The 52287-nt window shown below is 31.7% G+C and carries 70 protein-coding genes and 1 other RNA gene; 61 read left to right on the plus strand and 10 right to left on the minus strand.

All coding sequences use genetic code 11. The features are described from left to right. The coding region (locus T473_RS18555; RefSeq protein ID WP_024622112.1) for a hypothetical protein at positions 1–230 on the plus strand (230 nt) is incomplete at its 5' end. Between the two features lie 741 nt (positions 231–971). Here T473_RS18555 and T473_RS0111970 read toward each other — a convergent pair. The 3 genes from T473_RS0111970 to T473_RS17830 form a co-directional block, all read right to left on the minus strand. Continuing rightward, positions 972–2033 carry a tyrosine-type recombinase/integrase gene (locus T473_RS0111970; protein WP_024622113.1) on the minus strand — a complete coding sequence of 354 codons (1062 nt, stop codon included), beginning with the start codon at positions 2031–2033 and terminating at the stop codon, positions 972–974. A 72-nt stretch (positions 2034–2105) separates the two neighbouring features. Beyond that, the gene (locus tag T473_RS0111975) at positions 2106–2549 is read right to left on the minus strand and encodes an ImmA/IrrE family metallo-endopeptidase (RefSeq protein ID WP_024622114.1); all 444 of its coding nucleotides are present in this window, start codon (positions 2547–2549) and stop codon (positions 2106–2108) included. A gap of 20 nt (positions 2550–2569) precedes the next feature. Next, positions 2570–2932, minus strand: coding sequence for a helix-turn-helix domain-containing protein (locus T473_RS17830; RefSeq protein ID WP_024622115.1), 363 nt, complete (start codon positions 2930–2932; stop codon positions 2570–2572). Between the two features lie 179 nt (positions 2933–3111). Here T473_RS17830 and T473_RS0111985 point away from each other — a divergent pair, with 179 nt between their 5' ends. The 20 genes from T473_RS0111985 (at position 3112) to T473_RS18890 (ending at position 13155) form a co-directional block, all read left to right on the plus strand. Then, positions 3112–3327 carry a hypothetical protein gene (locus T473_RS0111985; RefSeq protein WP_024622116.1) on the plus strand — a complete coding sequence of 72 codons (216 nt, stop codon included), beginning with the start codon at positions 3112–3114 and terminating at the stop codon, positions 3325–3327. A 71-nt stretch (positions 3328–3398) separates the two neighbouring features. Next, positions 3399–4145, plus strand: coding sequence for an ORF6C domain-containing protein (locus tag T473_RS18560; RefSeq protein WP_024622117.1), 747 nt, complete (start codon positions 3399–3401; stop codon positions 4143–4145). Between the two features lie 84 nt (positions 4146–4229). Then, positions 4230–4403 (plus strand): hypothetical protein, encoded by a 174-nt coding sequence (locus T473_RS18775; RefSeq protein ID WP_038300590.1) that lies wholly within the window; start codon positions 4230–4232, stop codon positions 4401–4403. A 107-nt stretch (positions 4404–4510) separates the two neighbouring features. Next, positions 4511–4645 (plus strand): hypothetical protein, encoded by a 135-nt coding sequence (locus T473_RS19440; RefSeq protein ID WP_278246364.1) that lies wholly within the window; start codon positions 4511–4513, stop codon positions 4643–4645. A 13-nt stretch (positions 4646–4658) separates the two neighbouring features. Continuing rightward, positions 4659–4997: a hypothetical protein gene (locus T473_RS0112005; RefSeq protein ID WP_024622118.1), complete on the plus strand. Its 339-nt coding sequence runs from the start codon at positions 4659–4661 to the stop codon at positions 4995–4997. Then, on the plus strand, positions 4984–6636 hold the full coding sequence (locus T473_RS16795) for an ATP-binding protein (RefSeq protein ID WP_051365919.1): 1653 nt from the start codon (positions 4984–4986) through the stop codon (positions 6634–6636). Before T473_RS0112005 ends, T473_RS16795 begins: the two co-directional genes overlap by 14 nt. Further along, positions 6621–6929: a hypothetical protein gene (locus T473_RS17345; RefSeq protein ID WP_051365920.1), complete on the plus strand. Its 309-nt coding sequence runs from the start codon at positions 6621–6623 to the stop codon at positions 6927–6929. Before T473_RS16795 ends, T473_RS17345 begins: the two co-directional genes overlap by 16 nt. A gap of 1 nt (position 6930) precedes the next feature. Continuing rightward, positions 6931–7827 (plus strand): recombinase RecT, encoded by an 897-nt coding sequence (locus tag T473_RS0112015; RefSeq protein WP_024622119.1) that lies wholly within the window; start codon positions 6931–6933, stop codon positions 7825–7827. Next, the gene (locus T473_RS19850) at positions 7827–8075 is read left to right on the plus strand and encodes an MBL fold metallo-hydrolase (protein ID WP_024622120.1); all 249 of its coding nucleotides are present in this window, start codon (positions 7827–7829) and stop codon (positions 8073–8075) included. The genes T473_RS0112015 and T473_RS19850 overlap by 1 nt, the downstream gene beginning before the upstream one ends. Positions 8076–8336: 261 nt before the next feature. After that, on the plus strand, positions 8337–8549 hold the full coding sequence (locus T473_RS19855) for a hypothetical protein (protein ID WP_024622121.1): 213 nt from the start codon (positions 8337–8339) through the stop codon (positions 8547–8549). A gap of 15 nt (positions 8550–8564) precedes the next feature. Next, on the plus strand, positions 8565–9500 hold the full coding sequence (locus T473_RS17350) for a helix-turn-helix domain-containing protein (RefSeq protein ID WP_024622122.1): 936 nt from the start codon (positions 8565–8567) through the stop codon (positions 9498–9500). Positions 9501–9533: 33 nt separating this feature from the next. After that, positions 9534–9788 carry a hypothetical protein gene (locus T473_RS0112030; protein ID WP_024622123.1) on the plus strand — a complete coding sequence of 85 codons (255 nt, stop codon included), beginning with the start codon at positions 9534–9536 and terminating at the stop codon, positions 9786–9788. 49 nt (positions 9789–9837) lie between these two features. Continuing rightward, the gene (locus tag T473_RS19445) at positions 9838–9963 is read left to right on the plus strand and encodes a hypothetical protein (RefSeq protein ID WP_278246365.1); all 126 of its coding nucleotides are present in this window, start codon (positions 9838–9840) and stop codon (positions 9961–9963) included. After that, positions 9960–10187 (plus strand): hypothetical protein, encoded by a 228-nt coding sequence (locus T473_RS0112040; protein ID WP_024622124.1) that lies wholly within the window; start codon positions 9960–9962, stop codon positions 10185–10187. The genes T473_RS19445 and T473_RS0112040 overlap by 4 nt, the downstream gene beginning before the upstream one ends. Beyond that, a complete protein-coding gene (locus T473_RS0112045; RefSeq protein WP_024622125.1) occupies positions 10180–10467 on the plus strand; it encodes a hypothetical protein in 288 nt (95 codons plus the stop codon). The genes T473_RS0112040 and T473_RS0112045 overlap by 8 nt, the downstream gene beginning before the upstream one ends. Before the next feature lie 65 nt (positions 10468–10532). Next, positions 10533–10724 (plus strand): hypothetical protein, encoded by a 192-nt coding sequence (locus tag T473_RS0112050; protein WP_024622126.1) that lies wholly within the window; start codon positions 10533–10535, stop codon positions 10722–10724. Positions 10725–10797: 73 nt separating this feature from the next. After that, positions 10798–11157, plus strand: coding sequence for a RusA family crossover junction endodeoxyribonuclease (locus tag T473_RS0112055; RefSeq protein WP_024622127.1), 360 nt, complete (start codon positions 10798–10800; stop codon positions 11155–11157). An 18-nt stretch (positions 11158–11175) separates the two neighbouring features. Then, positions 11176–11670: an RNA polymerase sigma factor gene (locus tag T473_RS0112060; protein ID WP_024622128.1), complete on the plus strand. Its 495-nt coding sequence runs from the start codon at positions 11176–11178 to the stop codon at positions 11668–11670. Between the two features lie 159 nt (positions 11671–11829). After that, positions 11830–12600 (plus strand): endonuclease/exonuclease/phosphatase family protein, encoded by a 771-nt coding sequence (locus T473_RS0112065; RefSeq protein WP_024622129.1) that lies wholly within the window; start codon positions 11830–11832, stop codon positions 12598–12600. Positions 12601–13008: 408 nt separating this feature from the next. Next, positions 13009–13155: a hypothetical protein gene (locus tag T473_RS18890; protein ID WP_200865895.1), complete on the plus strand. Its 147-nt coding sequence runs from the start codon at positions 13009–13011 to the stop codon at positions 13153–13155. 35 nt (positions 13156–13190) lie between these two features. Here T473_RS18890 and T473_RS0112075 read toward each other — a convergent pair whose 3' ends face one another. Beyond that, positions 13191–13391: a KTSC domain-containing protein gene (locus T473_RS0112075; protein WP_024622130.1), complete on the minus strand. Its 201-nt coding sequence runs from the start codon at positions 13389–13391 to the stop codon at positions 13191–13193. Positions 13392–13556: 165 nt separating this feature from the next. On the opposite strand from T473_RS0112075, the gene T473_RS0112080 reads away from it, so the two are divergent. The 33 genes from T473_RS0112080 (at position 13557) to T473_RS0112240 (ending at position 37954) form a co-directional block, all read left to right on the plus strand. Continuing rightward, positions 13557–14519 (plus strand): Kiwa anti-phage protein KwaB-like domain-containing protein, encoded by a 963-nt coding sequence (locus T473_RS0112080; RefSeq protein WP_024622131.1) that lies wholly within the window; start codon positions 13557–13559, stop codon positions 14517–14519. 25 nt (positions 14520–14544) lie between these two features. Beyond that, positions 14545–15114, plus strand: a complete 570-nt coding sequence (locus T473_RS0112085) for a hypothetical protein (RefSeq protein ID WP_024622132.1) — start codon at positions 14545–14547, stop codon at positions 15112–15114. 43 nt (positions 15115–15157) lie between these two features. Next, positions 15158–15295 (plus strand): hypothetical protein, encoded by a 138-nt coding sequence (locus tag T473_RS18565; RefSeq protein ID WP_161627562.1) that lies wholly within the window; start codon positions 15158–15160, stop codon positions 15293–15295. A 12-nt stretch (positions 15296–15307) separates the two neighbouring features. Further along, positions 15308–15742 carry a terminase small subunit gene (locus tag T473_RS0112095; RefSeq protein ID WP_024622133.1) on the plus strand — a complete coding sequence of 145 codons (435 nt, stop codon included), beginning with the start codon at positions 15308–15310 and terminating at the stop codon, positions 15740–15742. Beyond that, a complete protein-coding gene (locus tag T473_RS0112100; RefSeq protein WP_029791754.1) occupies positions 15726–16979 on the plus strand; it encodes a PBSX family phage terminase large subunit in 1254 nt (417 codons plus the stop codon). The genes T473_RS0112095 and T473_RS0112100 overlap by 17 nt, the downstream gene beginning before the upstream one ends. 14 nt (positions 16980–16993) lie before the next feature. Then, positions 16994–18478, plus strand: coding sequence for a phage portal protein (locus tag T473_RS0112105; protein ID WP_024622135.1), 1485 nt, complete (start codon positions 16994–16996; stop codon positions 18476–18478). Further along, positions 18468–19523, plus strand: coding sequence for a minor capsid protein (locus T473_RS0112110; RefSeq protein ID WP_029791756.1), 1056 nt, complete (start codon positions 18468–18470; stop codon positions 19521–19523). Before T473_RS0112105 ends, T473_RS0112110 begins: the two co-directional genes overlap by 11 nt. 127 nt (positions 19524–19650) lie before the next feature. After that, the gene (locus T473_RS0112115; RefSeq protein WP_024622136.1) at positions 19651–20244 is read left to right on the plus strand and encodes a phage scaffolding protein; all 594 of its coding nucleotides are present in this window, start codon (positions 19651–19653) and stop codon (positions 20242–20244) included. A gap of 15 nt (positions 20245–20259) precedes the next feature. Further along, positions 20260–21213, plus strand: coding sequence for a major capsid protein (locus T473_RS0112120; protein ID WP_024622137.1), 954 nt, complete (start codon positions 20260–20262; stop codon positions 21211–21213). An 11-nt stretch (positions 21214–21224) separates the two neighbouring features. After that, on the plus strand, positions 21225–21485 hold the full coding sequence (locus tag T473_RS0112125) for a hypothetical protein (protein ID WP_024622138.1): 261 nt from the start codon (positions 21225–21227) through the stop codon (positions 21483–21485). 10 nt (positions 21486–21495) lie between these two features. Further along, positions 21496–21876, plus strand: coding sequence for a hypothetical protein (locus tag T473_RS17355; RefSeq protein ID WP_024622139.1), 381 nt, complete (start codon positions 21496–21498; stop codon positions 21874–21876). A gap of 1 nt (position 21877) precedes the next feature. Continuing rightward, a complete protein-coding gene (locus T473_RS0112135; protein ID WP_029791758.1) occupies positions 21878–22246 on the plus strand; it encodes a hypothetical protein in 369 nt (122 codons plus the stop codon). A 2-nt stretch (positions 22247–22248) separates the two neighbouring features. Then, entirely contained in the window at positions 22249–22716 is a 468-nt protein-coding gene (locus T473_RS0112140) for an HK97 gp10 family phage protein (RefSeq protein WP_024622141.1), read from the plus strand. Continuing rightward, positions 22713–23138: a phage tail terminator family protein gene (locus T473_RS0112145; protein ID WP_024622142.1), complete on the plus strand. Its 426-nt coding sequence runs from the start codon at positions 22713–22715 to the stop codon at positions 23136–23138. Before T473_RS0112140 ends, T473_RS0112145 begins: the two co-directional genes overlap by 4 nt. A gap of 4 nt (positions 23139–23142) precedes the next feature. Further along, positions 23143–23337, plus strand: coding sequence for a hypothetical protein (locus T473_RS18780; protein ID WP_024622143.1), 195 nt, complete (start codon positions 23143–23145; stop codon positions 23335–23337). Next, entirely contained in the window at positions 23337–24641 is a 1305-nt protein-coding gene (locus T473_RS0112155) for a phage tail sheath family protein (protein ID WP_024622144.1), read from the plus strand. Before T473_RS18780 ends, T473_RS0112155 begins: the two co-directional genes overlap by 1 nt. 15 nt (positions 24642–24656) lie before the next feature. After that, positions 24657–25124 carry a phage tail tube protein gene (locus T473_RS0112160; RefSeq protein WP_024622145.1) on the plus strand — a complete coding sequence of 156 codons (468 nt, stop codon included), beginning with the start codon at positions 24657–24659 and terminating at the stop codon, positions 25122–25124. A 91-nt stretch (positions 25125–25215) separates the two neighbouring features. After that, positions 25216–25644 (plus strand): phage tail assembly chaperone, encoded by a 429-nt coding sequence (locus T473_RS0112165; RefSeq protein WP_024622146.1) that lies wholly within the window; start codon positions 25216–25218, stop codon positions 25642–25644. Positions 25645–25903: 259 nt separating this feature from the next. Next, entirely contained in the window at positions 25904–26851 is a 948-nt protein-coding gene (locus tag T473_RS0112170; protein ID WP_024622147.1) for an SHOCT domain-containing protein, read from the plus strand. A 74-nt stretch (positions 26852–26925) separates the two neighbouring features. Beyond that, complete coding sequence (locus T473_RS0112175; RefSeq protein ID WP_024622148.1) at positions 26926–29214, plus strand: tape measure protein; 2289 nt, start codon at positions 26926–26928, stop codon at positions 29212–29214. 13 nt (positions 29215–29227) lie between these two features. Next, positions 29228–29926, plus strand: coding sequence for a LysM peptidoglycan-binding domain-containing protein (locus T473_RS0112180; protein WP_024622149.1), 699 nt, complete (start codon positions 29228–29230; stop codon positions 29924–29926). Further along, positions 29919–31811 (plus strand): XkdQ/YqbQ family protein, encoded by a 1893-nt coding sequence (locus T473_RS17840; RefSeq protein ID WP_024622150.1) that lies wholly within the window; start codon positions 29919–29921, stop codon positions 31809–31811. The genes T473_RS0112180 and T473_RS17840 overlap by 8 nt, the downstream gene beginning before the upstream one ends. An 11-nt stretch (positions 31812–31822) precedes the next feature. Continuing rightward, a complete protein-coding gene (locus T473_RS0112190; protein ID WP_024622151.1) occupies positions 31823–32083 on the plus strand; it encodes a DUF2577 domain-containing protein in 261 nt (86 codons plus the stop codon). A 4-nt stretch (positions 32084–32087) separates the two neighbouring features. After that, positions 32088–32501 carry a DUF2634 domain-containing protein gene (locus tag T473_RS0112195; protein ID WP_242825934.1) on the plus strand — a complete coding sequence of 138 codons (414 nt, stop codon included), beginning with the start codon at positions 32088–32090 and terminating at the stop codon, positions 32499–32501. Further along, positions 32502–33563, plus strand: coding sequence for a baseplate J/gp47 family protein (locus tag T473_RS0112200; RefSeq protein WP_024622153.1), 1062 nt, complete (start codon positions 32502–32504; stop codon positions 33561–33563). Further along, positions 33556–34104 carry a putative phage tail protein gene (locus T473_RS0112205; protein ID WP_024622154.1) on the plus strand — a complete coding sequence of 183 codons (549 nt, stop codon included), beginning with the start codon at positions 33556–33558 and terminating at the stop codon, positions 34102–34104. Before T473_RS0112200 ends, T473_RS0112205 begins: the two co-directional genes overlap by 8 nt. After that, positions 34104–34514 (plus strand): hypothetical protein, encoded by a 411-nt coding sequence (locus T473_RS18785; RefSeq protein WP_024622155.1) that lies wholly within the window; start codon positions 34104–34106, stop codon positions 34512–34514. Before T473_RS0112205 ends, T473_RS18785 begins: the two co-directional genes overlap by 1 nt. Before the next feature lie 11 nt (positions 34515–34525). After that, a complete protein-coding gene (locus T473_RS0112215) occupies positions 34526–35740 on the plus strand; it encodes a hypothetical protein (RefSeq protein WP_024622156.1) in 1215 nt (404 codons plus the stop codon). A 12-nt stretch (positions 35741–35752) separates the two neighbouring features. Beyond that, complete coding sequence (locus tag T473_RS0112220) at positions 35753–36064, plus strand: hypothetical protein (protein ID WP_024622157.1); 312 nt, start codon at positions 35753–35755, stop codon at positions 36062–36064. Further along, entirely contained in the window at positions 36064–36201 is a 138-nt protein-coding gene (locus T473_RS16815; RefSeq protein WP_038300595.1) for an XkdX family protein, read from the plus strand. Before T473_RS0112220 ends, T473_RS16815 begins: the two co-directional genes overlap by 1 nt. Before the next feature lie 358 nt (positions 36202–36559). Continuing rightward, entirely contained in the window at positions 36560–36805 is a 246-nt protein-coding gene (locus T473_RS0112230; RefSeq protein WP_024622158.1) for a hypothetical protein, read from the plus strand. Positions 36806–36818: 13 nt separating this feature from the next. After that, on the plus strand, positions 36819–37064 hold the full coding sequence (locus T473_RS0112235) for a phage holin family protein (protein ID WP_024622159.1): 246 nt from the start codon (positions 36819–36821) through the stop codon (positions 37062–37064). 17 nt (positions 37065–37081) lie between these two features. After that, positions 37082–37954 (plus strand): N-acetylmuramoyl-L-alanine amidase, encoded by an 873-nt coding sequence (locus T473_RS0112240; RefSeq protein ID WP_024622160.1) that lies wholly within the window; start codon positions 37082–37084, stop codon positions 37952–37954. Positions 37955–38031: 77 nt separating this feature from the next. On the opposite strand, the gene T473_RS0112245 is transcribed toward T473_RS0112240, so the two are convergent. Next, positions 38032–38379: a hypothetical protein gene (locus tag T473_RS0112245; protein WP_024622161.1), complete on the minus strand. Its 348-nt coding sequence runs from the start codon at positions 38377–38379 to the stop codon at positions 38032–38034. Positions 38380–38527: 148 nt separating this feature from the next. Here T473_RS0112245 and T473_RS0112250 point away from each other — a divergent pair, with 148 nt between their 5' ends. Next, positions 38528–39469 carry an ATP-dependent DNA ligase gene (locus T473_RS0112250; RefSeq protein WP_024622162.1) on the plus strand — a complete coding sequence of 314 codons (942 nt, stop codon included), beginning with the start codon at positions 38528–38530 and terminating at the stop codon, positions 39467–39469. A gap of 107 nt (positions 39470–39576) precedes the next feature. Continuing rightward, positions 39577–40815 (plus strand): DNA polymerase IV, encoded by a 1239-nt coding sequence (gene dinB, locus T473_RS0112255; RefSeq protein WP_024622163.1) that lies wholly within the window; start codon positions 39577–39579, stop codon positions 40813–40815. A 226-nt stretch (positions 40816–41041) separates the two neighbouring features. Here the strand turns inward: dinB and T473_RS0112265 are convergent, their stop codons facing one another. Together T473_RS0112265 and T473_RS18350 are read right to left on the minus strand one after the other, a co-directional pair. After that, on the minus strand, positions 41042–41503 hold the full coding sequence (locus tag T473_RS0112265) for a hypothetical protein (RefSeq protein ID WP_024622164.1): 462 nt from the start codon (positions 41501–41503) through the stop codon (positions 41042–41044). A 335-nt stretch (positions 41504–41838) separates the two neighbouring features. After that, a complete protein-coding gene (locus T473_RS18350; protein WP_024622165.1) occupies positions 41839–42762 on the minus strand; it encodes a hypothetical protein in 924 nt (307 codons plus the stop codon). Between the two features lie 816 nt (positions 42763–43578). Here T473_RS18350 and ssrS point away from each other — a divergent pair. Continuing rightward, positions 43579–43766: non-coding RNA, 6S RNA (ssrS, locus tag T473_RS17855), on the plus strand. A gap of 178 nt (positions 43767–43944) precedes the next feature. Next, entirely contained in the window at positions 43945–45114 is a 1170-nt protein-coding gene (locus T473_RS0112275) for an exosporium morphogenetic protein CdeC (RefSeq protein WP_024622166.1), read from the plus strand. Between the two features lie 92 nt (positions 45115–45206). On the opposite strand, the gene T473_RS0112280 is transcribed toward T473_RS0112275, so the two are convergent. Together T473_RS0112280 and T473_RS0112285 are read right to left on the minus strand one after the other, a co-directional pair. Continuing rightward, positions 45207–46535, minus strand: a complete 1329-nt coding sequence (locus T473_RS0112280; RefSeq protein WP_024622167.1) for a polysaccharide biosynthesis protein — start codon at positions 46533–46535, stop codon at positions 45207–45209. Between the two features lie 51 nt (positions 46536–46586). After that, the gene (locus T473_RS0112285; protein WP_024622168.1) at positions 46587–47381 is read right to left on the minus strand and encodes a histidinol-phosphatase HisJ family protein; all 795 of its coding nucleotides are present in this window, start codon (positions 47379–47381) and stop codon (positions 46587–46589) included. Between the two features lie 365 nt (positions 47382–47746). Here T473_RS0112285 and pdxR point away from each other — a divergent pair, with 365 nt between their 5' ends. Genes pdxR through T473_RS0112300 form a run of 3 tightly spaced genes read left to right on the plus strand, consistent with a single transcriptional unit; the run spans position 47747 to position 50820 of the window. Next, the gene (gene pdxR / locus T473_RS0112290) at positions 47747–49141 is read left to right on the plus strand and encodes a MocR-like pyridoxine biosynthesis transcription factor PdxR (RefSeq protein WP_024622169.1); all 1395 of its coding nucleotides are present in this window, start codon (positions 47747–47749) and stop codon (positions 49139–49141) included. Positions 49142–49158: 17 nt separating this feature from the next. Continuing rightward, positions 49159–49368 carry a DUF896 domain-containing protein gene (locus T473_RS0112295; protein WP_024622170.1) on the plus strand — a complete coding sequence of 70 codons (210 nt, stop codon included), beginning with the start codon at positions 49159–49161 and terminating at the stop codon, positions 49366–49368. Positions 49369–49422: 54 nt separating this feature from the next. Continuing rightward, positions 49423–50820, plus strand: coding sequence for an aminopeptidase (locus T473_RS0112300; protein ID WP_024622171.1), 1398 nt, complete (start codon positions 49423–49425; stop codon positions 50818–50820). Between the two features lie 318 nt (positions 50821–51138). Here the strand turns inward: T473_RS0112300 and T473_RS0112305 are convergent, their stop codons facing one another. Next, positions 51139–52044 carry a selenium metabolism-associated LysR family transcriptional regulator gene (locus T473_RS0112305; RefSeq protein WP_024622172.1) on the minus strand — a complete coding sequence of 302 codons (906 nt, stop codon included), beginning with the start codon at positions 52042–52044 and terminating at the stop codon, positions 51139–51141. Between the last annotated feature and the right edge of the window lie 243 nt (positions 52045–52287).

Genomic DNA, 52287 nt, shown 5'->3' on the forward strand with positions numbered 1-52287 from the left:
AAGGTTTACAGGATATAAAACATTTTTATTTAAGAGGTGCATTCAATTATAAAAATCTAAATATGATAGACAAAGTTATGATGAATATATTGAAAATCAAATTAAAGGGAATAAAAGAAGGAGATAGAGATGAGGATATTAAAGGGATGTTAGATGCTTATATAAATCCAATGGACTTTACCAATAAAGATAATGTAAGGTCGCTAGTATCATACGTTAGAAATTTATAATTCTCTTATATAGGGGATGATATTTATGAAAAAAATATATAAAAAATTACAAATACAATTATGTATATATTAGCAATAGTACTTTTGATTTTAATTTGGACTGTTGGAATAAAAAACGTTTCATTACAACCGGTTTTAATGATTTTCGGCAAAGGATATATTTTTCTTGCAATTACAATTGTATTATTAATCTACTAAAGTACTTTTATAAAAAATAGCTAAATTTATTTCTACTAGTTGTTAAATTTCAGTTTATTGCTAAACTACCTGCTTAAATGTGGGTATTTTTTTATGTAAAAGATATTGAATTTTAATTAAATTTACGTAAAAAAATAGAGAAATCAAAATAAACAGATTTCCCTCAAGGCCACTTTAATCGATTACACTTAACGTTTATCACATCTTATAACAATTTTAAGAACGCTACGCTTGATATTCACTTGCGTAATGAAGTGTATGATTAAAAATTCTTAAATGTGCATGTCTCTATTGAATAATTATAAAAAATATAAAATGAGCCCTAATTTGTAGAACTCTTTTTTACTATAGCCGGGTTTCTGTGGTTCTGATTTGGTTCTAAAAAAAATGATAACCGTTAATTTTATGCGTAAAATACAGAAAATATAAAAGAAAATACATTGAAATATCAATATAATGTAAATGAGCCCATTTTCAAAACGCTCCCACGCATTCCCGCCAGTAAAACCGTTAAGCGTTGTAACAACTTCGTTTGACGGTTTTTTATTTTGTCTGTGATTCTATAAATTCTAATCTCTTTACAACCTCAAGTTGTTTACTGGGGTATAGATGTGAATATGTATTCCAAGTTGTATCTACTTTTTCATGACCCAAACGTTCACTTATAGTAAGTACATTTACGTCCATATTTATCAATAAGCTTGCATGAGAATGCCTCAAGTCATGTACCCTTATTTTTTTCACATCAGCTATAGCAGCATATTTTTTTAATTGTTTGCCTAAATATGTTTTAGCAAATCTAAATATACGTTCGTGACTTTCTATTTCATATAAACTRTCTATATAATTATTTATATCTTTACATAAAAAAACTGGTATATATACAATGCGCTTACTTTTAGGAGTTTTAGGTTCTGTAACTATTTYTTCGTTGTTTATCTTCGTGTATGTTTTGTTAATATCTATTAAGGCTTTTTTTGTGTCGATATCTGCCGGAGTAAGAGCCATTAACTCACCTATTCTAATTCCACTCCAAAATAGTATATTAAAAGCTAATTTAACATCAGGTTTATCTATTGTGTTTATAAACTGTTTAAATTCATCTAAAGTCCAAAAATCCATATCCTGCGCTTTTTTCTTACCCATAGAACCAGCTAAAATCGTTGGGTTAGACTTTAATCCATAATATTTTACAGCGTAGTTCAGAACAGATGTCAATTGGTCGTGGATACCTTTTAAATATGTCTGTGAGTAGTTTTGTTTAAGAAGTTCATTTTGCCAATTTCGTATACGAATAGGAGTTATATCATTTATTTTAAATTTACCAAATGTGGGTAGAACTTTGTTTTTTAGTATGTTATTCTTTTTTTCTATAGTTGTTTTTTTTAATCTGGTAGACATATCATCTAGATATTTTTCTGTTAGGTTTTCAAAGGTAATTTCTGGAGATATTTCTAATGAATTTAAAAAATCACGTTCCCAATCAAGAGCCTCTTTTCTAGTTTTAAATCCTCTTTTTTTCTTCTTTTTTTGTTCTTCTGATAAATCGCTGTAATAAAATTGTACGTACCAAGTCTTTCTTTGCTCATCTTTGTATGCTGGCATAATTCCCTCCTTTACAAAATGTATGTTTGTAGTAACAAGTTCTTTGATTTCTTATCTTGTCACAATGACCTGCTACAGTTTATGTTTAAATTTATACTCAATAAGTTCATTCGGAACTTCAAAATAACATGCCATCTGCTCCACCATAGAAAATTGTTTTTCCATGGCTTCTTGTATATTCTCATCACTTACCAGTAATTCAGCTGCAAATTCATTTGCCTCATTTTCTAATTTTTTTGTATTGGAATAAGTATAATTTGTTAAGAAACAAATATTTGAACCGCTGTGTAAAACCACATGACCAAGTTCATGAGCAACTACGCATCTTTCTTCATATTCAGAAAGATTAGAGTCTATAACTATCGAAACGCTTTTATTGTCCCTTAAAAAATAACCTTTGAAATATTTTAAATCGTCTTTAAGTATATTTATGTTTAAACAAGAGCATAATTCGTAAACATTTCTTGTATTGTATGTTTTTACTAAAGCTTTAATAGTCTTTTTTATATTACTCACTAAACCACCCTCAATACTAATTATTTTTTCCCTCTCATAATTTCCAAAGTTGTTCTAATTGAATTTCGCAACAATATTAAGGCTTCCTCATCAACAGCTTCTCCGCACAACATAAGTCCATCTTGCTCTAAAAGCTCATCTATTACTTTTTCTATGTCTTTTTCTTCGACTACATCTTTATTGTTTTTTCCTTTATCTTCATATCCTAATAAATAATCTACAGATACATTGAAATATTTAGCACAATCTTCTAAGAAACCTCTCTTTGGTTCTCTTAGCTCATTTTCAATCCTTGAAAGAGTTGATTTATTAACATGCAAATCCTCGCTTAATTTTTCAAGTGATAAGCCTTTTTTCTCTCTTAATTCTTTTAATCTAAACATGAATTTCACCTCTCAAATATATTTACGTTTTAGCAACTTATATTTACATTATAGCAACAAAATATGCGTTTACAATTAAAATTGCCAAATTAGCAATAAAAGTATTGACTTATTTAAAATAAGTTGCTATTATGTAAATAAGAAAGTTGCTAAAATAGCAAAAAGGTGGTGAAAATAATATGTATGTTAAGCGTTTAATAGGATTAATGGCAGAGCATAGACATACTCAAAAATTTGTAGCTGATTACTTAAATTTAAGTGATTACGGCTTTAGATTGAAATTGCATGGTATTAATGAATTTAAAGCGAATGAAATAAAAAAACTCTCTATTTTATATAATATTTCTACAGATTATTTTTTTTCTGATGAAGTTGCCAAAACAGCAAAAATCTAGTAGAGTATTAACATTTTAAAAGTCTTGAATATACAGACTTTAAAAAATACATAAAAGAAAGGAATTATAAAATGAATAATTTAGTAAAGGTAAATAACAAAGAATTAGAAATCAAAGAACATGCAGGACAAAGAGTAGTTACATTTAAAGAGATTGACTCTATACACGAAAGAGTAGATGGGACTGCAAGAAGAAATTTTAATACGAACAAAGAACGTTTCATCGAAGGTGTTGACTACTTCGTACGAAATTCGTTCGAAGCTAAAGATGAAATTGGAGTCATTGCTCCTAACGGTTTAAAAGTAATTACCGAGAGTGGTTATTTAATGTTAGTGAAATCATTTGATGACGATCTGGCATGGGATGTACAAAGGGACTTAGTCAATAAATATTTTAGAACTACAGAAAATCCATTCTTAAATATGTCAAAAGAACTACAGGCAATATTTACGGTAGACAAGAAACAACAGGAGCTAGAAAAGGGTCAAGAAGTTCTAACAGAAAAAGTTACTAACTTAGAAAATAAAATGACTATCAATTATGAATTAGCCGAGAATATCAGATCAGAGGTTAGTGCTAAAGCGGTACATAGTTTAGGTGGTTATAACTCACCAGCATATAAGAAACTAAGCAAGAAAGCATACAGCGCACTTCATAGAGATTTAAGAGGTTATTTTAAAGTTAATAGTTATAAAAATCTATCTGTAAAAAGATACGAAGAGGCAATTAATTACATACAAGAATGGACACCAGGAACAAATTTAAGACTTGAAATAAAAGAAATGAATAATCAAATAGGATTTGAAATGGTTAATTAGGAGGTTGTTATGGAAGAATTTTCAATGAGTAAGTTTAGGTTTTGTGAATTGTTTGTAATTAAATAATTATTGGAGGTGTTAGTTTTGAATGATAAAAGATTTTACACAGTGACTGATGTTATGGAGTTGCTTAGTGTTAAGCAATCTAAAGCATATGAAATTATAAAAAAATTGAATAATGAGCTTATGGCTAAAAATTATTATGTAGTCAAAGCGAGAGTTCCTCGTAAATACTTTGACAATCGATTTGGTCTTTAAATCTTTAAAAGAGAGTTAGGCGGTTGTCTATGTTTCAAGCAAAACATTAGAGGCAAATCCACCCATGCGTGCACACAAGTTGTAGGTTAATTCAAGGAGGTATTTGTATGAATTATAAAGACTTTGATATATTCAGGGAACTTTGTGAAGAAGAAGTGTTTAAATGGAAATACAAAGATTTTTATTGGTTCAAAAGAGCATTTAAAAGATTAAAACAAATAGAAATAAAATTTACATACTAAGGAGGTAAATTAGATGGACAAGTTATTAAAAGAAGCTGAAATATTTGTTAATTCAACTATTAATACAGCAGAGGAAATACTAAAAAATAACGAAATAAGTTTATCTGAAATAAAACGTACTGCAGTTAAATATTGTTCACGAAATGGGGGCAAAATAGAAAATCAGCAGGAAGTTGTAAATGATTTAAAATCGCAACTAAAAATGGCAAAGACAATCAAAAAAGGGATAATTCTAATATTGGAAAGAGAAGAACAAAAAGAAAAGAGCCAGGGGAATGGCTCAATTCAAATAAAATTACTAAATTTTACACTTAGCAGTATACCACAGGAGGCAAAATATGAAAACTGTTAAATTAAGCCAATTATTAATACAGGACTTTAAAGGGATTAAGGAACTTAAAACAGATTTTAGTAAAACAACAAATATATACGGAGAAAATGCACTTGGCAAAACAAGCATATTTGATGCTTTCACATGGTTGCTATTTGATAAAGATAGCAAGAACAGAAGCACATTCGATATAAAGCCATTAGATAGCAACAATCAAGTTATTAGAGGCTTAAATCCAACAGTAACAGGAGTTTTAAACATAGATGGGACAGAACTTACACTAAAAAAGATATACCAAGAAAAGTGGGTTAAAAAGACCGGAGAAGCTGATAAAACATTTAACGGAAATTCTACTACATATGAAATAAACGAGGTACCAGTTAAGAAAAGTGAGTATAACAAGAAGATTGCCGAATTAGCAGAAGAAAACCAATTTAAGCTACTTACAAATCCTTATTACTTTAGCGATATGCTTAACTGGAAGGAAGCAAGAGAACTTATTTTAGAAGCAGCTGGAGACGTAACAACAGATCAAGTTATAAATAGTAATAAAGACTTAGAGCCTTTAAAAACTTCGCTAGAAAAAGATACTATAGACAATATCTTAAAGTCTAAAAAAGCAAGAATTAAGAAGTTAGAAGGTAGAAAAAAAGAAATACCAACTCGTATCAATGAACTTGAAAAGAGTTTCGATAATACAGACTTTGATATAACGGAGCAAGAAATTGAGAATAAGAAAAAAGAGCTTGATCTGATCGAGGACAAGCTGTTAAACGGAAGTAAATCAAATGAAGAGAAGTTAAAGAAACAAGAGCTGATTTTTAATTCTAAGAGCAAGATACAGAAAATAGAACAACAGGGAACAACAAGAGCTAGTCAAGGCAAACAAGAACTGTTGACTAAGCTTCACGAAGCAGAATTCGAGATTAAAAATGTAGAAATTAGCATCAGAAGTTTGGAAGGAGACAGACGTCATTTAGAACTTAAAAACAAGGCATTAGAATCAGAAAGAAAAACTCTTTTAGATCAATTCTATAAAGAGAGAGATCGAGAAATAGACCTAAGTTGTATTAACGAAGAATGCCCAACGTGCAAACGACCTTTTGATACAGAAGAATTTGAGTCAGAAAGACTTAAAATGACTCATAACTTCAACGAGAATAGAGCTAAGATAATCGAAAATATACAAACAAATGGTATTCAATTAAAACATAAATTAGAAGAATTAGAAGCAGAAATGCAAGCTATAGATAATAAAATAAATGATCATTTATTAGTAGTACAAGAGAAAAATACTTTAATGGCAGAGTTAAATATGAAGTTAGAAAAGTACGTTATTTTGGTTCATCGTACACGTGAAGAAGCACAAGAATTAAGCGATCTTACGGAAGCAGTAGAACTATTAGAAAAAGAACTTGAATCAAATAACAATAACAACTTAGAAGAGTTTAAAACAAGTAAGAAAGAGCTTTCAGAAGAGATTGAAAGGCTAAATAAAATACTAGCTAAAAGAGACTTTAACAAAGAGCTGCAAGCAAGACTAAACGAATTATTAGAAGAAGAAAAGAAAACCGGAATAGAGATAGCTAACCAAGAAAAAATAATAACTCTATGCGAAGATTTTATAAAACTAGAGTTAGTTTATTGGAAAGTAATATAAATAATAAATTTAAAAACGTTACTTTTAAGATGTTTAAAGAACATGTAAACGGTGGAATAGAAGAGACATGCGAAGCCCTAATAAACGGTGTACCATTCAGTAATGCAAACACAGCAAGTCAAATAAATGCAGGGCTAGATATCATAAATACTTTAGGGGATCACTTCAATGTTAAAATGCCGATATTCATAGATAACAGGGAGAGCGTAAACAACCTAATAGACACAGATAACCAGGTTATAAATTTATTAGTAAGTAAAGATAAAGAGTTAAATATAGAGGGGGTAAATTAATATGGCAAATCAAGTTCAGGCAAGGAATCAAAATAAGGTAGGAAGCGTTACTATAAATAGCTTGTTAAAACAAGATGTTTATAAAAAAAGATTTAACGAGTTGTTAGGGAAAAAGGCACCCGGATTCATTTCATCAATTATAAACGTTTCAAACTTACCATCTTTAAAAGATGCAGATTCAAACACAATAATAGCATCGGCAGTAGTAGCAGCATCACTAGATTTACCAATAGATCAAAATTTAGGTTTTGCATATATAGTTCCATACAACAAGAAAAACGAAGGAAAAAAAGCACAATTCCAAATGGGTTACAAGGGATACATACAATTAGCAATGCGAACATCACAGTACAAAACTATAAATGCTATAGAGGTTTATGAGGGTGAAATTAAGAGAGTTAATAGACTCACAGGAGAAGTGGAGTTCAACGAGGACGAATCCCTAATTGATAGAGATAAAGTAGTTGGTTACATTGCATACTTCAAATTAGTAAATGGGTTCGAAAAGACTTTGTATATGTCTAAAGAAGAAATGGAAAAGCATGCTAAGACATATTCTCAAAGTTATAGAAGTTCAAAAGATTGGGTTGTTAGAGATAGCTTATGGACTACTAGTTTTGATGATATGGCTATAAAGACAATACTAAAAAGATTGTTAAGCAAATATGGGATTCTTTCAATAGATATGCAAACAGCTATAACAAGTGATCAAGCTGCAATAAATGTTGATGGATCACCTGAATATGTAGACAATGAAGTCGCTCAAGAGATAGAAGAAAAAGCAAACTCAAAAGAATTAGATTTTGAATCAGACAATGTTGTAGATGCGGAGTACAAAGAAGTAAAAGAGAATAAAGAAGAGCCTCAGCAAGCAACATTTGAGGAACCACAATTCTAATGAAAATAAAAGTATTAGGGAGCAGTAGCAAAGGTAATTGTTACTTGCTCCAACTTAAAACAGAAACATTAATTCTTGAGTGCGGCATTAACTATAAACAAATATTAAAAGGGTTAAATTACGATTTAGAGAGTGTTGTCGGTTGTTTAGTAACGCATGAACATAAAGACCACTCAAAGGCGATTACAGAGCTAACAGAAAATGGAATCGACATATATACAAGCAAGGGTACATTAGAAAAATTATGAATAAAGAACCACAGGACTAAAATTATAGAAAGCGAAAGAAGTTTTAAGGTTGGTGGATTTAAAATATTACCATTCAAGGCGGAACATGATGCAGCGGAACCTTTAGGATTTTTAATTCAACATAAGGAGATTGGAAAGCTTCTATTTTTAACAGATAGTTATTACTGCGAATATAAATTTAAGGCGATAAACCACATCCTAATCGAGTGTAACTATAGTAAAGAAATTTTAGATAAGAACATAGAAAATGGAGTCATTAAGGTGTTCCTTAGAAACAGGATAGTTAAGAGTCATTTTGAGTTAAACAATGTAATTGATTTTCTAAAGAGTTGCGATCTTAAGGATTTAAAAACGCTAACACTATTACATCTAAGTTCAGACAATAGCGATAGAGATCTATTTAAAAATGAAGTTGAAAAGAACATTGGATTGCCTGTAAAGATAGCGGAAACAGGAATAGGGATTCATTTATAAAGAGGGTGATAAGCCTTGAATTTACTAAAGGACAATAGAGAAAAGAACTGGTTTATGGTAGAAAATGAACTAATAGATAATCTAAATCTAACAATATACGAGAAAATGGTCTACATAGTTTTAGTAAGACATGCAAATGAAGAAAGCAGTTGCTTTCCGAGTATTACTACTATAGCTAAAAAAACGGGTTGTAGTAGACCAACAGCAATAAAAGCATTAAATGGTTTAGAAAAATTAGAATTGATAAAAAAAGAAATTAGAACAGTAAAAGGCAGGAAAGAGAATGATAGCAATTTGTATTATGTTATGAGCGTTGGAGGTAGTAAAGGAAATTTACCACCTAGTAAACCAGCTTTACCACCTAAAGAAGAAAAAGTAGTCAAGGTAGTAAATGAGGTTAACCACGTAGTAAAGGAGATTTACCACCCTAGTAAAGGAGATTTACCACAGGTAGTAAACCAGGTTGACTGTAACAATACTAATATTAACAATACTAATTTAAGTAATGTAAGTATGTATGTAGGAAATATACCTGTGGATAGTATTTTAAAAGAATATATTAACTTATATGAAAAGTACATAGGCAAAGTAACAGTAAAAATAGTCGAAGAATTACAAGATATTTCTAAAAGTATTAATACTCGTATATTTGAAGAAGCACTAACTATTTGCACAGATAATAATAAATTAGAGCTGCGTTACCTAAGAGGAATTATTAGAAACTGGATAGCAGACAACATAACTACATATGAACAATTAAAATCATTAGAGTTAGAGAAGGAAAGAGTAAAAGTGAAACAAAGGGAGGCTAAGGATAAAAAGTACAAGCCTAATAATATGCTGAAGCCAAAGAAAACAAAGTTTCATAACTTCAATGAGACTTTTCAAAAATATTCATCAGATGAACTGGACGAAATCATCAGAAAGAGCCAAAGAGAAAAGTTTAAATAGGAGTGGGACAACCCCTCTAGAAAGGGTGAAAATATGCATTTTTTAAAATTACAAAAGGACACGAATTTAGAAAATCAAGAAGAAAAATTTCTTGAGGAAGTAAATGAATTTCTAGAGGCAACAAAGAAAAATGAAATAGGTGACAAATTTTTTGATGTTGTACAGGCTGGACTGTCTTTAATGCAGATAAAAGGAATTAGCAAGAAAGATATCAGAAATGCAAAGATAAGACATCAAGATAAGTTGCTTAAACGTAAATGGGGATTAGGAGAATATATTAATTTATAGGAGGATGAAATAAAAGAAGTTTTAAGACTGCAAAGGGAGCTGTACAAAGATGACAGTAAAACTAGAAAATAGACAAGCCTTAATAGATCTAGCAAGGCATTATTGGCTTGATAAAGGATATAACATTCTTGAAGCAATTAAACAAGCTGAGAGAGATTTGGAGGGGTGTATATGAGAAGTAAAGTGTTACAAATGGCAGCAGCAGAAGCAAGTAAAAAATATGGTAAAGAAACAGTGGAAGCTGTTATGAAGAACGTAGATAAAGTTAGAGCAGAAAGACTAAAACGTGAGAGAAGAGAGAAATTAATAAAACAAGCTAAGGAATACAAAAAGCAGGGATATAGTTCTACTGAGGCTATTATTAAGGCTGAGAGAGATTTGGAGGGCGAAAATGATTAATGATATAGCAATTGTAATAATACTTGTCTTGGAAGGGATAGGGGCGTTAATTTCAGTATTCTTACTTGGGCGTTATGTTGAATCAAGGAAGATAGAAAGATTTTATAAAAAATACAATGAAATGAATTTGAAGATAAAGAGAATGGAACGTTACAACCAATATTTAAAGAATAAAGACGGATTAAATAATTTAACTGAGGATGATATAGGGGAGGGGATTAAAAGATATAATCAATTGAAGTTGAAAATTAATATAATAAATACTGTAAGCTACTTTTGACTTTGTTTAAATAACAAATATAGGTTGAGTATATTCAAACAATCTATCTGAAGGAGGATTGTGGAATGTTTAGACAAATACCTTGTGAATATGATCATGTACATGATTACACAAGGACACCTGTCACAGAGACAGAACGTAGGGGAAGAGATAAAGTTATTATATATTATRACGTATATTTCTGTGAGTCATGTGGTTGTACATTTARAATARTCACAGACTTAAAAGCAAAGAAAGACCACTATAAATGGATTTAGTTGGTATATAGAAGGTACTTTTGTGCAAATAATAAGTACCTTCTAAAATATAAGCAACTATGAGGGGGAACTATTGAAAGTAGAATTTACAATACCAGGAGAGTGTGTCAGTAAAGATAGACCAAGATTTCATAATGGACATGCTCGAACGACAGATAAAACAAGATATTTTGAACAGTCTATCAAGTATTTGTATGGCAAGAGACATTGCTTTGAGGGTTTAATTAAGGTTAGTATAGACATTTATTCAAAGAAACCTAAGAAACCAAGTTATTTAAGACCGACAAAGAAAGATATAGATAACATGGTTAAGGCTGTATTAGATGGATTAAACGGCAAAGCGTATAAAGATGATAGGTACATATGCGAGTTACATGCTAGTAAGCATTATAGCGATGAAGCAAGGGTCGAGGTTGTAATAGAAGATTTATAGAAATATAGGGGTGATGTTATGGCTAATGATTTAGAAAAGGAATGCATTCAATTTACCGAGGATATTTTAAAAGGATACAGAGAATTACGTTTACATTTAGAGAAGTTAAAAAGGATTAAAGAAAGTTTGAAATGTGAATATACAACACAAGGTATCTCTTATGATAGTGAAAAAGTCTCTCCAACGAATAAGATATCTAAAGAGGTAGAGAATGAAGTAATTAAAACTATAACTAAAATCGAAGAATTAGAAACAGAGATTGAGGAAGAAAGTAGTTTGATAAGGGAAATAGATATAGCTATTAATAATCTAAGTCCATTACATAGAGAAATAATAGAATACAAGTACTTTCAAAAACTTAGTTGGGATGAAATTATTGATAAGACAAGCTATAGTGAAAGAAGTTTAAGGAATAAGAAGAATGAAGCAGTAAGATGTATAGCCATAACATTATTCGGACTAAATGTATTCAAAGAGGAAAAAGATAATTTGTTTAACTTAATTGAAAAATAATTGCCGATAATTTACCGTTATTTTTCGAACGTACGTACTATAATTAGATTAGAAGTTTATTAATCTTTATAAAATAGAGGAATTATTATGGCAATAGGTTTACAAATTTAATTCTAAAGACTTCTTAATAGGTGAATAAAAAATAAAGGAGGAATTATTATGGCAACAACAGCAGAAGTAAATGCGTTTAACAAGAAGGTCGCAGATGATATGGCAAATAGTGCGTTAACAGTTGGTACATTTAATATTAATCAATATGTTAATCAAAACCCTGCACCAGTTCAAGAAGCTATGCACATTGCTATGAGAACAGGAGCATCTGTTATAGGTGTTCAAGAGTATTGTGAGTTTTGGAATTTACCAACGAGTACTAGTAAAATACCAGGAGTTTATGATTATGTAGCAACAGGTAAAGTTAGTGATTTAAGTTGGGGAAGTGGATGGGCAGGAAATGCAATTATATCAAAGCATCCTTTAAGTGTTAATAAAAGTGGTATTTTTAAAACCGAATTACCTCAACCTGCGGATATTACATTACCTGAAAATAAAAATGTGTGTGGATATGTAAAATCTCAGTTTACTAAATTTGGTAAGGTATCATTCTATAATGTACATTTCTTTGCATCTTGGAATGTTTCTGGAGTTAAGGATGCAGAAATTGTAGAAAGTCAAGCTAGGGAGTTAGCGGAAATAATCAAAGCTGACGGAACTTATTATAAAGTTATAACAGGAGATTTTAATATAAAAGATGTAAAATATCTTAAACCATTAACAGATTTAGGATTCCAGCCAGTATTCCCATTTGGAGAGGGTCAAATCGATAATATATTAGTACTTGGTCATATGCCCGTTATAAATAAAGGAAAGGTAAAAGTTCCTGGTAGTGTAAGTGATCATGATTTTTACTACGCTACTTTTAAGTTTCATTAAGAGTAATCCGATAAGTTTAAGGTAAAAGATGAAGAAAGAACTCTAGAAATAGAGTTCTTTTTTGCCGATTAATTACCTGTTATCTCTGAAAAAACATGAGATAATTGTATTGTGGAAAAATATAAATTCCACATAAAAACTTAATATTTACTGGCTGGGTTAAGTTAAAGGGACTTTCTTAGCCAGTAATACGCAAGTAGTGGTTCTGTAGGTTCGACTCCTATAACTTGCACCTCCTTTAATTATATAGTGGGTGAGACTTGTTACCTCACCCTAACGTGTGAAGTGTAGTATTAATCTATGTGCAACTCATAGACTTCGCCCAACAATTGTATTTTAGTAATAGAATACAACTTCCCCTAGACTTAGATAATTTCTAGTCTTATTTTTTTATAAGGAGAATGTTTAATGGATAAAAAAGATTTTGAAGAATTAAAAGAATTATGCAAGCCTATAGTTGAGTATTTGAATGATAACTACAATATGTATTACGAAGTAGTTATTACAACATCAGCTATAAAATTAAAGAGTACTGAATTGGGAGTACCAATTTAAAACGACTAATCTCTTAAATTAGTCGTTTTTTTAAATTAAACTCTGCGGTAAGGGTGGATTTTATCAAACCTTGACAACTCTGAACCTAGTGATGGGGAATTTAAAAAGTCTCTGTATTCTGCTTGGCTTACATTATCATAAGCATATGTAGAACCATCATGGAACCTAGCATACATAGTGTTGTCTTGCCAACCGACACTATGTATTCTACTTGATGAAACTGGTATCATATCCATATTATTCACCTCCTTTCAATAAGATTTTAACATATAAATATGGAAAATATTTACTATTAATAGAAATGTGTTATCAAAATATAAGAAATAAAGTAGAAAACAAAAATAAAAAGAAGGTATTTCTCGGATAAAGTAGAATTATAACTTTTGAAGGGAGTGGATTCTATGGATAAAGGTGCTAGTATTAAAAAAGCTAAGGATAATTTAATAAAATTTTTAAATGAATTTAGTCAATCCAGTAAAAAAGATTTAAACATTGAGGTTATGTTTGTTGATAAAAATTATAATAGAAAAAATAAATTTAAAGGATATATGTTTGATGCGTCTAAAAATGATATACAGCCTGTAATCACTACTACTTTAAGTAAAATAGAAAAAAGAATTAATGATAAAGGTTTGTGTGGATATGATCTAGTGAATCCAGCAGAAGATGACTATATTGAAGTATTAGATAAAGGATTAGTGCGCTATGGAGAGGAGATAATTAATCAGATTACAATAGTTCAAAATGTATCCAATACTCTTAATAAAAACACAAAATTCAGTAAATTGGATTTTATAGTTATGCAAGTGCACTTTGGTGAATATAAAGCCTACCTTTTTTATCCTCATTTTAAGTCTGAGAAAATGCTTAAGGGCTTTAAATTTGGTTTTGCAGTTGATGGCAAACCTATATTGATTGATTCGGAGATATTAACAATTAATTCTGATCCAACTGCTATGCTAATTGGGGAGCAATATTACGTATTTAAAAGGCATAATTTCAAATCAATTTTTAAAATGTCGGAAAACTTAATTGAAATTATAGATGAGAATATAGATAGCATAGAAAAGTTAGATATATTTGAAGATATACAACCTTTTATCGTTGATTGTAAAAAGAATAGCAGACACGTAGAGAAATTAGTAAAGGCAATAACGCAAGAAGATTTTGATGTAGCAGCTAAATATAAAGATAGTTTAGGAGATGTTATTGATAACCATAAATTAAGAATACAAATTAACTCTGAACATAAAATAATATATAATGATATTTCAGAAATAAATCAAATTTTAAACTTGATTCTAGACAATTACGTGGAAACATCCTTAACTGAAGAGTATAGAACTGCTAAATCTTTTGAATAATAATAAATAGAAGGTGGTTTTTTAATTGTTTCATAAAATACTATTATTTACTTCATCCTATATACCATTATACATTTTGTTATTAGTGAAATTTATTTTAGAAAAATTTGAGGAAAGAGAAAGATTTAAATTAATTGATTTTATTATAATCGTATCTATTGTAGTAATTGTATGTATATCATTTTTATATTTAATATTAAAATTATGGTTTACTAAAAAAGATATGGTAAAAGAATATGAAGTTAAAAAATGCAAAAATGAAACTGTTAACTATTTTTTTAATTATATAGCGGTATATCTAATATCTTGTATGGGATTATCTTTAACGAGATATGCAGATTTATTTGTAGTTGTATTTTTAATGTTATTAATTGGATTTATTTATGTGAGTAATAATATTATATATTTAAATCCAGTTTTAAATCTAATTGGATATAAAATATATGAAATGGAATTATACTATTCAGGCACAAATGAACAATTTCATTCTATCGTAATCTTAAAGAATGTAGACTACATAGTAGAAGGTATGAAAATTTTAGGTACATCTCAGAAAGATTTTATTGTTGCGAAGTGTAGTTACATTAATGATTAAGGACTCTAGAAATAGGGTTCTTTTTTAATTATAGGAGAGCATAATGAATAAAAAGAAAGTTTGGGTTGATGCTGGACTTATTGGTATGACTATAGATTTACCTAACGAGGAATTAAGAGAGATAAATAAGGATATGAGGAAGATACCTAAGAGTCCGAAGGTGACTAGAAAAAATAAATAAGGAGGTGGCGTTGTGAATCCAAAACAGAAGGCGTTCGCCAACTATTACATAGAGACTGGCAACGCTTACCAATCGGCTGTTAAGGCTGGATATAGTATTAATTATGCAAAAGGCAATACAGTAAAATTGTTGGAAAATGTGGGTATAAAAAAATACATAGGCGAACAAATGAAAAAGTTAGAAGATGAACAAATAGCCAAAGCAGATGAAGTCCTCAAGCTACTAACACGGATCATTAGAGATGAAGAGATAGAAGAAGTTATTGTTATGAAAAACATAGGAGACTTCATGAATGAGCCAGTTAAAATTGATAAGAAATTAGATGCTAAAGACAGAATTAAGGCTGCTGAACTTATAGGAAAAAGATATAGGCTGTGGACAGATAAAGTAGAAGTTGAGGGAGCTATCCCTATTGTTATTGCAGGTGATGATGAACTTGAAGATTAAGAAAGTATATTTACCTGAACTTATCGGCAAAGGATATAAAGATTACTGGAACTTTAAGGGTCGCTACAGAGTCTGTAAGGGATCTAGGGCATCCAAGAAGTCTAAGACTACAGCTTTATACTATATAACTAAACTCATGAAGCACCCACAATCTAATTTGCTTGTAGTCCGTAAGGTATTTGGAACGTTAAGGGATAGTTGCTACAAAGAATTAAAGTGGGCAATTAATAGATTAGGTGTAGATGCTTACTGGGATAGCACGAGCAGCCCTTTAGAGATAACATATTTACCTACTGGACAAAAGATATATTTTAGAGGGTTTGATGATCCATTAAAGATAACTTCAATAACTGTAGAAGTAGGTTGCTTGTGTTGGTGTTGGCTTGAAGAATGCTATGAAATAATGGACGAAGATGCTTTTAATATGCTAGATGAATCTATAAGGGGGGAAGTACCAGAAGATTTATTTAAACAGTTAACGCTTACTTTTAACCCGTGGAATGAACATCACTGGATAAAGGGGCGTTTTTTTGATGCAGAGAATGATCCAGACATAATGGCTAAGACAACTAATTACCTTTGTAACGAGTTTCTAGACGATGCAGATAAAAAGGTATTCGATAGGATGAAAAAAGATAATCCACGCCGTTATCAAGTCGCTGGGCTTGGTAATTGGGGTATAGTTGATGGTCTTGTTTATGAGAATTGGGAAGAAAGATTATTTGATATAGATAAAATAAGACAGAAGAATGGAATTAAATCAGCTTTTGGTATGGACTTTGGATATACAAATGATCCATCTACGCTATTTTGTGGCTTAGTTGATGAAAATAATAAAGAAATATATGTATTTGATGAAATGTACCAGAAGGGTATGTCTAATCAAAGAATCAGAGATGAAGTCACGAAGATGGGATATGCAAAAGAAAAGATTACTGCAGACTCAGCTTCACCAAAGGATATAGATCATCTTAGAGAGTTAGGACTTAGGAATATCAAAGGTGCTAGAAAAGGTAAAGACAGTATAAATAATGGCATCCAGTACATACAGGATTACAAAATTATAATACATCCTGAGTGTGTAAACTTCATAACAGAGATTAGTACATACACATGGGATAAAGATAAATTCGGCAAGAAGATTAACAAACCAATAGACGACTTTAACCATCTAATGGATGCTATGAGATATGCACTAGAAGACTTCATCAAAGGCGATGTATTTAGTTTTGATTAAAGGTAGGTGATACAGTGTTTAGATTTATTAGAAAGGGGGTTGCGAAGCTGAATAGTGTACTAAACAAACCACAAGAACAGTCACCAAGTAATATAAAGTTCTTGGAATTTGAAATAAATCAATGGAAGCGTTCAAACACTCGTAAGATGCAAATTATCGGAGAAGAATATTACGACGATATGCACGATATCTTAAAGAGGAAAAGAACTGTAATAGGTGAAGGTGGACAATTAACAGAGGTTGACAATTTGCCTAATAACAAGGTCATGGACAATCAATATAGTAAGCTTGTAGATCAAAAGGTTAATTATTTATTTGGCAAGCCATTTACTTATGAGACTAATAGTGAAGGATATACGAAGTTACTAAAGGATGTATTTAACAAGAAGTTTTTAAGGATGTTTAAGAATCTAGCTGAGGACTCCTTAAATGGTGGTTTAGGTTGGCTACATCCTTATTATAATGACAACGGAGAGTTAAGTTTTAAACGGTTTGAAGCTAGAGAGATTCTTCCTTTCTGGAAAGACTCCGAACATACGGAGCTAGACTTTGCAATTAGACTTTATGAAACAGATATATTTGAAGGGAATAGAAAACAAACAGTTGAAAAGGTTGAGGTTTACTCAACAGATGGTGTAGAAAGATATATTTTAAGGAATAACTGCCTAATTTCCGATTATGAAAATCCCCATTCATCACATCTTACTATAGAAGAAAACGGGAAATTGCAAGAGGTTAACTGGGAAAAGGTTCCGCTCATTGCATTTAAATATAATAACAATGAGACACCACTTATCAAGCGAGTTAAATCACTTCAAGATGGAATTAATGTAATGTTATCTGATTTTGAAAACAATATGCAAGAGGATTCTAGAAATACAATTTTAGTACTACAGAATTATGACGGTCAAAATCTAGGTGAGTTTAGAAAAAATCTAGCAACCTATGGAGCTGTTAAGGTTAAGACTGTAGATGGTGCTGTAGGGGACTTAAAAACACTAGAAATTAATGTTAACTCAGAGAACTACAAAGTTATTTTAGATATATTCAAGAAAGCTATTGTAGAGAATGGTCGTGGATATGATGCAAAGAGTGACAGAATGCAGAATAACCCTAATCAAATGAATATACAGAGCATGTACTCGGATATAGACTTAGATGCTAACGGAATGGAAACAGAGTTTCAAGCGAGCTTTGAAGATCTATTATGGTTTATTAATGTTCACCTAGCTAATACTGGTGAATATGATTTTTTCAATGAAGAAGTAAATATCATATTCAATAGAGACATACTTATTAATGAAACTGAGTCAATTGAAAACTGTCAGAAATCAGTTGGCATATTATCTTCTGAAAGTATAACGGCAGAGCATCCATGGGTAAAAGATGTAGCTAAGGAGCTTGAAAGAATAGAAGCTGAAAAGCAAAAGGCTATTGAGGAATATATGGCAGAAGGCTTACCAGATGAATCGCTTGGCGGTGGTGTAGGTGCAGAATAAGAAAGTTAAAGTCAAAAAAAGAAGTAGAGAGTACTGGGCTGACCGATTCACTTATCTCGAAGAAGTCCAGCACAAGAAGTCAAAAGCTCATAAGTACAAAGCTGAACAACAGTACATGAGAGCTATGAAAGATATTGAAAAACAAATATCTAACTGGTACATGAGATTTGCAGTAAATAATGAGATAAGTTATGACGAAGCTAAGTTATTACTTAATACTAAAGAACTCAAAGAACTTCAATGGGATGTAAAAGAATATATCAAGTATGGTAAAGAAAATAAGGTCAATCAAAAGTGGATTAGGGAGCTTGAGAATGCTTCAGCTAAAGCACATATAACAAGACTAGATGCACTTAAATTGCAGATACAGAATCAAATTGAAGTATTGTTTTCAGAGCAGTATTATGATGCTAATACACTGATGAGAGATGCTTATGTAAATAACTATTATCATACTGCTTACGAAATGGCTAAGGGGTTAGGAGTTGCTACACAGATAGCTGCCTTAGACGTTAACAAAGTAAGCAAAGTGTTGAGTAAACCTTGGACAGCAGATGGATTAGACTTTAGTCGTAGAATATGGGGCAAGTACAGAGGGGAATTATTATACTTTCTTGAAAAAGATTTTACTAACAGTATTGTCCAAGGAAAAGACCCTAAGAAGCTTATTAGTGAATTAGCTAGTAAGTTTGATGTACCAAAGAGAAACGCTGGCAACTTGATAATGACTGAATCCGCTTTCTTTTCATCTGTGAGTCGTAGAGATTGTTTCGATGATCTCGGAGTAGAAAAGTACGAAATAATTGCAACTTTAGACTTTAAGACTAGTGAGAAATGCCAAGGAATGGATAAGATGATATTTCCATTATCCGAGTACAAGATTTGGGTAACAGCTCCGCCATTCCATAACTTCTGTAGGACTACCACAGCTCCTTGGATAGAGGACTTAATGACTATGAGAGCAGCAAGAGGGAAAGACGGCAAGACTTATTATGTAGATGGTAATTTGAGTTACAATGATTGGTTTAAATTATGCGTTAAATAGAGGCGCCTATAGGGTGCTATTTTTATGCAACAATTCGTCATTTTGGTATTTTGGACGAAAACTACAAAGACAAATATACGCAGACTGAACTGTGATAACAAATGTTTTTGAAAGGTGGTAAAAAAGAATGACTAAGAAAGAACTTATAGAGCTTGGATTAAGCGAGGAAGATGCTAAGAAGGTCGAAGAAGCTTCTTTAAATGAGCTAAAGAGTTTTATACCTAAGAATAGATTTGACGAGATAAATGCGTCAAAGAAACAGTTAGAAACAGATATAGCTGAAAGGGATAAACAGTTAGAAACATTAAAGAACGCTGGAAATGTAGACGATTTAAAACAACAAATAGAAAATTTACAGCAAGAGAATACAGCTAACAAAGAAAAACATGAGTTTGAGATGACTCAAATAAAGTTAGATAATGCAATTGAGAATAGCTTAATAACATCAAAGGCGAGAAATACAAAGGCTGTTAAGGCTTTATTAAACGTGGACAATATAAAGCTTGATGGTGACAATGTAATCGGCTTGGAAGACCAATTAAAGCAGCTTAGAGAAGATGAAAATAGTAAGTTTATGTTTGATATGGACACAAAACAAGACAAAGCTAACTTTAAGGGATTTAATCCTGCTGAGAGCAGAACAGGAAATCAAGATCCTGATAGACCTTTAACACTAACAGAGGCAATTAAGGCAAGATTAGAAGGAAATAATAACGAATAGAGAGGATGATATTTAATGGCAGTAACATTATTGGAAGCACAAAAAAACGTACAAGATGATTTACAAATGGGAGTTATAGACGAATTTAGAAAATCGAATTTTTTATTTAACAGCCTAACTTTTGATGATTGCGTATCTCCAACAGGCGGAGGGGCTACATTAACATACGGTTACACAAGATTAATAACTCAACCCACAGCAGGTTTTAGAGAGGTAAACAAAGAGTATTCACCATCGGAAGTTAATAAAAAAAGATATACAACTGATTTGAAAGTATTTGGGGGATCATTCCAAATAGATAGAATAATAGCTAATATGGGTGGGATTATAAGCGAAGTAGATTTGCAAATGACTCAAAAGATAAAAGCTGCTTCAGCTCTATTTAATGACACTGTAATAAATGGTGATAGTGCAGTAGATGCAAATGCTTTTGATGGATTAGAAAAAGCATTAGCAGGAAGCTCAACAGAATATAAGCCTGGGGTAATAGATTTATCCACTTCAAGTGCTGTAACAGCTAATTACACAACGTTTTTAGATGAATTAGATGAGTTCTTAATGGGATTAGACGGAGCGCCATCTTTCATAGGTGGAAACACTAAATTAATAGCCAAGATAAGAGCATGCGCAAGAAGAGCAGGAATGTATCAAGTGACTAAAAATGATATAGGGCAACAAATTGAATCATACGGCAATATACCTCTAGTAAATTTTGGAGCTAAATCCGGATCAAATGAGGATGTAGTTAAAACAGATGCAGAAACAGGAGAGACATCTATATATGTAGCTAGACTTGGTCTAGATGGTTTCCACGCTATATCAATGGCAGGACAAGCACCGGTTAACACATGGCTGCCTGATTATAAAACTTCTGGAGCAGTAAAAACAGGTGAGGTCGAAATGGTTGCAGCAGTAGCATTAAAGGCAACAAAGGCAGCCGGTGTAATGAGAAATATTAAAGTTAAATAAGGGGTGATTATATGGCTAAAATACTTGCGCCAAATAAACAATATAGTGGGGTATCTGCGAGTATAGGATTCGTTAACGGTATTGGGGAAACAGAGGATAAAGAATTATTGAAATGGTTTAAAGCTCATGGATATGAGATTGAAGAACCTGAAGAAGAAAAAGTTCAAGAAGCAGAGCAAGATAAAGAACTAGAGAAAGAAAACGAGCCTGAGCCAAATGTTGAGGTTGAGGACAAGCCAAAAGGAAAAAACAAAGGCAAAGATAAAGAGTAGGTGATTATTCATGTCTAGCATAATGGAAGATATAAAAAATAGGCTTAAGTTCCTTGGATATAAATTAATTGATACAGATAGCCTTACAATAAAATTTGCAAAAGATAAAGTAGAAAATAAAATAAAGAATGAATGTAGTATAACTGAAATTCCTGACGGACTATATCAAGTTGAAATTGATAGGATCTGTGGGGAATTTTTATTTGCAAAGAAACAGTCTGGGCAACTTACAGAATATGATTTTGAACTAATAGAAAAGCAGATACAAGACGGCGATACTACTGTTACATATGCAGTAGAAGCAGGACAAACACCTGAACAACGTTTGATAAACTACTTAAAAATCTTATGGATTGTGGCAAAGGAGAATTTGCTAGTTTCAGGAGGTTGAAATGGTAGATATCAGCAAGGCAAGAAAATCTATCGAAAAGATATACTTTGATACTTGTAATATATATGAGTACTTGCCTTACAAAGATCCAGTAACGAAGCAAACTAAGCATAAGTGGGATATAGTTCACGAAAATATACCCTGCAAGTTATCTTTCAAAACTGTTACATCTACTACAATTGATGATGGTGTAGGAAAGATTGGTCAAGCTGCAAAGTTATCTATAAATCCGGATATAGTTATAAAAGCAGGATCTAAAATAGTTGTAACTAGAGATAACAAAGGCTTAGCGTTTAAAAATAGTGGGCAACCAGCTATAAGACATAATCACCAAGAAATAGTTTTAGAGCTATTTGAGAAGTGGAGTTAACTATGGCTAAATGGGGAAGTGCTGATTTTAAACAGTTGAAAAGGGTTAATGATAACTTAAAGAGGTTGCAAAGCCAAGATATTGAAGCGTTTTGTAGAGAATGTTCAAGAGAGCTTACTGCTAGATTGTTAGGCAAGGTTATTAGACGTACACCGGTGGGTCAATATCCTGCTTCTAGTGGTAAAGTAGGTGGAACTTTAAGGCGAGGGTGGACACATGGAACTGGAATGAACGCTAAAGCTTTCGCATATGCCTTGCCAGTAGTTAGAAGGGGCAATATGTATGAGATAACTATAATTAACCCAACTGAATATGCGAGTTATGTTAATTTCGGACACAGAAAACGTGGTGGCAAAGGTTGGGTTGAGGGTAGATTTATGTTAACAATATCTGAGAATGAGATAGAAGCTCAAGCGCCTAAATTATTAGAAAAGAAACTTATTGAATATTTAAGGAAGTGCTTTGAATGATAAATAGATTGATAGATGGTATTTCGATAAGGTTAAATGAATTGTTTGGTGATGATTACAATATATACACTGAAACAGTAGAGCAGGGCTTTAAAGAGCCTTGCTTTTTTATTAAGTCATTAGATCCTAGTAAAACGCAGTATCCTAATAAACAAAGCCTTAGAGAGTATTTATTTGATGTTATGTATTTTCCTGAAAGCAATGATACAAACAGCGAGATAAATAGCGTTACAGAGGATTTATTTGAGGGGCTAGAGGTAATCGAATTACTTAATGGAGACTTAAAACAAGGGATTGGAATGCACGCTGAAACGGTAGATGATAAATTACATTTCATTGTTAACTACAATGTGATTGTAAGAAAGATAGAGCAATACGAGAACATGGAAGCCTTAGAGATATATCAAAATATAAAGGAGTGATAGTGTGGCTAAAAAAGCAGAGCTTGAGAAAAAAGAAACTGCAGTTATTGCAAATTTCACTAAAGAGCAATTGGTTAACGCCAAGAAGTATTCTAACAGGCGAGATATATTAAATGCACTCTTAGAAGCTGATAAGCTTTATTCTTTTGGTGAAACCGACGAACTAATAAACAAATTTGAGAAAAAGAAGGTGATTTAATGAGCTTAGGCGGTGGAACATTTATCAAGCAAGATAAAAAGTTACCAGGATCATATATAAACTTCATAAGTGCAAGTCGTAATCCTTCAATGTTGTCTGACAGAGGGATTGCAGCAATACCGGTGTTTTTAGACTGGGGTGTTGAAGGCGAAGTATTTGAAGTTAAGACAGAGACATTGCAGAAAGAAGCCTTTAATATATTTGGATACAACATGGATCATGAGAGTTTAAAAGGTCTTAGGGATTTATTCAAGAATGTAAAGACAGCTTATTTATATAGGCTAAACAAAGGCGAAAAGGCTAAAAATACAATAGCTACTGCAAAGTATAGCGGTGTTAGAGGTAATGACATAAAGATTGTAATTGCTACTAATGTAGATGACGAAACAAAATTTGATGTAAGAACGTTAGTAGACAATGTGAAAGCAGATGAACAAATAGTTGCCAATACAAGTGAATTAGTAAGCAATAACTTTGTTAATTGGATCACTTCTGCAACATTGGAGTTAACTGCTGGGATGCCTTTAACTGGTGGTACAAGTGGTGACAGTGTTACTGGTACAGGATATCAGGAGTTTTTAGATAAGATTGAGTCTTATTCATTTAATACTTTAGGATGTACTTCAACGGACAAGTCAATTCAGGATCTGTTTATTGTATATACAAAGAGAATGCGAGACGAAATAGGTGCTAAATTCCAAACAGTAGTATACAAACGAAGTGACGCTGACTATGAAGGTGTAATATCTGTTGAGAATAAGGTCACAGGGGATATAGAATCTTCACTTGTTTACTGGGTCACAGGTATATCTGCGGGTTGCCCTATTAACAAGTCTAACACTAATAAAAAATATGATGGTGAGTTTACAGTGGATGTAAATTACACTCAGACTCAATTATCCGACGCCCTGTATGAAGGTAAATTTATGATGCACAACTCAAATGGAGATGTATATACACTTGAAGATATTAATACATTTAAATCCTTTATCAGTGGCAAAGGCGAGGATTTTGGAAGTAATCAGACTATAAGGGTTATAGACCAAATTGCAATAGATATAGCTAGTATATTTAATACTCAGTATTTAGGTAAAATGCCTAATAATGATAGTGGTAGAGTGAGCTTTTGGAATGACATAGTTAAACATCATAAAGAGCTTGAGAAGATGCAAGCAATAGAAAACTTTAAGTCGGACAATGTAACAGTAGCAAAAGGTGACGATAAGAAATCAATTGTTATAAATGATGAAATTACACCTATGAATGCAATGACAAAATTGTATATGAGTGTAGTTATAAACTAATAAAGGAGTGATAAAATGGCGACACTAATGGACGGTAGAGATGCGGTATCAGCTTCGTTGGCGGAGTGCTTTGTTACTATAGAAGGCAATAGATATAACTTTGGTCATATGATAAACTTAGAAGCGGAAGTCGAGAAAATGAAATCAGAAATACCAATACTAGGCAAGACAGGTAAAGACAACAAAACAACAGGATGGAAAGGGACAGGATCAGCAACAATGCACTATAATACTTCCATCTTAAGAACATTGTTGTATAGATATAAAGAGACGGGCGAAGATATATACTTTGATATACAGGTTACAAATGAAGACCCAACAGCAAGAATAGGCAGACAAACTGTAATACTTAAAGATTGCAACCTTGATGGCGGAATACTTGTTAAGTTTGATGCAGACGAAGAGTATCTCGATGAAGATGTAGACTTTACATTTAACGATTGGGAAATGCCGGAGCAATTTAAATCTCCGGAATTAGGATAAAAAAGAATACAAATATATGCAAAGACACCGTAATTTTTAGGGTGCTTTTTTTATGCAATTAAATAATAAAAATAGAATGGAGAATAATAATATGAGTGATTTAACAGCGTTTTTAAAACAGAATATAATTGAGGTAGAAAATATTAAATACGTGGCATCAAAGAGAATATTAGATAAAGAAGAAAAACCCGAAAAATGGGAGTTAAGGGCAATAACAAGCAAAGAGGATGATGATATCATAAAGTCATGCACTAAACGAGTTCCAGTACCTGGTAAAAAAGGACAGTTTATGGCAGAGACAGATCAAACAAAATATGTAGCTGAGATGTGTGCAAAAAGTATAATTTACCCAAATCTTAATGATAAGGTAGTTCAAGATTCTTTTGGGGTGATGTGTGCAACAGACTTGTTAAAAGAAATGCTAACTCCAGGAGAATATACAGAGCTATCTAAAAAGATAACAGAGCTAAATGGATATGATATGTCATTCGAAGAAAAAGTTGAAGAAGCAAAAAACTAATCAATGGAGGCGATTTTGATTCTAATTATGCTCATTATTGCCTTCATAAACTTAAAAAATTTCCGCATGAACTTATGAGTTTAGATGTATTCGAAAAAGCATTTGTAGTTGCTTCTATACAAATCAAAACTGAAAGTGAAGAAAAGGAAAATAAGAAAATCAAAGCTAGAAGAAGTAAAAAACGATAATTCGACAATATTTTTCCCTCAGTTATTGTATAATATTGGTATTAGAATATTATTATGGAGGGTTTATTATTATGAAAATGAATAAAGGGAATATAATTTTTATTATTATTCTAATATTTTGTGCTTTTGGATTACTGGGCAGTATTGAAAATGGGAAAGTTGATCCTGAAGTTATGACAGGAACTATACTATTAATCACAATTAGTGGAATTGTGATTATGAATAGCAAAAGAAGGGCTAGAATTAAAAATCAGAGCAAAGAACCTTGTTGTGTATGTGGAAATACTCCAAGTAAATTTTCTATAAGTGATGGAAGAATATGCAAAGAGTGTTTCAATGAATATAAAGATATGCCAGACTTTGTACTAAGAATTAGAAAAATCACAAAAAATGAACTGTTAAGCTACAAAGAAAATTTAGATAAGTCGATAGTTTTAAATGATAATTTTAAGGTAACAAAGAGAATTGGTAATTATGTAGAATTTGATCAAATAAGAAAACAATTTAGATTGATTCCAGCAATTAGTTCTAGGAATAAAATTCAAAAAGTTTATAATTGCGATGACATAATAGAATACGAACTATTGGAAGATGGAATCACAGTTACTTCAGGAGGTCTAGGAAGGGCAGCTGTTGGAGGAGTTCTCTTAGGAGGGGTAGGAGCCATCGTTGGAGGAGTTACAGGCAAGAAGAAATCTAGATCAGAGATTGAGAATTTTAAAATAAAATTAACTTTAAATGATTTTCAAAATCCAACCGTATATATTGAATTATTAAATAAGAAAAAGATAAAAACCAATTCAAGTAAATATAAAGAAATGTATGAGAAAGCACAGGAAATATTGTCTACTTTGGCTGTATTGCAAAACAACAAAGGTGAAGACAAGGAGGAATCGTCCTTGGAAATAAATAAACATTCTACTACTGATCAAATAAGAGAATATAAGGCTTTATTTGATGATGGCATTATAACTGAAGATGAATTTATTACCAAGAAAAAAGAATTATTAGAAATTTAATACAAAGTATTTTAAAGCACTTACAGCATTGTAGGTGCTTTTATTATGCAATTTTTTAAGAAAGGAGGTAGGATATGGCTACAATTCAAACAGCGCTTAGACTAAATGATATGATGACTCCTGCTATTAGAGGTATTACTAATTCAATGAATATATTGATTAGCTCACTTGAAGAAATGCAAAGAACATCAAACAATGCAATAAATTTAAATAATTTACATTCTGCTAGAACTGAATTAAATAACGCCGAAGTTCAAATAAGACAAGTTGAACAAGAGATAACTAGAGCGAATAATAGCCAAAATAATTTTAATAATTCAGTTAGAAATGGTAGCAGTGCATTTGATGGTATCTTAGGTAAAGCAAAGCAACTATTTGGTATATATGCAATGATAAGAGGTGTCGGAAGTATCATGAATCTTTCAGATACAATGACCAATACCAACGCTAGATTAAGTATGATAAATGATGGATTGCAAACTAACGACCAGTTAAATAAAATGATTTTTCAAAGTGCAGAAAGATCTCGAAGCTCTTACGCTGGTACTGCAAAAATAGTATCTCGTATTGGTATGAATGCTAAAGATGCTTTCGGAAGTACTAGAGAAATGGTTGTCTTTGCTGAACAGCTAAATAAAAAGTTTATGATTGCTGGTGCCTCGACTGAAGAAATGAATTCTGCATTACTACAACTTACTCAAGGGCTTGGATCTGGCGTATTGCGTGGAGAAGAATTAAATGCAGTATTTGAATCAGCGCCAAATGTAATTCAAAGTATAGCTGATTATATGGATGTTCCAATAGGTAAAATTCGTGCTATGGCTAGTGAGGGCATGTTATCCGCCGACATTGTTAAAAATGCACTTCTAGCATCGGCAAAAGAAACTGACGCACAGTTTGCTAAGATGCCTTATACATTTGCTCAATTATTTACATCAGTAAAAAATCACTCATTTATGATCTTCGGAGAAATTCATAAGAAGATACAAAAGACCTTTACTAGCGATCATTTAAAAATATTTGCTCAAGATTTTGTAGATGCTATGTATGTGATAGGAAATTCCGTATATAATGTCGCAAGTAGTTTTCTAAGTATTTTTGATAGTGCTGGTTTTCAGCAGTTTGCAACTACAATGTTAACGGCATTTACTATTATTGCACAAGCAATAGGTTTTGTACTAATAGTCGCATTTAAAGTAGTTGATGTATTTATGGAAAATTGGAGCATGATATCTCCAATAATATTTGGCTTAGCTACAGCATTTGCAGTTCTAAATATACAAATGTTTATAAATTGGATCCAATCTTTGGGGATTATTGCTTTAAATTTGTGGAATGTTTTTACAAATACAACCATCGTTACGTGGCTATATGTAGTTGCAACAGAAGCATTGACAGGCTCATTTGCACAATTAAATGCAACAATGATGGCTAATCCAATTGGTTTTATAATTGTAGCTATTATTGTATTAATAACAATTATATACACTGCAGTAGCAGCTGTGAATCACTTTGCAGGAACAAGTATAAGTGCGACAGGCATTGTGGCAGGTGCATTCTTTGCAATGGGGGCATTTATTGCTAATATCTTTATAGCTGTTCTAAATACAATAATCGGTGTTGTTGGTGCGATGTGGAATGCTATGGCATCTGTTGCTGAGTTTTTTGGGAATGTATTTAACGATCCTATTGGCTCTATTATTCGACTTTTTGTAAATATGGGGAATGTGGTTCTAGATATTATTAAATCAATTGCTAGTGCCTTTGACACATTAACTGGCAGCAATCTTGCTGGGGGTATAAGCAATTTTCAAAACAAACTTCAAAATTTCGCTGATGATAAGTTAGGTGAGCAAACATTTAAAGTAGAACGATTTGATGCTGCTAAATATAAAATTCCTAGATTTGAATATGGAAAGGCATTTAACGCTGGAAATAAATTCGGAACTAAATTAGAGAATAGCGTAAAGGGTATGTTTGATATTAATAAAATGGGTGCAGATGCTAGAGACAAACTTGGATTAGGCGATTTATTCGACCCGAAATACAATCCGATGAATGGTTTAGGCACTGGCACTGATCTTAACAACCCACTTAACGCTGGGAATAAACCTCAAAGAGACACTGCAGCCAACACAGCAAAGATGGCTAAATCTATGACAGCTAGTGAGGAAGATTTAAAATATCTTAGAGATGTTGCAGAGCAAGAGGCAATAACAAAAATGACTTCTGTTGAACTTAAAATTGAAATGACTAACCATAATAGTATTAATTCCGAGCTTGATTTAGACGGTATAGTAGATCATCTAGGAACAGTAGTCGAGGAACGTATGGCAGTTGCAGCAGAAGGGTTACATTTATAGGAGGGAAATTAATATGGCATACGATTTTTATTTAGATGGAGTATTGATGCCTATTGCTCCCTCTAAACTTACAATGTCAATAAAGAATAAAAACAAGACCGTTGATTTAATAAATGGAAGTGAGATAAATATACTTAAAGACGCAGGACTTACAGAAATTGACGTAGATTTTAATATACCTATACGAAAGTATCCATTCGCAAAATATCCTAATGGAGTATTTGTAGAAGCTAAGTATTATTTAGATTTATTCGAAAGATTAAAGAACAGTAAGAAGCCTTTTCAGTTTGTAGTATCAAGAGTAAATACATCGACTGGTAAGGCTTATTTTTATACAGATTATAAAGTATCTTTAGAAGATTACCCGATTATTGAAGATGCAAATGACGGCGATGACATTACAGTTACAGTTAAAATGAAGCACTACAGAGAATATGGAACTAAGGTATATAAACCAACAGCGAATAATAATAATAACGAAGTTGAAGTAAACAAACCACGACCAGATGGAGAGAATAAGCCAAAGGGTAAAACGTATACAGTTAAGGGTGGAGATAGCCTGTATGATATTTGTAAAAAACAACTAGGTAATGGAAGTTTATATCCGAAAATATACGAACTAAACAAAGCGTTGATGGACGCTAAAAATAAAAAAGAAAAAGAGAGTAAGAAGTATACAATTTATGCAGGGCAGGTGTTAAGACTTGAGTAATATATTAACCGATACAATCAATTCTGCAAATAAATTAAATGAAGCACTCGAAAATAAAATTAACCCTAAATTCCGTATCTTTATAGCAAAGTTTGAAAATTACTATGAGCCTATAACAGTTGATACTATAACTTGGGAAATGGAGAGAAAGGGATCACCTTCCAAATTAACGTTCACAGTTGTTAAAGATAAAGAACTCGACTTTTGTGAAGGTAACTCAGTTAGATTGTTTTTGGGTGATAAATTGATTTGGTATGGTCGTATATTCCAAAAGAAAAGAGACAAAGAGCAACATATTAAAGTAACTGCCTATGATATGCTTAGATATTTTAAAAGCAAAGATACTATTGTGTATGAAAATAAAACTGCTTCTGAGCTAATAAAGATGATAGCGAACGACCTTGAAAGAAATTGCGGTACTATAGTAGATACAAAGTATAAAATACCATCAAGAATAGAAGATAACAAAACATATTTAGATATGATATACAATGCACTCGATGAAACACTTAAAAACAAAAAGGAAATGTTTGTCTTGTATGATGATGTAGGACAAATAACATTAAAAAGTATAAATAACATGAAGCTGGATCTACTATTAGATAATGAGACAGCTGAGGATTTCGATTACAACAGCTCTATAGATAGCCAAACATATAACAAAATAAAGTTAACTAGAGATAATGAGGAAACAGGGAAAAGAGATGTTTATATAGTTAAAGACAGCGGACATATTGGAAGCTGGGGAGTATTGCAATATTATGAATCTGTAGGCGAAGCAGTTAATGCAAAAGAGAAAGCAGAGACATTGCTAAAACTATTTAACCAGAAAACAAAGACACTAACTATTAAGGATGCATTGGGGGATATTAGAGTTCGTGCTGGGTGCTTAATACCAATACATATGGATCTAGGAGATTTAACACTTAAAAATTATATGATGATAGATAATGTTAAACATACAATTCAAGGTGGAAGACATACAATGGATATGCAGCTAGTTGGTGGAGAGTTCGTTAGTGGTTTGGTAGCAACTGGCAGTGGAGCAGATGCAGAGAAAAGAAGTAATAAGAATCAAGATAATAATAGTGCTGGTGTTGGTGAAAAAGCACTAAATGGCACAAAAGTACAAGCTCAATTTACCGCATATCATCCAGGAGATGGCGGTATTGAAGGCGGCGATACCGATATGTACGGTAGAAAATTAAAACCAGGCGAGATAAAAATTGCTATACCAAAGCAGCTTTGGAAAGACCTTGGATTTACTAAGGCAACTATAAAAGATGTTAAGTGCCAGATTGGGGATACAGGCACTGACAGAGACGGTATGATTTACACTATAGTCGATACAGGATCAGCACTTGTAAAGAAAAACGGAAGATATATTTGCGATATAGTAGCCCCTAATAGAAAATGGATGAACAATTGGGGCAGACGTAATGGAACGTTATTAATAAGTAATGGAACTGGATTTACAACTAATACAGGGAGTTCTTCAGGCTTAACAGAAAAACAAAATAAACTACTTGCTGAAATTAATAAACACTTAGGTAAACCGTATAGATGGGGTGCAACAGGCTCCAAAACTTTCGATTGTTCAGGACTTATGCAATATGTATATAAGCAAGCACTTAATAAAAACATTCCGAGAGTGTCAAAAGATCAAGCACAAGCAGGTAGAGAAGTTGCTAGAAAAGATATGCAGGTAGGAGATATTATAGCTTTTTCAAGTAATGGTAAGCAAAGCGGAGTACATCACGTTGGAATGTATATAGGGGACAATATATTTATACACGCTCCACAAACTGGAGACGTTGTTAAAAAAACTCCTTTGTCTAACTCGTATTACAATAAACAGTTTTTTAAAGCACGAAGATTTATATAGGCGGTGATAGCATGGCGGCAGATAAGCTAGTACAAGCATTAAAAAAAGCAGCAATAGAAGCAGTTAATGAAGCGCAGCCAATGGGTTGCGTTTTTGGTTTAGTAACAAAAAAATCACCTTTAAATATTCAAATTGATTCAAAACTAAACCTTACATCTACATTTTTAATGTTAACTGAAACATCTAAGAAAATAGATTATAAAATTAGCGATAAAGTTTTACTTATTAAAATGCAAGGTGGGCAGAAATATATAGTTATAGATAGGATGTGATAACTTGGCAGATAACGGATATATAGAAGACCCATTTGAGGAAATACCGGACTTTACATTCAAAAAATACTCTACTAAAACATACAAATTAAATCTAGAAAACAATAAGATACAAGGTAAAACTGATGATCTAGAAGCTTTAAAGTTGACTATATATAAGATTCTTAATACTGAGAGATATGAGAATGCAATTTATAGTTGGAACTATGGAATAGAGTTTAGAGACATTATAGGTATGCCTATTTCCTTAGCTATTCCTACAATAGAACGCAGAATTTCAGAAGCATTAATGCAAGATGATAGGATAGAAAAAGTTGATAGCTTTGAGTTTGAAAGAAAAAAAGGAATTATACATGTTAAGTTTGTAGTTCATACAAAATACGGAAGTTTAGATATAGACAAGGAGGTGGCGACATAAATGTTTGAAGAAAAAACATTTGAAAGTATTTTAGATAGTATGCTTTCTAATGTACCTCAAGATATAGACAAAAGAGAGGGTAGTATAATCTATGATGCTTTAGCCCCTGCAGCTATGGAATTAGCGAATGCTTATGTAGAGCTAAATTTAATTCTAGACGAGACATTTGCAGATACTGCAAGCAGATTTTCATTAATTAAAAGATGTAAAGAAAGAGGTATAGAGCCGCTTCCTGCTACTTATGCAATTGGTAAAGGTGTATTTGATATGGATGTACCCTTGAGATGGCGTTTCTCTTTAGATGATCTTAATTTCTTTGTTACTGAAAAGATAGAAGATAATACATATAAATTACAATGCGAACAATCTGGTGATATTGGAAATGTATCAGGCGAATTAATCCCAATCGATTACTTAGACGGATTACAAACTGCAGAATTAACAGAAATACTTTTACATGGAGAAGACGAAGAAGAAACCGAAGCGCTAAGAGGGAGATACTTCAATAGTTTAAATTCTCAAGCCTTTGGTGGAAATGTATCAGATTACAAGGAGCGTGTAAGAGCAATTCAAGATGTTGGAGGGGTTAAAGTATTTCCAGTGTGGAATGGTGGCGGAACTGTAAAAATAGTATTTACAAACAGATTCTCGGAAGTTCCAGAAAGTTCATTAGTAGAATATGTACAAAACGAACTTGATCCAATTGGACAACAAGGAGCAGGCAAAGGGATAGCCCCTATAGGTCATATCGTGACTGTAGAGGGAGCTATCGAAGATAGTATAAACGTAGAGACTAAACTAACATACCAATCTGATTGGAGCTGGGAAGATGTCAAACCTGCAGTTACAGAAGTGCTCAAAGATTATTTGTCAGAACTAAACCAAGGCTGGGAAGATTTGAACAGTATCGTTGTTCGTATATCACAAATAGAGACTAGAGTATTGAATATTGAAGGATTAATTGATATTGAGGGAACTAAAATAAATGGGTTAGAGAAGAATTATATAGTTTCAGATAATAGTATTGTTGCTTTCGGTACGGTAGGTGAGATAGTTGAATAGAGAAGTAAATATAAATAGATATATTCCGCCGGATAGGAAGGAATTTAGAGAGTTAAATGAGATCGCTAAGGTTGAAAATATTAAACTTAAAGAGTTTTGGAATAGAATAGAAGACGGATTTAACGATCAGTTTTTACAAGATATGACTGTTGATGGTGTGAAAAGATGGGAAAGTATGCTTAATATAACTCCGAAAGGTACTGAAACACTTGAAGATAGGAAGTTTAGAATAAGCAATAGATTATTTGATGATTTGCCATACACAATGAGGACATTACAATCTAGATTAAACGCTTTATGCGGTAAAAATGGTTATAAGATAGATCTTAAAAATAATGAATATAAAATTACTATAAAAGTAGAACTTACAGCAAAGCATCAAGTTGAAGAAATTCGAAAGGTATTATCTAAAATGATACCTGCAAACATGATGCAGTATGTTGAGCTAATCTATAATACCCATGAAATGCTTAGCAAGTATACACATGAAGAACTAAGTAAATTTACGCACTATCAACTAAGAGAGGAAGTGATGAAGTAGTGAAGTTTACAGATAAAATTAAATTACAGAAACCAGAAAATGGAGAATTTTATAGCGTAGAAGTATTTAATATTAATTCAGATTTAATTGATAAAGCGTTTGAGAATTTCGAAACAGATCCTGCTGATGTGCTTGAGAAGTTAAAGACTGTAGATGGTTCAGGAAGCGGACTAGATGCAGATTTACTAGACGGTAAAGACTCTACAGCATTTGCAACTGTAGAGCATACGCATGAAATGAAAGATATTAATAATTTAAAACTTACAGCAGAGAATACTACTATTAAAGATACAGAGAACAATTTTGCAAGTCCGAATGTAGAGGGAGCATTGCAAGAGTTAGCGACAGAAGTTAACGGACAGAGATTAAGGGCTATAAACGCTCTTAACAGTATAGAATCTAAGCTGTAGGGGGTGATTAAATGAGTTTAGAAACAAATGCAAGTCTTAAGCAAGTAGTAGACAAAGCTGAACAAATAGATGCAGATTTGCAGAATAAAAAACAGTTAATCGCTACCGCTGTTACTGGCAAGGATGTACCGACAAATGGTAGCGATTCGTTCCAGAAGATGGCGGATAATATAGATAGTATTAAGACTAAGCTGCCTATTTTACCTGGATATAGAGGCGTTGCAGAGAATGAACAGGGCGATATTTTTAATGTTACTAATTTTGCTAAACGCAGAGTTTATGATGATTTACCTTTTTCAAAAAAAACACTAGACGGTTATATAAATTCATCACAATTTGAAAAATACGACTCTGATACTATATTATCGCTTGAAAATCAATACATTTTTAGATATGTTGGAGATCAAAGAACACAATTATATAATCTTACAAATGTATATAAATTTTTTGTTATTAATGATTTTATATATATAAATTCTAGTTATGCACTTATTAAAATTAGTATTGGTGGTATTAAAATATTGGAAAAACAAATAAGTATAAGTGGCAATAGTGTTCAAGATGTTACTTTTGATTATTTAAATAATTATTTTTTAGTTATATATAAAGATGGAACTATTCGAAAATATTCAATAGATTTTGAATTAATTACTGAAGTTAAAACTACAATAAATAATACGCGTACTATAGCAGTTGATAGAGTTGGGAATATATTTATATATCACACTCTATCAAGCAATTTTTATCTTGTTAAATTAACAAAGGATTTAAATGTTGTAAGCAATATATTGATAGTTAATGTAGTTCTTTATGGTTCTTTCCAAACTATGTCTATTCATTCAGAAGGCGATAACGATTATATCTATATGATAGTAACTGATGGAAGTTTCAGAAAATACGATACTAATATGAATAAAGTTTGGTCACTTATATACACGGCTGAATGGGGTTATAGATCATATTATTTTAAAGATGGATATTTATATATTTGTTCTTATGGATCAAATGAGTTTTCACCACTTTTATATATATATGATTTAGATAAAAACTTAATAAATTTTATGCCACTTTATCCAACAGTAGGGCGCTCAGCATCTGTTTTCGTTAAAGATGATGGTAAAATTATAGTTTCAGCAACAACTGCTTCAGCAGGAAAAAGTATGGAAATAACAGAAAATTATACAGTTATTGATCCGGGATATGCAATGTTAGAAAAAAGAATTTAAGGAGGAATTAATATGATTTATATAGAAATAAATTCACAAAATGAAGTTACAACAACACATCTTTATCCTTTTGATAAAAAATACGGATATGGTAAAAGTAAAGAAGAACTTGAAAAAACAGGAATATTTGTAGAATCAATTCCGGAAGCTGAAAGAATTGAGGGTAAAGATTCTATATTAAAATATGATCCAAATACAAAAACATTATATTATGATTATATTGAAAATACGGAAGCTGTAAATAAAGAAAAAATAGACTTTCTAGAAAAACAAGTTGCAGATCTAACATTCATGATAATGCAACTACAAGGAGGTACTAACTAATGAATTGGTATTTTAATATAAATTACTTCTATAACAATAAGTTATGGACGATATCACAAGTCAAATTAGCAGTAGATTTAAATAAGATAACAGAAACAGAATATAAGGAAATAACTAGCGAGGACTATACAAAGTAGTCTTTTTTTATTGCATAAAAGTAATTAAAGTGAATATAATAATATTGTTCATGGTTATTTGAATTTTCCTTTATGGCTAATTTATAGAAAAACACCTTGATATAATCGAAATGAATATATCTCATTAAATTGATACACCTCAGGAAAGAGGTGTTTTTTCTTTGAAATTATTTATTAAATTGGAACTAAAAATGGTTTGAATTAATATATTGTATTAGCACTAAGTAAATAATCACCTCTTAATTATATAGTGCTAACTAGATTATTATATTTATTGAATTTAAAGAGCATCTACAATTATTGTAGGTGCTTTTTTATTACAAATTTAGGGATAGAATTATTTCAAATGGAGGTACTTATGGAAGATTTCGTTGCACAATTTATCAATGTGGGTGCAATTGGTGTTATAGCATATGTATTATTTAAAAATACGTTAGAAGAAAAGAAACAGGATCGAGATTTATACAGAAAAAGTGTAAATACATTTACGGAGACTTCAAAACAATACGCTGATAGTATTCAGAACTTAAGTTTACGTATGGAGAATGTAGAAGAAGGAAACGAGAGGATCGAAAATAAACTTGATAAAGTTTTAAATAAATAGAAGGGGTGATTTTATGGATATTATGAGTTTTATACCAGAACAGTTAATGATAATAGTAGTAACACTAAACGTACTAGGATTTGCATGTAAGAGTATTCCTAAATTTGACGATAGATATATACCTATTACTTTATTGGCAATAGGTATTATATTTAGTATTTTCTTAGTTGGATTCAATGTTACATCTATAATGCAAGGTATATTATGTTGGGGTGTAGCTATAGGCGTAAACCAAACATACAAGCAGTTTAAACAATAGATAAGGGGTGATAACGTATGATTAAATTTAACAGCTTAGCAATACACGGTGGACATGGCTTAGATGGTAAACCTGGTTCTGGTGCTGTAGGTGTTGTATATAATGGATCTAACACGGTAATTACGAAGGAAAGTACACAAGATAGATTAGTAGTTAAATATATAAAGGAATACGCAAAACCATATGCAAATAAAATATATGATTGTACTGTAGACAATGGAACAAGCCAAAATGATATATTAAATAAATTAGTGGCCAAGCATAATGAAGTAAATGCAGATATTAATTTAAGTATACATTTTAATTGCGGCGCAAAGGATGAAAGAGGTAACGGACGCACAACAGGCGTGGAAGTGCTAGTTTATAATCCTAATACTACTAACCCAGAAGCGGATAGAATATGCAAGAGCATAGAAAAATTAGGATTTAAAAATAGAGGTTTGAAAAACGGAAGCGGTAAGGCAGTAATAAAGAATACTAAAAAGAAAATGTTACTTGTTGAATGTTGCTTCCTTGATGATCTGGACGACATAAAATTGTATGATGCAAAGTCTATGGCCAAAGCAATTGTAGAAGGACTATTTGATGTTAAGATAGGCGAAGATGTTGCAACTCCACCAGCTTCACAGACATACGACAATGCAATAATCTATAGTGGAGATAGAGACAAAGCAGTTGCTATTATAATGAAGGAGTTCTTACCAAATTCTACTATAGTAGAAATAGCAGACTATAAAGGTCATACCACAGAAAACGTATATACTATAGGCGGTGGAGCTAGTAACAACATAGGTAAGTTTGGGGGACATGTTACTAAGTTTGTAGGTAATAATTTTAAAGAAACATATAGAAAAGTGGTTGAATGGTTGGAGAATAGAAAATTGATGTAGATAAGTAAAGGGTAGCTTAATTGCTACCCTTATTTTTTATTTTTATATAGTAATATTGAATCTGAACTTAAAATAATCTAAGATTTCTTTAATATTAGAAAAATCTTTCTTTTCAATTGTACTTTCCTCATATTCTGTATATAACCTATATACGTTATCTTCATATCTAAAGCATATAGTTGAATTTGGAAAACTTTTTTATTTGAATCAATTGTTCTTAACAAATAAAAATAATCATCAACGCTAGCGTCATATGAAAAAATAACATTTATATTGTTTTTACTTGCGTGTATATCGAAATGATCAACCGCAGAAATGTGATACCCATTCTCGCTTAGATATTTGTGAAAGTCTTCAAATATTTTGAGACTTGGTTCTAAATAAAACTCCTCTTTTGCTAAGTCATACGCCAATCCTTTTAACATAATATCCCTCTTTTCTTTAGTTATTTCTTTAAATTATACATAATTTGGACTGCAATTTATGTCACATTTTGTAATATTTCTATAGTTATTTTATTTGACTAGAATAATCTAGCATGGAACATACTATTAAATGAGGTGATAGTATAGTATGGATATATTCGATGAAAAGGGAATTAAACCGATGTTGATAGCAGAAATGCAAGAAGCGTTTGACTCTTCTGATTATATATTTGAATTAAAATTAGATGGAATTAGATGTATAGCATATCTAGATAAAGATAGTACAGATTTAAGAAACAAAAGAGATTTTAAGTTGATACCAAGGTTTCCAGAACTAGACCAGCTACATAGATATGTTAATGAAAAGTGCATACTTGATGGTGAATTAATAGCCATGAATAACGGAGTACCAGACTTTTACGAGTTACAAAGAAGAACTTTATTAAGCGACCCTTTCAAAATGCAACTATCTGCAAGGAAGTATCCAGTATCTTTTATAGCGTACGATATCATATATTATAAGGACAAGTTAGTTACAGACTTACCTTTAATTGAACGAAAGAAGTTATTAGAGAAGACAGTAAATGAAATGGATAGATTTGCGATATCTAGATATATAGAAGAAAAAGGGAAAGCCTTATATCAAGTAGCTGAACAACAGAAACTAGAAGGGATAGTCGCTAAAGAAAAGAACAGTAAATATTGGTTTGATAAGAAGAGTAGAGACTGGATTAAGATAAAATACATGAAGGATGAAGATTTTGTCGTGTGTGGTTATATATTAAAAGAGAACAATATGACTAGTTTAATAATAGCCCAATATAATGAAGCAAACGAGTTGATATATAAAGGACATGTAACTTTAGGTGTTAGCCTTAGAAAACTCAATCAGTATAAATATAAAAAAGCTAGTAATCCACCTATTAAGTATGTACCTAGTGGTTCAGGAAATGAGGATGCTGTATGGATAGAGCCTACCTTAGTTGCTACTGTGGAATACATGCCGAACGATCGAGGTTCGCTAAGGCAACCTGTTTTGAAAGGTATTAGAGAAGATAAATTGCCAAATGAGTGTAAAGAGCTAGAGTAAACACTAGCTCTTTTTTAATACATAAATTACCTGTATTATTTCACTCATTTAATGAATATAATAGAACATAAGTTCAGAACAACAGTTCTGTTATATGAGGTGATTTTATGGAAAGAGTTATACTACATTCAGATATGAACAACTTTTACGCTAGTGTGGAATGCTTGTATAATCCATCATTACGAGATAAACCTCTAGCAGTTAGTCCACAGGGAGATAGTAAATATGGTATTATACTAGCGAAAAACTACAAAGCTAAAAAATATAAGGTTCAAACTGGGGATCCAATTTGGCAAGCCAAGCAAAAATGTCCTAATTTAGTGATTGTCCCAGCAAACTATCATCAGTATCTTAGATTTTCAAGATTGGCAATAGATGTATATAAAGACTATACAGACAAAATTGAGAGTTTCGGACTAGATGAATGTTGGCTTGATGTTACAGAGAGTACAAAACTATTCGGCGACGGAGAGACTATAGCCAATCAAATTAGAGGTAGAGTAAAGAAGGAACTAGGGATTACTGCATCTGTAGGAGTTAGCTTTAATAAGATATTTGCGAAATTGGGTAGTGATATGAAAAAGCCAGATGCTACTACAGTTATATTAAAGGAAAACTTTAAAGATAAAGTATGGAACTTGCCTGTTGAGGATTTGCTTAACGTTGGGCGAGCTACTAAAAAGAAATTCTTAAAATACAACATAAACACTATAGGAGATTTGGCAAATACAAAGCCAGAGTTTTTAAAGAAGACATTAGGTAAAAGAGGTGTAGAACTTTGGAGTTTTGCAAATGGATATGATAATTCTCCAGTAAGCTTTTACAACTCTAGTACAGACATAAAGAGTATAGGTAACTCTATAACACTAAAAAGGAATCTAACAACAGATGAAGAAGTGAAAATTGTACTATATAAACTAACAGAGAGTGTAACAGAGAGGCTTAGAAAGCATGGATTTGTATGTAGTACAGTACAAATAACGATAAGAGACGAGACATTATCGTCATATGAGAGACAAGGACAACTTATTGTCCCTTGTCACACAACAAACGAGCTATTTAATAAGGCTTTTGAGCTGTTCAAAATACATCATCAACCTTTTATACCTGTGAGAAAGTTAGGAGTAAGAGCGTGTAATTTATCTACATCTAACTATGTACAATTGAGCTTTGGAGATAATTTTAAAGAAATAGAGAAGCACGAAAAGATAGATAATACTATAGATAAGCTTAGATATAGATTTGGCCATTATGCAGTACAAAGGGGGATCTCATTGGTTGACACAGAATTATCGCATATAAATCCCACGGAAGATCATGTAATACATCCTACAGCATATAGATAATATAATTGTAAATATTTTCCTATATTATTGATATAAATGAAAGTATATTTTACATTGGAGGGCTTATTATAGCTTTATTTTACTAGTATAAGAGTATAGTATGGATATATTTGATGAAAAGGAATTAAACCTATGTTAAGGTGTGGTTGAAGGTTGTTTTAGAGATAAAAATAAAGCCAAATGACGGAATATCTTTTGGCTTTTTAGAAACGGAATATGGAGCAACTTAATCATTCAAGCTTGCAGTAATAAAATTATATAAACTTGCATGCCTTATTTTGTCAGATATAATGATATAAATTAAGTCTCTATAACTAAGATTAGGCATTCCGAACATAATGAGTCTGTATTTCTGGATGCCCTCTAACGCTCTGATATATTCCGCCATAATTTCAATTTTAAAGTCTTCAGGTTGAGCAAATTCTCTTTCCACTATATTTACAACATTTCCTGTAAGTTCATAATATATATTTTTTAAGATTCTATTATGATTAATCCTATCTTGATGTATAGTTTCAAGGATATTCCTTATTCGATCACTCTGTCCTGGAGTAAATTCAGACTCTGGAATATTGTCAATTAACCATTGGTAATATCTATTAATTATCTCCTCGGATTCTACGGAGTTTCCTATTGTGTATATTGCATTTTCTAATTGAACAGGACTTGGGTAATTGTCTTCATTCATAATGGACCTCCTATATGTTTTACTATAGATATATGTTCTAATTAACATTTATGATACATAAATGAACTTAGTTGATATCACATTACATTATTGATCATACAACTTATTGGAAGGTGATAGTATGGATATATTCGATGAAAAAGGATTAAACCAATGTTAAGTGGGAGATTAAAGTGATATTATGACTTATTAAAGCAAGAAAGAGAGGTACTGTTAGACGAAAAAGTACCCCTCTTTCATGTATAGCATTTTTCTGTTAATAGATAATCTATCTATAAGAACATCTATAAAAATCAGTTTAATATAATATTAAAACAATTTATATGCCTATTTTATTAGGTTATTTTTTGTATCATTATTGAAGCGTTTGAATTTATCTGTGTACCTCCTGCAAGTGTTTGTAATGTAACTGCAGCAGCACTTGTATGATTTCGTACAGTTAATGTATCTCCAGCAGCAGCAGTAATAATTACCATGCCTAGATTCATTTGGGTTCCAGCACCTGAACCATACACACTACCTGCAACTGGTGAGCCATTTTGGAAAAGAGTAAATTGATTTGGCTCTACACCTGCAGCATAAAACCAAACTGCATAGTTACCAGCACTACCAAGTTGTATGGATGTTGTTCCTGGTGCATGGGTAATAGCACCAGTGATTACACCATTAGTACTAAATAATATATCAGCTTCTAAAGCAACGGTTTGTGCATCTAAATTATAAATATATGCATATTCAGATAATCCATTGCTACCAGTAGCCCCAGTACCTCCAGTACCTCCAGTACCTCCAGTAGCCCCAGTACCTCCAGTACCTCCAGTAGCCCCAGTACCTCCAGTACCTCCAGTACCTCCAGTAGCCCCAGTACCTCCAGTAGCCCCAGTAGCTCCAGTACCTCCAGTAGCTCCAGTACCTCCAGTAGCTCCAGTACCTCCAGTGGTTCCAGTACCTCCAGTACCTCCAGTGGTTCCAGTGATTCCAATTGAGCCAGTGTTTCCGGTGTTACCAGTAGTCCCAGTACCTCCAGTAGCACCTGTTGCTCCTACTGTTGCTCCTGTTGGTCCCGTTGGTCCCGTTGCTCCTGTTGTTCCCGTTGCTCCTGTTGTTCCACGTCGTGGACAGCAGCAATGAGGTGGTTTAGGATTATGACAACAATCATCGCAGCAATTGTCGCAACAGCCGTCGCAACAATCATTCTGACAATCGTGTTTACTAAATTTATAGTTATCGTCTCCAAAGTATTTATTATATTTTCCCATAATATTTCACTACCTTCATATAAAATTAGAGCTAATGCTCTATTAATATTCTATGATTAATTTGTTATTTTGTTATAAATATCTGTTAATTCATTATTATCTAGAAATGAAATATTTGATAAAGCATATCAATTGTTCATGATACATCATTAACCTTTTAAACCTCTGTTAGAAAGTTAGGAGTAAGAGTTGGAGATAATTTTAAAGAAATAGAGAAACACGAAAAGATAGATAATACTAAAGATAGACTTCGTTATAGATTTGGCCATTATGCAGTACAAAGGGGGATCTCATTAGTTGACACAGAATTATCGCATATAAATCCCACGGAAGATCATGTAATACATCCTACAGCATATAGATAATATAATTGTAAATATTTTCCTATATTATTGATATAAATGAAAGTATATTTTACATTGGAGGGCTTATTGTTAGATATAGGAGCAATAACAGAAGGCGAATCTGACTCTAAGAAAAAAGAGTTGTTAAATATATAAAAAAGGATTCATGGATATCCAGGATTATACACATAAAAAAGAGACCTTAATTAGTTTAGTTGGTCTCTTTTTATTTGCCACCAATTTGCCACCCTAAAAAATTAAGTTTAGAATATATACTATATTATTCTATAGTTCGATTTATTTAAGTTGATGACTTTAAATACAGTTTTCCGAGGTATTAATTGCATTTAAAATATATTCTATAGTTGATTATAAGATAGTAGGCAATTAAATATATAGATTAATTATAACCTATTGGCCAATTTGATAAAAGACTTTTATTAAAGTTTGTTTTATTATATAATGTTATTAAGATATCCTGAGACATACGATAAGGCTCTCTTAAATTCAACCTACAATTTTTATTCGGGAGACAACGTCTGATAACTTATATAACAGGCCGAGTATTTTTACTTGGACGTTAAAACATTATCAGTATGTCACCCACCTAGATGACTCTAGGGCGTGAATTTAACGGGCCACCGGTGTTTTGGGGAAAAAGATTGTCGCTATATATTTATAGCGACAATCTTTTTTTAGATTAATGTTATATTTTAATACTTATTATATTAAAACAATATTTATAGTCTCTGTAACAAATGTAATTCTAAGTGCATATTATTAATTAGGCTGAAAAAGCCAAGTCACTTTATAGAATTCACTTAAGGAGGCACGACAAATGCAAGATATAAAAAGAAATAGAAGAAAAATGGGTAATAATAGTCCAGTATCTTCAAATATCAATGATATAGATGAAATTCGTGAAGATTCATTTTCTGATGAAGATATGGAAAGAGGCTTCAAAAATAAAAAGCATGATCACTGTGATTGCGAAAAAGAAGATAAATGTGGATGCGATCATCACCATAATGATTGTGGATGCGACCATCACCACAACGATTGTGACTGTGATCCTTGCCATAATCACAATAATCACCACTGTGAGCCTTGTGAAATAGAGTCAGATGACTGCTTCCCAAATAAATGTGGGCCAGAATGCTGTCATCCTTTAACTCCTAAAAATTTCGCACCTGGGAACTGTGTTCCTATAGCTATAGAAACTAATAGAGTTTTTGATACTATGCGTTTCCAAGCTTTTACAGACGGTTCAGGACCTAATGGAGAGCCGTTATTCTTTGAAACAGAAGTTATAGAAGTAAATGGGCCAGTTCCTCAAGGTGGGCCAGTAAATGTAACTATAGAAAAAATATGTGTAAACTTCAAAGAAATAGAAATAAATCCAGGTCTTATTACACTAGAAGATTTTGAAATAGAGCCGCTTGATTCAATGTCACACAGAAATTGCGAATCATCATTTGAGTACGCAGTTTGTGGAGAATTCAAACGTGAATGCTGCAGAAGAGGATTAGGAAATTCAGTAGCGTTTAAAGAAAAAGGATTAAATGTTGCAGTACGTGATTTAGTACTAGAATTAAAAGGTAAATGTGGATGTACTACATTTACAGCGCTTGCTTTCCCTGCAGTAAAAGAGTGTGGATGTAAGAGAAGAGTACCTTTTGTACAATTTAACTTCAATACATTCTCATCACCTCTTTGCCTTCCAGCAGATGGAAGATCTTTACTACTAAGACAAGAATTTAATACTCATTTAACAGTTGATTGTATAGGAAAATCTATACTAAAATTCGAAGAAAATGAGCACTGCGAATGCTTCTTCGATTTAATAATACCAAATGACATAGATTTAGTTCTTTGCTTAGAAGAAACTGTAAGCGCACTTATAAGTGAGCAAATAGTAGTTTTAGGATCAAGAACTCCAATAGAGCCTAGATTAGTAGATACATTCGCAAAAGTATGTGACTTTGAACAATGTGGACCTAGATTCTAGATAAATTTATTTAACTTATAGATAATCAAAGTTGTAAAAAAGCCATTGAGGTATAAATACCTCGATGGCTTTTTGTATTGATTAATTTAGAATTAAAGGGGGCGTAGAGACTTTATTGATCTAAATAAAACTAAAGAGTGGAGAATGCAAGTCAACATTGACACAGAAGTCATAACATAAATTAAAGCGTATATATTTAAACTTGGTATAGGAAGCAACGTATACAGAGCTACAATCTGTACTACCATTCCTATAATAGTGTTTATACTGGAAGCGAGTTCTTTTCTAATAGCATTTAAAATCCCTGATAAAGTTTGATTTAATGACATAAATAAAGGCACCAAAAACATGGATTTTAAATAATTACCAGCGAGTTCGTTTTTAAATACAAAAACACAGACTCTCTCTCCAAAGAAGTAAAAAAATATAGACGAAAGTATTCCAACAGCTAAAGTTAAAAGAATTGAGTACTTAATTTTTTTAATTACACTATCTATTTTATTTAGAGCCATTCCTTGAGATATGCTTGGAATTAAATTTACGACTAGAGCTGATCCGAGAGTAAATGGTATAAATACAAATGGCATAACCATACCACTTATAACTCCGTACATGCTGAGAGATTTAGTATATGTCATACCAGAAAGAGCTAATCTAGAAGGAACCATCATAGAGCTTATAGACTGAAGAAATATGCTAGACATTCTGTTGCAAGTTATAGGGACAGACATCTTTATAGTTTCTATTGAAGAATAGTAAAAGTCCTTAGCGCTAACCACGTATTTTTTGCATAAAGAAGAATCTCTCCATAGATATACAGTCATAAAAATTATATTGCTCAGTTCTCCGATTGAAACTCCTAAAAGGGCTATGTAGCAGTTGAAATTTTTATTACCTATGTACATTATTAGTAAAACAACAAATAAAATTTTTGTAATCTGTTCTATTATTTGTCCTACAGCAGGTACTTTCACTTTTTTAACTCCGTAGTAGTACCCCCTAAGTACATTAGAAATTGTAATTGTAACTACAGCAGGAGCTATTGCAAGAATAAGTAAGTTTAAGTGTGGGTCGTTTAAAAATTTTTCTGAAAAGAACTTACTGTTAAAAGAAACTATAAGGGATATAATCAACGAAACGAAAAATGCTATGTAGAGTGTAGATATAAAAAGTACATTTGAAGAATGTTTATCTTTTATAGCCTTTTTATTGGCAATTAAACAACTTAGTGCTGTAGGAATTCCTGTTGTGGTTACGGATAGACATATCATCAAAAAGTTGAATATCATATGGTAAATGCCTAGCCCTGTTTCACCTAAAGCTCTAGATAAAAATACTTTATATATAAAGCCGAAGATTCTAACAATAAAATTGGATACGAACAAAATTGCCGTAGACATAACTAGATATGGAATTTTCAAAAAACACCTCCTTACGTTAAATATATTCGTAAGGAGGTCAAAAATTTATAATTATATCTTTATAAAATCTGGGTTCATTTTATCAAATCTTGTTACATACTTAAATCCGAGGTCTTTTAGGACCGAGTAAATATAATCGAATTTATATGCTACTTGATCTGTATTGTGAGAATCAGATCCTGTAGTTATAATTTCACCACCTAATTCCTTGTACAGCTTTAAAATATAGGTAGAGGGTGTAAGGTCAGGTAGATTATATCTATAACTTGATGTATTTAATTCAATTCCTTTTCCATCATATATAGCTTGTTTAAGAGTTGCTTCAATTATATCGAAGAACAATTTATCATCTAAATATGTATCAAAAGGAGCGTATCGTTTAATCAGATCTAGATGTCCTAAAACAGAGTAATTTTTATAGTTTTTCACTACATTGTAAAGTTCCATATAGTAATTTTCATAGATTTCATATTGTGATCTACCTTCAAAGTAAGAGCTCAAATAAAGGTCTTTTCTATCTATAGCGTGAATAGAACAAATTACAAAGTCAAAATCATATTCTTCGACTCTTTTATTGTAGTAATCGCCTAAATCTTTTTGTAGTCCAAATTCAATTCCCTTTTTTATAGTTATTCTTTCTTTATATTTCCTTTGTACATAATCGAGCTTCTCGAAGTAGTCACCCAAGTTTACCATAAAAGAGTCATCAGTAAATATACCGTAATCAACATGGTCAGTAAAACATATCTCATTTAATCCTAAATCGATAGACTTTTCTACCATATCCTCTATACTCGTATGGCTGTCAGTAGAGAAACTTGAGTGCATGTGATAGTCGTAAAACATAAAAAATTTCACCTCATTTTTGTAATTATTTTAATGTAAGTAATTTATAGTATTTATAAATTTTAAACAAGTATCCTTTATTTATTTAGGTATCTTATATGTTATTATAACAATATGTTGATTGCAATAACAGAGCAGGTTACTGGCTAAACATAAATCTTTGCACATTAAATACCAATTGAGTGTAGATGTGCTTTATTAAATTAAATAATATAATTTAATTTAATAAGAAAAACATTGAGAAAAATTTATTCAATTGTGCTAAAATTAAAGTAAGCAAAAGAATTGTTAGGTAAAAACAGAAATAAGATATAAATAAGTTATTCAATATTAAGACCTATAATTTAGTGCAAGTGGTGATTATTATGGAAAAATTTTTAATTGATATGAATAAGAACAATACAACGAAATATTTACATGTATATAATTGTATAAAAAAAATGATACAAGACGAAAAATTAAATGTACATGAGAAATTGCCTCCAATAAGAAAGTTTTCAAAATTATTGGGGGTTAACAATGCTACAATAATCAAGGCATATGAGCTTTTGGAAAATGAAGGCTATATTTACAAAATTGTAGGAAACGGAACATTTGTATCTAACTTAAAGGGAGAAAATACAAAACCTAAAGAGATCAGAGACGGAATAATACACTTTGACAGTGGTAATCCATCAAATGATATGTTCCCGATAGATTCATTTAAATACGCAGTAAATATGGCTCTTGAAAAAGATGGCAACTCTATATTTGACTATGAAGAAGGACTTGGATCAGAAGATCTTAGAGAGAATCTTGTAGAGTACTTAAAGAGTTTAAAAATAAATACAACAGTAGAGAATATTCAGATAATTTCGGGTGCCCAGCAGGGTATAGATATAGTCTGTAAGGGAATAATAAGTCACTCAGATGTAGTATTTGTTGAGGAACCTAGTTATGCAGGAGCTATAGATGTATTTAAAAGTAGAGGAGCAAAGATAATATCGATACCAATGTTAGATGATGGTATAGATATAGGAATACTCAAAATAAAGCTTGAAAAATTTAAGCCTAAGTTTATATATACTATGCCGAATTTTCAAAATCCGACGGGAATATCGTATTCTATGTACAAGAAAAACAAACTAATTGAGTTAGCAAAGGAGCACGATTTTTATATATTAGAAGATGACTTCATAAGCGATTTTAAATTTAACTCAGAGGACAACAGACCACTAAGAAGTTATGATAACGGAGGAAGAGTTATATATATTAAGAGTTTCTCGAAAATTCTTATGCCAGGGCTTAGAATCGGTCTTGTAGAAGTTCCGTCAAAGCTTATGACAAAGATTTTAATAGCTAAGCACACTTCAGATATTTCTACACCTGGGTTGATACAAAAGTCTATGTATTACTTTATGAAAAACTTTGAGTGGGATTCCTATCTTAGAAGTATGGAAAGTGTATATATGAATAAATACCGTATTGCAGAGAAATTAATTAAAGAAAAGCTATCTAAAAAGATTAAAGTAAGAAACTCGTGTGGAGGGATAAATTTTTTCTTGGAGCTTCCATTAAATTATAATTCTCAGACATATACCGACTTTTTAGTAAAAAAAGGGGTATACATAACACCAGGTACGTACTTTTTTGATAAAATAGTGGAAGATAGATTCTTTAGAGTAAACATTGCAAAACCAAGTATATCAGAAATTGAAGAAGGAATCTCAATAATAAGCGATAGTATCGAAGAATTTTTTGATAAATATAAATATAAATAAGTATTTTGGAGGAAGAAATGTTTGAACAAAAAAAATTAGACAGAATAAATCAACTTGCTAAAAAGCATAAAGAAGATGGATTAACTCATGAAGAGCACGATGAAAGAGAAGGACTTAGAAAAGAGTATCTAGAACATTTTAGAGCACATGTTAGATCAAAACTAGATAATATAAAAGTTGTATCACCAGAGGAGTATGAGGAGTATATAAAAAACAACAATAAATAGGAAAATTATTAATATTTAATAATTTAATATATAAATCTAAGGAGATGATACAATATGGATTTAAAACATGAATTTAAAAACGCTTGGGAAGAAGCACAAAAAAATAACTCAATTGGTGAAATAATGGACTATGCCAATGGTTATATGAAGTTTTTAAGTAAAGCTAAGACTGAGAGGGTATCTGTAGAGGAAATCGTAAACTTAGCTAAATTTAATGGATTTGTATCTCTAGATGAAGTAATTGCAAATGGAAAACTAAGTGCAGGCGATAAAGTTTACTCAGTAAACAGAGCAAAAGCAGTAGCTATGTTTGTAATTGGTAAAAACCCTATAGAACAAGGACTGAGAGTAATAGGTGGACATTTAGATTCTCCAAGAATGGATTTAAAACCAAACCCACTTTACGAAAGCTCTAACTTAGGATTTTTAAAAACTCATTACTATGGAGGAATCAAAAAATACCAATGGACAACTATTCCTCTATCAATACATGGTGTAGTAATATTAAACGATGGAAGTAAAGTAACAGTTTGTGTTGGAGAAGACAACAACGATCCAGTATTTTGTGTAACAGATCTACTAGTTCACCTAGCTGGAGATCAAATGGAGAAAAAACTTAAAGACGGAGTAGCTGGAGAGGCTCTAAATGTACTTGTAGGAAATACACCACTACAAGGTGAAGAAAAAGACCCAGTAAAATCTAATATACTTAAGCTACTAAACGAAAAGTACAACATAGTTGAAGGTGACTTCTTAAGTGCAGAAATAGAAATAGTACCTGCAGGAAAAGCTCGTGATATGGGATTTGACAGATCAATGATACTAGCATATGGTCATGACGACAGAGTATGTTCTTACGCAGCAGTAAGAGCCATACTAGACATAGAAGCACCAGACTACACAGCATCAGCATTATGTGTAGACAAAGAAGAAGTAGGATCACAAGGAAACACAGGAATGCAGTCAAGATTCTTTGAAAACGACGTAGCAGAGCTAATAGCACTTCAAGGAGATTATTCAGATATAAAAATACGAAGAGCAATGAGCAACACAAAAGTGCTATCAGCAGATGTAACAGCAGGACACGATCCAAACTACGCAGAAGCATACGATAAAAACAACTCAGCGATAATAGGTAATGGTGTAGTACTAAACAAATACACAGGAGCCAGAGGAAAGAGCGGATGTAACGACGCAAATGCCGAATTTGTAGCAGAAGTAAGAAAAATATTCGACTCAGAAAACGTAGTATGGCAAACAGCAGAGCTAGGTAAAGTAGACCAAGGTGGAGGAGGAACAATCGCTTACATCCTTGCGAATGCAAACGCAGAAGTAATAGATTGTGGAGTCGCATTACTAAACATGCACGCACCTTACGAAGTAGCATCAAAAGCAGACATACACGAAATGTACAAAGGATACAAAGCATTCTACAAAAGTAACTTTAGATAAAAAGAATAGAAACAAAGCAAAAAAAATAATAACTAGAGAATATAGAAAAAGAATATGGAACAAAAATCAGGGAGCCAACTCAAAATGAATTGAGCATAGCTTCCTGTTTTTTTGCACAAAAGCCTGTAGGCGAGACAAAGAATTAAAATACCAAAAAGTAACTTGTCTTTTTCACTAAACAAGAGTTTTAAGAGGGAAAAAAATGTTGTAAGATGGTGATAGGAAATCTTGCACATGACCTAGATTTATTTGTCTAGTATTGCAATATTTCATATCAGAAGCTTACAACACTTTTTTCTGTTCTCTTTTAGCTACCATTTACTTTTCTACCCCAAAATGTTCACAAAGTCTATCCAAAAACTTATCCTCCAAAGGCGTAAAAGTCTTTTTCTTAGAATAAATAAAATAAAATTGTCTTGAAAAATCAATCCCTTTAATTCTGTATAATTTCAACTTATTAGAATCAACATAGTCAAGAGCGGACATCTGAGAAATAAACGATACCCCTAGGCCGATTCTAACCATTTCTTTTATAGCTTCATTAGACTCGACATGAGCTATTATTTTTAGCTTGTCCGCAGGAAAATTATTCTTACCAAGCGTTTTCATAGTAAGCATTCTAGTTCCAGAACCGTCTTTTCTCATTATAAAATTTAAATTTTTTATTTCATCTAATTCAATATATCCATTATCATTTTTTATATTAATATTTGCAGGCGCTATCAATACAAGTTCATCATTTATTAGGTCTATGTACTTGATCTGAGGATTGTTTATTTTTGTTCCGACCAGTCCAAAACTTATCCTCTCATTTAAAATTTCTGAAATAGCGTATTGGGAATCATAATGGCTTATAGAAAATTTGACATCTGGATAATTCGCAGAAAAATCTTTGATAAATTCAGGCAGTATATATGTCTCTGGTATAGAGCTACATGCTATATCTATAATTCCTTCAATTTTACCAGAGTATTCTTTTATATCGTACATTGCTCTTTTACAATTGTTTAAAATGTATATAGCATGATTGTATAAAATCTCTCCGGATTTTGTTAGAGTAATAACTTTATTGCTTCTGTTGACTAATACCGTGTCTAACTCTCTTTCTAGGTTTTGTATATGCGCACTAACCGTAGGCTGTGTAAGAAAGAGTTCTCTAGCAGCTTTTGAAAAGCTTTGATGTTTTACAACGGCGACGAATACTTCTAGTTGTTTAAAATCCATTACTAAATCCTCCTTAAATCATCTAGATTTATTATAACATAGTTGTGAAAAACATTGATAAATCAATTTGTCAAAAAAATAGTAAAAAAATATTTTTATAAGTTTTGATAAGTTATAATGAATCTGATATAATACAATAGTATTTTTTATATGAAAATTTTATTTTAAAACAGTAAAATACTTTCTAATTCGATTTTTTATTACAATAATATTACAGAGTTATATAATTTATTATAATAAGTA

The organism is Clostridioides mangenotii TR, from assembly GCF_000498755.1.
Classification (GTDB): Bacteria; Bacillota; Clostridia; order Peptostreptococcales; family Peptostreptococcaceae; genus Metaclostridioides; species Metaclostridioides mangenotii_A.

Coding starts and splice junctions, on each gene's coding strand:
- T473_RS16815 (WP_038300595.1), top strand. CDS start 36,064: ATGAATTGGTATTTTAATATAAATTACTTCTATAACAATAAGTTATGG.
- T473_RS0112065 (WP_024622129.1), top strand. CDS start 11,830: ATGGCAACAACAGCAGAAGTAAATGCGTTTAACAAGAAGGTCGCAGAT.
- T473_RS0112240 (WP_024622160.1), top strand. CDS start 37,082: ATGATTAAATTTAACAGCTTAGCAATACACGGTGGACATGGCTTAGAT.
- T473_RS0112030 (WP_024622123.1), top strand. CDS start 9,534: ATGCATTTTTTAAAATTACAAAAGGACACGAATTTAGAAAATCAAGAA.
- T473_RS0112295 (WP_024622170.1), top strand. CDS start 49,159: ATGTTTGAACAAAAAAAATTAGACAGAATAAATCAACTTGCTAAAAAG.
- T473_RS0112220 (WP_024622157.1), top strand. CDS start 35,753: ATGATTTATATAGAAATAAATTCACAAAATGAAGTTACAACAACACAT.
- T473_RS19445 (WP_278246365.1), top strand. CDS start 9,838: ATGACAGTAAAACTAGAAAATAGACAAGCCTTAATAGATCTAGCAAGG.
- T473_RS19850 (WP_024622120.1), top strand. CDS start 7,827: ATGAAAATAAAAGTATTAGGGAGCAGTAGCAAAGGTAATTGTTACTTG.
- T473_RS0112005 (WP_024622118.1), top strand. CDS start 4,659: ATGGACAAGTTATTAAAAGAAGCTGAAATATTTGTTAATTCAACTATT.
- T473_RS0112060 (WP_024622128.1), top strand. CDS start 11,176: ATGGCTAATGATTTAGAAAAGGAATGCATTCAATTTACCGAGGATATT.
- T473_RS0112080 (WP_024622131.1), top strand. CDS start 13,557: ATGGATAAAGGTGCTAGTATTAAAAAAGCTAAGGATAATTTAATAAAA.
- T473_RS0112125 (WP_024622138.1), top strand. CDS start 21,225: ATGGCTAAAATACTTGCGCCAAATAAACAATATAGTGGGGTATCTGCG.
- T473_RS0112180 (WP_024622149.1), top strand. CDS start 29,228: ATGGCATACGATTTTTATTTAGATGGAGTATTGATGCCTATTGCTCCC.
- dinB (WP_024622163.1), top strand. CDS start 39,577: ATGGAAAGAGTTATACTACATTCAGATATGAACAACTTTTACGCTAGT.
- T473_RS0112285 (WP_024622168.1), bottom strand. CDS start 47,381: ATGTTTTACGACTATCACATGCACTCAAGTTTCTCTACTGACAGCCAT.
- T473_RS0112015 (WP_024622119.1), top strand. CDS start 6,931: ATGGCAAATCAAGTTCAGGCAAGGAATCAAAATAAGGTAGGAAGCGTT.
- T473_RS0112155 (WP_024622144.1), top strand. CDS start 23,337: ATGAGCTTAGGCGGTGGAACATTTATCAAGCAAGATAAAAAGTTACCA.
- T473_RS0112190 (WP_024622151.1), top strand. CDS start 31,823: ATGGCGGCAGATAAGCTAGTACAAGCATTAAAAAAAGCAGCAATAGAA.
- T473_RS0111985 (WP_024622116.1), top strand. CDS start 3,112: ATGTATGTTAAGCGTTTAATAGGATTAATGGCAGAGCATAGACATACT.
- T473_RS0112075 (WP_024622130.1), bottom strand. CDS start 13,391: ATGGATATGATACCAGTTTCATCAAGTAGAATACATAGTGTCGGTTGG.
- T473_RS0112200 (WP_024622153.1), top strand. CDS start 32,502: ATGTTTGAAGAAAAAACATTTGAAAGTATTTTAGATAGTATGCTTTCT.
- T473_RS0112305 (WP_024622172.1), bottom strand. CDS start 52,044: ATGGATTTTAAACAACTAGAAGTATTCGTCGCCGTTGTAAAACATCAA.
- T473_RS0112265 (WP_024622164.1), bottom strand. CDS start 41,503: ATGAATGAAGACAATTACCCAAGTCCTGTTCAATTAGAAAATGCAATA.
- T473_RS0112120 (WP_024622137.1), top strand. CDS start 20,260: ATGGCAGTAACATTATTGGAAGCACAAAAAAACGTACAAGATGATTTA.
- T473_RS18890 (WP_200865895.1), top strand. CDS start 13,009: ATGGATAAAAAAGATTTTGAAGAATTAAAAGAATTATGCAAGCCTATA.
- T473_RS18565 (WP_161627562.1), top strand. CDS start 15,158: ATGAATAAAAAGAAAGTTTGGGTTGATGCTGGACTTATTGGTATGACT.
- T473_RS0112300 (WP_024622171.1), top strand. CDS start 49,423: ATGGATTTAAAACATGAATTTAAAAACGCTTGGGAAGAAGCACAAAAA.
- T473_RS0112275 (WP_024622166.1), top strand. CDS start 43,945: ATGCAAGATATAAAAAGAAATAGAAGAAAAATGGGTAATAATAGTCCA.
- T473_RS0112165 (WP_024622146.1), top strand. CDS start 25,216: ATGAGTGATTTAACAGCGTTTTTAAAACAGAATATAATTGAGGTAGAA.
- T473_RS0112230 (WP_024622158.1), top strand. CDS start 36,560: ATGGAAGATTTCGTTGCACAATTTATCAATGTGGGTGCAATTGGTGTT.
- T473_RS0112245 (WP_024622161.1), bottom strand. CDS start 38,379: ATGTTAAAAGGATTGGCGTATGACTTAGCAAAAGAGGAGTTTTATTTA.
- T473_RS17355 (WP_024622139.1), top strand. CDS start 21,496: ATGTCTAGCATAATGGAAGATATAAAAAATAGGCTTAAGTTCCTTGGA.
- T473_RS18350 (WP_024622165.1), bottom strand. CDS start 42,762: ATGGGAAAATATAATAAATACTTTGGAGACGATAACTATAAATTTAGT.
- T473_RS19440 (WP_278246364.1), top strand. CDS start 4,511: ATGAATTATAAAGACTTTGATATATTCAGGGAACTTTGTGAAGAAGAA.
- T473_RS0112100 (WP_029791754.1), top strand. CDS start 15,726: ATGAACTTGAAGATTAAGAAAGTATATTTACCTGAACTTATCGGCAAA.
- T473_RS0112250 (WP_024622162.1), top strand. CDS start 38,528: ATGGATATATTCGATGAAAAGGGAATTAAACCGATGTTGATAGCAGAA.
- T473_RS0112140 (WP_024622141.1), top strand. CDS start 22,249: ATGGCTAAATGGGGAAGTGCTGATTTTAAACAGTTGAAAAGGGTTAAT.
- T473_RS0112045 (WP_024622125.1), top strand. CDS start 10,180: ATGATTAATGATATAGCAATTGTAATAATACTTGTCTTGGAAGGGATA.
- T473_RS18560 (WP_024622117.1), top strand. CDS start 3,399: ATGAATAATTTAGTAAAGGTAAATAACAAAGAATTAGAAATCAAAGAA.
- T473_RS0112235 (WP_024622159.1), top strand. CDS start 36,819: ATGGATATTATGAGTTTTATACCAGAACAGTTAATGATAATAGTAGTA.
- T473_RS16795 (WP_051365919.1), top strand. CDS start 4,984: ATGAAAACTGTTAAATTAAGCCAATTATTAATACAGGACTTTAAAGGG.
- T473_RS0112115 (WP_024622136.1), top strand. CDS start 19,651: ATGACTAAGAAAGAACTTATAGAGCTTGGATTAAGCGAGGAAGATGCT.
- T473_RS0112145 (WP_024622142.1), top strand. CDS start 22,713: ATGATAAATAGATTGATAGATGGTATTTCGATAAGGTTAAATGAATTG.
- T473_RS0112175 (WP_024622148.1), top strand. CDS start 26,926: ATGGCTACAATTCAAACAGCGCTTAGACTAAATGATATGATGACTCCT.
- T473_RS0112135 (WP_029791758.1), top strand. CDS start 21,878: ATGGTAGATATCAGCAAGGCAAGAAAATCTATCGAAAAGATATACTTT.
- T473_RS17830 (WP_024622115.1), bottom strand. CDS start 2,932: ATGTTTAGATTAAAAGAATTAAGAGAGAAAAAAGGCTTATCACTTGAA.
- T473_RS0112160 (WP_024622145.1), top strand. CDS start 24,657: ATGGCGACACTAATGGACGGTAGAGATGCGGTATCAGCTTCGTTGGCG.
- pdxR (WP_024622169.1), top strand. CDS start 47,747: ATGGAAAAATTTTTAATTGATATGAATAAGAACAATACAACGAAATAT.
- T473_RS0112040 (WP_024622124.1), top strand. CDS start 9,960: ATGAGAAGTAAAGTGTTACAAATGGCAGCAGCAGAAGCAAGTAAAAAA.
- T473_RS0112215 (WP_024622156.1), top strand. CDS start 34,526: ATGAGTTTAGAAACAAATGCAAGTCTTAAGCAAGTAGTAGACAAAGCT.
- T473_RS0112170 (WP_024622147.1), top strand. CDS start 25,904: ATGAAAATGAATAAAGGGAATATAATTTTTATTATTATTCTAATATTT.